Source organism: Streptomyces sp. NPDC086023 (assembly GCF_044540325.1).
In the GTDB taxonomy this organism is placed as follows: Bacteria; Actinomycetota; Actinomycetes; order Streptomycetales; family Streptomycetaceae; genus Streptomyces.
Genome location: NZ_JBITRX010000012.1, coordinates 113,814 through 171,484 on the forward strand (window position 1 = coordinate 113,814; position 57,671 = coordinate 171,484).

Here is a 57,671-nt window from a genome sequence, read left to right on the forward strand (position 1 = left end):
CCAGGAACGCCTTCGTGGCGTCCCAGAGCATGCGCCGGTACAGGGTGCCCGCGCCCGCCACCCGGCGGGCGGCCACGTCCCACAGCACGGTCAGGATGCCGAAGAAGGCCAGGACGACCGCGCCGTTCCACTTCGTGCCGAAGGCCAGGCCCAGGCACACGCCCGCGACCAGCCGCCAGGGCCGCCACCCCAGCCCCAGCGTCTCGGCGATCCGCGCGTCCGGCCGCGTCCGGCCCTCGTCGTCCACCGGCAGCGCGTCCGCGAGCCGGGCCCTGGCCCGGTCCCGGTCGACGAGCAGCGCACCGAAGGCCGCCAGCACGAAGAACATCAGCACCAGGTCCAGCAGTGCCGTCCGGCTCATCACCAGGTGCAGGCCGTCCACGGCCAGCAGCGCGCCCGCGAGGCAGCCGAGGAAGGTGGAGCGGAAGAGGCGGCGCCCGATCCGGCACAGCATCAGCACCGAGAGGGTGCCGAGCAGGGCGGTCATGAACCGCCAGCCGAAGGGCGTGAAGCCGAACATCCACTCGCCGAGGCCGATGACCCACTTGCCGACCGGCGGGTGCACGACGTAGCCCGGGTCGAGCGGCAGCGCGACGCCCGTCGGGTCCTTGATGATCAGCTTGTCGACGTCCTTGGGCCAGCTGGCCTCGTAGCCCTGCCGGATGACCGCCCAGGCGTCCTTGGCGTAGTACGTCTCGTCGAATATCACCGCCTTGGGGCTGCCCAGGTGCCAGAACCTCAGCGCTCCGGCGACCAGCGCGACCAGCAGCGGACCCACCCACGCCATGGCCCGGGCGATCCGCTCGCCGAGTGCGAGCGGCACGCCGACCGCCTGCCACAGCCCGGGCGAGGGCTGTGCGTACGGCGGTACCAGCCGGGTGCGCGCGTCGGCGGCGGCCGTGGGCGCGGGCACGTAGCCGAACCGGCGCAGGTGCCGCGGCCAGGAGGGCGTCTCGTCGCACGCCGGCGGGCCGGGCGGGGCCCCCGCGGGGCTGGGCTGAGGCGTCGCGGTACTGGTCACCGGGTCATCGTAGGGAACACATCTGTGTGAGACCCCCGATCGGGCCTGCGAGGATGGAGCGGTGACAGATCAGCAGCCTCCCGTCAGCCGTCCCCAGCCGTCGTCCGCCGGTGTCCTGGTGCTCGCCGGCACCCCCATCGGGGACGTGGCCGACGCGCCGCCGCGGCTCTCCGCCGAGCTGGAGACCGCGGACGTGATCGCCGCGGAGGACACCCGCCGGCTGCGCGGCCTGACCAGGGCGCTGGGCATCCACACCACGGGGCGCGTCGTGTCGTACTTCGAGGGCAACGAGTCGGCCCGTACGCCCGAACTGGTCGAGGCGCTGGAGGGCGGGGCCCGCGTGCTGCTGGTCACCGACGCCGGCATGCCGTCGGTCTCCGACCCCGGCTACCGGCTGGTCGCCGCGGCCGTGGAGAAGGACATCAAGGTCACGGCGGTGCCCGGGCCGTCCGCGGTGCTGACCGCGCTCGCCCTCTCGGGCCTGCCGGTCGACCGCTTCTGCTTCGAGGGCTTCCTGCCCAGGAAGGCCGGGGAGCGCCTGGGCCGGCTGCGCGAGGTGGCCGGCGAGCGCCGGACGCTCGTCTACTTCGAGGCACCGCACCGGCTCGACGACACCCTGGCCGCCATGGCCGAGGTCTTCGGCGCGGACCGCCGCGCCGCCGTGTGCCGCGAGCTGACCAAGACGTACGAGGAGGTCAGGCGCGGCGGCCTCGGCGAGCTGGCGGCCTGGGCGGCGGAGGGCGTGCGCGGCGAGATCACGGTCGTGGTCGAGGGCGCTCCCGAGACCGGGCCCGAGGAGCTCGACGCGGAGGAGCTGGTGCGCCGGGTGCAGGTGCGCGAGGAGGCGGGAGAGCGGCGCAAGGAGGCCATCGCGGCCGTGGCGGCCGAGGCGGGCCTACCCAAGCGGGAGGTCTTCGACGCGGTGGTGGCGGCAAAGAATGCGGCTCAGAAGGTGCCGTAAACGGGTAAAGGGCTAACCTGAAAAGCAAAGCTTAGGCCGCGCACCGGGCAGCTTGGGCATGAACGCCCCAAAGTCCGTCCATAACTCGACAGGGCCTGATGCGCTCCCGCCGGAACAGGCGTCCACTGGCTAGTGCCACCAGCGGACCAGAGGAGCTGGCATGAGTGAGATCGCAGACACCCCCGTCCCCGCAGCGGCCCCGGCCGCGGCACCTTCCGCCGGCGCCGGAATACACACGGTCCGCGAGGCCTATGCCTTCGCGTGCATGAAGTGCGGGTACGGCTGGGAGCAGTCGTACGAGATCGAGCACCACGTCGACGGCAAGGGCCAGCCGTTCATCATGTACACGGCGAACGGGGAACGGGTGCCCTCCCCGCTCTCCAACCCCACCTGCATGAACTGCGGCGGGCACGTGGTGCGGATCATGCGGGAGGGGCAGGTCTCCTCGGTCCTCGGCATGCTCGACCAGCTCTACCACGACCGCCGGATCGCCCCCGGGATCGCCGGGCCGGTCCCCGCGACGCTCGACGCGCACTCGCGCCACCCCGGCCAGCGCAAGTCGCCGCACGGCCCCAAGGGCCGCGGCGCCGCGCACTCGGCGGTCCCCGGGAAGCCGGCCGCCCACGACGCCCCCGGACCCGTGGCGCTCACGCCCGAGGACCGCGGCGAGCGCGGCGGCCTCCTGGCCCGGCTCAAGAGGCTCTTCCGCTCCTCATAAGATCGGCCGTATGAGCCCCAAGGACGCGATGCCCCCGCTGCCCGAGCCGCTTCGGGTGGCGGTGGCCGATTCCCACACCCACCTGGACATGCAGAAGGACGGCACCGTCGACGAGGCCCTCGCGAAGGCCGCCTCGGTCGGTGTGACCACGGTCGTCCAGGTCGGCTGCGACGTGAAGGGCTCGATCTGGGCCGCCGAGACGGCCGAGCGGTACGAGAACGTCCACGCGGCGGTCGCCCTGCACCCCAACGAGGCGCCGCGCATCGTCCTCGGCGACGCCGACGGTTGGTCGCGGCAGGGCGCCCGGCAGCCGGGCGGCGAGGCCGCCCTCGACGAGGCCCTGGCCGAGATCGAGCGGCTGGCCGCCCTCCCGCACGTCAGGGCGGTCGGCGAGACCGGACTCGACCACTTCCGCACCGGCCCGGAGGGCATGGCCGCGCAGGAGCGTTCCTTCCGCGCCCACATCGAGATCGCCAAGCGGCAGGGCAAGGCCCTCGTCATCCACGACCGCGAGGCCCACGCGGACGTCCTGCGGGTGCTGCGCGAGGAGGGCGCTCCGGAGCGCACCGTCTTCCACTGCTACTCCGGCGACGCGGAGATGGCCAAGGAGTGCGCCGAGGCGGGCTACTACATGTCCTTCGCCGGCAACATGACCTTCAAGAACGCGCAGCACCTGCGCGACGCCCTCGCCGTCGCCCCCCTCGACCTCGTGCTGGTCGAGACCGACGCGCCGTTCCTCACCCCCGCGCCCTACCGCGGACGGCCCAACGCCCCCTATCTCATTCCGGTCACGGTGCGCGCCATGGCCGAGGTGAGGGGCATCTCCGAGGACGAGCTGGCCGGGGCGCTCGCCGCCAACACCGCACGCGCCTTCGACTACTGAACGGGCGTGCGTGACACTCCGTGGTCGCGCCGCTTTGTCGAGTGACGAACCCTCCGCTAGTCTCCCGTGCCCGTCCCCAGCGGTGGGACCTGGACCGGTGGGAGCGCGTCGTGACGGATGGGCAGGGCAGTCACCGATCCCCCGCGGGGGGCACGGGAGCGGAGCCCTTCGGGACGGGTGACCCCTACGGGACCGGTGGCCCGCACGGGCCGGGTGATCCCTTCGGGCCGGCGGATTTCTTCGGGGCCGGCGACCCGTACGGGGCGGGCGACGGCCCCGCGCCGGGTACGCCGCACCCGCCCGCCGGCCCCTACGCGCCGCCCGCCGCCGCACCGGCCGGCTGGGGCGCGTACCCCGGGCCCCCGGTGGATCCGGCCGCCGACACGCAGACGGCAGTCCGCCCCGGGCCGTACCCCGGCGACCCCTACGCAGCCGCCCCCTACCCCCCGGACACCTACCCGGGGACGGACACGTACGCCCCCGCCTACGCCGCGGCCGCGCCCCCGCCCGGCGCCGGCACCGCCTGGAGCCCGCCGGACCCGCCCGCGGGGACGTACGGGACGACCGAGGCGTACGACGCGGGGGCCGGGTACGCGGAAGCCGGCGGGTACCCGGAGCCCGGCCCGTACGGGGCGGACCCCGGCCCGTACGCCGAGCCGGGCGCGCCGGCCCCGTACGCCGAGCCGGGCGCGCCGGCCCCGTACGCCGAGCCGGGCGCGCCGGCCCCCTACGCCGACCCGGGCCACGGCGGCCCCGCGCACCCCGGCGGGGCCCCCGACGGCCTCCTCCCCGGCCTCGACCCGGCGTACGAGACCGCCCTCGCGCCCGGCACCGGCCGGCGCCGCCGCGCCCCCGCCCCCGCCGTCCCCGCCCCCCGCGACGGCGAACCGGACTCGGGCCCCGAGCGGCGCGCGGCCAGGCGCCGCAAGGCGAACCGCACCGGCCGCGCCGGCAGGGCAGGTACCACGGCCCCCGGCACCGGCCGGGACGCCGCCCCCGGCACCGGCCCCACCGGCACCCCCGGCCAGACCCCTCCGGAAACCGGCAGCCCCGGCGCCCCCGGCAGCCTCACCCGGCCCGGCGCCCCCGGCACCCCCGCCACCAGCCCCAGAGCCGCCAAGAACGCCAGGACCGGCAGGTCGTCGCGCCGCACCGGCGCCGGCCCCGACGGCTGGCGCAAGATCGTCCCCCAGGCCCTGGTCGTGGCCTTCCTCGCCGGCGGCACCTCCGCCTTCGTGGCCAGCGACAAGGCCGTCCGCCTCACCGTCGACGGCATCCCCCGCACCATGCACACCTTCGCCGACGACGTCGGCGAACTCCTCGCCGACGAGGGCGTCGGCATCGGCGCCCACGACCTCGTCGCCCCCGCCCCCGGCAGCGCCCTAGACGACGGCGACGAGATCGTCGTCCGGTACGGCCGCCCGGTCGTCCTCACCCTCGACGGCTCGCGCCGCCAGGTGTGGACCACCGCCCGCACCGTCGAGGCCGCCCTGCGCCAGCTCGGCGTACGCGCGGAGGGCGCCTACCTCTCCGCCTCGCGCACCACACCCATCGGCCGCCGCGGCATGACCCTCAGCGTGCGCACCGAGCGCAGCGTCACCTTCCTCGCCGACGGCAACGAGCGCACCATCCGCACCAACGCCGCCACCGTCCGGGAGGCCCTCGACCAGGCCGGCATCACCCTCCACGGCCAGGACACCACCTCCGTGCCGCCCGCCTCCTTCCCGCGCGACGGCCAGACCGTCACCGTCCTGCGCATCACCGGCACCCGCGAGGTGCGCGAGGAGGTCATCCCGTACGAGACCGAGAAGGTCAGGGACGACACGCTGTTCGCCGGCACCGAGGTCGTCGAGCGCGCCGGAAAGCAGGGCGCCCGCCGGGTCACGTACACCCTCCGCACCGTCAACGGCGTCCGGCAGAAGCCGCGGCGCGTCGCCGAGGAGGTCGTGCGCGAACCCGTCACCCAGCGGATCAGGGTCGGCACCCGCCCCCTGCCCACCTCCGTGGCCGGCGCCGACGGCCTGGACTGGGGCGCCCTCGCGCACTGCGAGTCCGGCGGCCGCCCCGGCGCCACCGACCCCTCGGGCACCTACGGCGGGCTCTACCAGTTCGACGTCCGCACCTGGCAGGGCCTCGGCGGCAGCGGCCGGCCGCAGGACGCGAGCGCCTCGGAACAGACCTACCGGGCCAAGAAGCTCTACGTGCAGCGGGGGGCGAGTCCGTGGCCACACTGCGGCCGTAGGCTTTACCGGTGAGCACCGCAGAGCAGCACGACAGCAACGACGCCCTCCTGGGGCCGGCCGACATCCGGCACCTGGCCGAGGTACTCGGCGTCCGCCCGACGAAGCAGAAGGGCCAGAACTTCGTCATCGACGCCAACACCGTCCGCCGGATCGTGCGCACCGCAGAGGTGCGCCCCGAGGACACGGTCGTCGAGGTGGGGCCGGGACTCGGCTCGCTGACGCTGGCCCTGCTGGAGGCCGCCGACCACGTCACCGCCGTGGAGATCGACGACATCCTGGCCGCCGCGCTGCCCGCCACCATCGAGGCCCGGCTGCCCGCCAGGGCCGCCCGCTTCGCGCTCGTCCACTCCGACGCGATGCACGTGCAGGAGCTGCCCGGCCCGGCGCCGACCGCGCTGGTCGCCAACCTCCCGTACAACGTCGCCGTGCCCGTGCTGCTGCACATGCTCGACCGCTTCCCGACCATCGAGCGCACCCTTGTCATGGTGCAGTCCGAGGTCGCGGACCGGCTCGCCGCCCGCCCGGGCAACAAGGTCTACGGCGTGCCGTCGGTCAAGGCCAACTGGTACTGCGACGTCAAGCGCGCCGGCGCCATCGGCCGGAACGTCTTCTGGCCGGCGCCCAACGTCGACTCCGGCCTGGTCTCGCTCGTCCGCCGCGCCGAGCCGGTGAAGACCACCGCCACCAAGGCCGAGGTCTTCGCGGTCGTCGACGCCGCCTTCGCGCAGCGCCGCAAGACCCTGCGCGCCGCCCTCGCCGGCTGGGCCGGCTCGGCCGCCGCCGCCGAGGAGGCCCTGCTCGCCGCCGGGATCTCCCCGCAGGCGCGCGGCGAGGCCCTGACCGTCGAGGAGTTCGCCGCGATCGCCGAGCACAAGCCGGCCGCCGAGAGGCCCGCCCTGTGAGCGTCACCGTACGGGTCCCCGCCAAGGTCAACGTCCAGCTGGCCGTCGGCGCCGCCCGCCCCGACGGGTACCACGGCCTCGCCAACGTCTTCCTCGCCGTCTCGCTGTACGACGAGGTGACGGTGACCCCGGCCGACCGGCTGACCGTCACCTGCACCGGCCCCGGCGCCGACCAGGTCCCGCTGGACCGCACCAACCTGGCCGCCCGGGCCGCGGAGCTGCTCGCCGCCCGGTACGGCCTGGAGCCCGACGTCCACATCCACATCGCCAAGGACATCCCGGTGGCCGGCGGCATGGCGGGCGGCAGCGCCGACGGCGCGGGCGCGCTGCTGGCCTGCGACGCGCTGTGGGGCACCGGCGCGAGCCGCGAGGAACTCCTCGACATCTGCGCCGAGCTGGGCAGCGACGTGCCGTTCAGCCTGATCGGCGAGGCCGCGCTGGGCGTGGGGCGGGGCGAGCAGCTCACCCCGCTGGAGGTCGGCGGAAACTTCCACTGGGTGTTCGCGATGGCCGACGGCGGCCTCTCCACCCCGGCCGTGTTCCGGGAGTTCGACCGCCTCGCCGAGGGCCGGGACGTCCCCGAGCCCACCGCCTCGCCCGCACTGCTGGCCGCCCTCCGCAAGGGCGACACCGGCGCCCTCGCCGAAGCCCTGGCCAACGACCTCCAGCCGGCCGCGCTCTCCCTGCGCCCCGCCCTGGCGGACACCCTCGCCGCCGGCACCGCCGCCGGCGCCCTGGCCGCCCTGGTCTCCGGCTCCGGCCCCACCACGGCCTTCCTGGCCGCCGACGCGGATTCCGCGGCCCGGATCGCCGCCGCCCTGGAGGCCTCCGGCACCTGCCGCACGACCCGCACGACCACGTCCCCGGCCCCGGGCGCGACGGTCCTCCAGGCCCCCTGAGCACCCCGGGACCCGTCCGCCGGGACGGGTCCCGGGGCAGCCGCGGGGGCAGGCCGCGGGCCCCACCCCCGCGTACTCAGCACCGATCTGAGTACCTGCGCGCTGACGGACGTCACGGGGCGGGCGGGAGCGTGGGGGCATGTCGTACTCCGCCGCCCAACTGGCCGCCGCCACACCGGGGAACCGGGACCGCTACGTCGACCTGCTGCGGGTCGCCTCGCTCGGCACCGTCGTGTCCGGGCACTGGCTCATGGCCGCCGTCACGCCCGACGGCATCGGCAACATCCTCGCCGTCGTGCCCGGCCTCCAGGTGCTCACCTGGGTCTTCCAGGTCATGCCGGTCTTCTTCTTCGTGGGCGGCTTCTCCCACGCGCTGTCCTACCGCTCGCTGTGCCGCCGCGACCCCGGCCGGCCCGTGTACGCCGCCTTCCTGCGGGCCCGGCTGCGCCGGCTGCTGCGGCCCACCCTCGTCTTCGTCGTCGCGTGGGGCGCGGCCGCGCTCGCGGTGCAGCTGGCCGGCGGCGGAGGCGGGCTCACCGGAGTCGCCCTGCGGCTGGTGACGCAGCCGCTGTGGTTCATCGGGATCTACCTCGCCATGGTGGCCTTCACCCCGCCCCTGCTGCGGCTGCACGAGCGGTACGGCTGGGGGGCCTTCGGCGCGCTCGTGGCCGCCGCCGGCGCCGTGGACGTCCTGCGGTTCGCCCTCGGGGTGCCCTACGTCGAGTTCCTGAACTTCGCCTTCGTCTGGCTCGCCGTGCACCAGCTGGGCTTCCTGCGGGCCGACGCACGCGCCACCGGCGGCGGCTGGGGCCGGGTGCCCGCGCTGCTGGCCGCGGCCGGACTCGGCGGGGCCGCGCTGCTGGTCGCCGTGGGCCCGTACCCGCTCTCCATGGTCGGGATGCCCGGCGAGAAGGTCTCCAACATGGCCCCGCCGACCTTCGCGCTGCTCTGCCACGGCCTCTGGCTGGTCGGCGCCGTCGAGCTGCTGCGCCGCCCCGCCACCCGGCTGCTCGCCGCCCCGCGGGCCTGGCGCGCCGTCGTCGCCGCCAACGGCGTGGCCATGACCGCCTTCCTCTGGCACCTCACCGCGATGCTCGGGGTGTACGGCGCCCAGCTCGCCCTGGGCCTGGACCTGCCCCGCCCCGCCACCGCCGCCTGGTGGGCCCAGGTCCCCGTACGGCTGGCCGCCGCCGCGCTCCTCACGGCACTGCTCGTCGCGGTGTTCCGCACCTTCGAACGGCCCGCTCCCGCCGGTCCGGCCCCGGCCGCCGGGTCCGGACCGCTCGCCGCGGGCGGGATCACCCTCTGCCTGCTGGGCGTCCTCGGGCTCTCCCTCACGGGGTTCGGCGGCCTGCTGGAGGGCCACACCGCGGTCCTGATAGCCGTGCCCGTCAGCGCGCCCGCCGCCGTGGCCATGGTGCTCGCCGGCTGGCTCCTGGTGGAGCGCGCCCCGGCCCCGGTACGGACCCCGGCGCCGTCCGCCACCCGGGACGCAGCCTGAAGGCCGTCCCGCAGCGGGTTAGGCTGAGGGGCTGATCGATCCCCTTCCCTGGAGCGCGTGGATGGCCGTCAATCTGGTCAATGTCGAGGCAGTCAGCAAGGTGTACGGAACCCGCACCCTGCTCGACGGCATCTCCCTCGGCGTGTCCGAGGGAGACCGGATCGGCGTGGTGGGGCGCAACGGCGACGGCAAGACCACCCTCATCCGGATGCTGGTCCGCCTGGAGGAGCCCGACACCGGGCGCGTCACCCTCAGCGGCGGCCTCCGGATGGGCGTACTGACCCAGCACGATTCGCTGGACCCCAAGGCCACCGTCCGCCAGGAGATCATCGGTGACCTGGCCGACCACGAGTGGGCCGGCAACGCCAAGGTCCGCGACGTGCTCACCGGCCTCTTCGGCGGCCTGGACCTGCCCGGCTTCGACCAGGGCCTCGACACCGTCATCGGCCCGCTGTCCGGCGGCGAGCGCCGCCGCATCGCCCTCGCCAAGCTCCTCATGGCCGAGCAGGACCTGCTCGTCCTCGACGAGCCCACCAACCACCTCGACGTCGAGGGCATCTCCTGGCTGGCCCAGCACCTCCAGGCCCGCCGCTCGGCGCTCGTCTGCGTCACCCACGACCGCTGGTTCCTCGACCAGGTCTGCACCCGCATGTGGGACGTGCAGCGCGGCGACGTCCACGAGTACGAGGGCGGCTACAGCGACTACGTCTTCGCCCGCGCCGAGCGCGAGCGCATCGCCGCCACCGAAGAGGCCAAGCGGCAGAACCTCATCCGCAAGGAGCTGGCCTGGCTGCGCCGCGGCGCCCCGGCCCGTACGTCCAAGCCGCGCTTCCGCATCGAGGCCGCCAACGCCCTCATCGCCGACGTGCCGCCGCCCCGCGACACGAGCGAGCTGATGAAGTTCGCCAACTCGCGCCTCGGCAAGACCGTGTTCGAGCTGGAGAACGTCACGGTCGAGGCCGGTCCGAAGACCCTGCTCAAGCACCTCACCTGGCAGCTCGGGCCCGGCGACCGCATCGGCCTGGTCGGCGTCAACGGCGCCGGGAAGACCTCGCTGCTGCGCGCCCTGGCCGAGGCCGCCCGCACCGAGGGCGAGACCCAGCCCGCCGCCGGGAAGATCACCGTCGGCAAGACGGTACGGCTCGCCTACCTCTCCCAGGAGGTCGGCGAACTCGACCCGTCCCTGCGGGTCCTGGAGGCCGTCCAGCGCGTCCGCGACCGCGTCGACCTCGGCAAGGGCCGCGAGATGACGGCCGGCCAGCTCTGCGAGCAGTTCGGCTTCACCAAGGAGAAGCAGTGGACGCCGGTCGGCGACCTCTCCGGCGGTGAGCGCCGCCGCCTCCAGCTGCTGCGCCTGCTGATGGACGAGCCCAACGTGCTCTTCCTCGACGAGCCCACCAACGACCTCGACATCGAGACCCTGACCCAGCTGGAGGACCTCCTCGACGGCTGGCCCGGCTCGATGGTCGTCATCAGCCACGACCGGTACTTCATCGAGCGCACCACGGACACCGTCTGGGCGCTGCTCGGCGACGCCGCGCTGCGGATGCTGCCGCGCGGCCTGGACGAGTACCTGGAGCGCCGCGCCCGGATGGTCGAGGCCGCCGCCCCGGCGCCCGCGGCCGCCCCCGTCAAGGAGAAGACGGCGGGTGACTCCCGCGCGGCGAAGAAGGAGCTCCAGAAGATCGAGCGCCAGCTCAACAAGATCTCGGACCGCGAGAGCAACCTGCACGCGCAGATCGCCGACAACGCCACCGATTTCGAGAAGGTCGCCAAGCTCGACGCCGAGCTGCGCGAACTGCTCTCCGAGCGGGATGCGTTGGAGATGCGCTGGCTGGAGCTGGCCGAGGACGCGTAGTCCCCCGACGGCAGTTGCGCGGGCCACCGGCCCGATAACAGCGGTGTCACGGGCCGGTTCGCCCTTGGGAACAAGCGAGCGAACCGGCCCGTGGCGTGTCGTAAGCGGGTGGTAAAAAGAGGAACCCGACCGCCGACGCAGAGGTATGCGCTGATGACCACGCCGCCCCACCAGCCCCCCGGCGGCTACGGCGCCCCGCAGCCGCCGAACCAGCCGCCGCAGCCGCCGAACCAGCCGCAGCAGCCCCCGAACCAGCCGCCGCAGCAGCCCGCTTACGGGTACCCGGGCGCGCAGCCGGCCCCGGGACAGCCCCAGCCTGGCTACGGCTACCCGGCGGGCCCCAACCCGTACCAGCAGGCGCCGGGCACGCCGAACCCGTACCAGCAGGCACCGGGCACGCCGAACCCCTACCAGCAGCCCGGCCCGTACGCGCAGCCGCAGCCGGGACACGGCTACCCGCCCCCGGTCCCGCCGGGCACCGGCGGCAGCGGCACCCCGCCGAAGAAGAGGCTGACGGCGCTGATCGCCGCCTCCGTGGCCGGCGTCCTGCTCCTCGGCGCGGGCGCCTGGTTCGTCTTCCGGGACGGCGACGACCCGGAGAAGAAGCCCGTCGCCCAGCAGAGTGGCGACGCCAAGCCCTCCGGCTCCCCCTCGGTCGACACCGGTGACGGCAACGGCGACGGCGCCCAGAACAACCAGGACTACAACGCCGACCGCAAGCCCGGCGAGGACAAGGTCCTCTGGCTGAAGATGAACGAGCAGGACGTGCCCGGCGACGGTGCCGACGCCCCCGCCATGTGGGTGGTCGGCGACACCGTGGCCAAGGTCGTCTACAAGACCGTCACCGGCTACGGCGTCAAGGACGGGCAGCGCAAGTGGTCCGTGCCGTTCGACGCGGAGATCTGCGGCACGCCCCGCCAGACCACCGCCGACGGCAAGGTGGTCATCGGCTTCAAGAGCGGCGTCTCCAAGAACGCCACGTGCAACCAGCTCCGCCAGATCGACCTCAAGTCCGGGACCGCCGGATGGACCAAGGAGGTTCCGGAGGAGGGGCCGTTCGACATCATGACCCGCCTCCAGCTGGCCATCAGCGGAGACGTCGTCACCGTCAGCCGGCTGGGCCCCTCCAGCGCCTTCAAGGTCAGCGACGGCAGCAGGCTCTGGGCCCAGACCAGCGGCCAGTGCCTGCCCGACGCCTACGCGGCGGGCGGCGGCCGGCTCGTCGGCGTCGGCACCTGCACCGACAAGGACCGGATCGGCCACGTCGAGGACGTCGACCCCGCCACCGGCAAGCCCCGCTGGACCTACAAGCTCCCCAAGGGCTGGCGCGCCAACCGGATCTACTCGCTCGACCCGGTCATCGTCGACATGGACAACGACGCCGAGAAGAAGCGCGCCATCGTCGTGCTCGGCTCCGACGGCAAGATGCGCACCCAGTTCATCAGCAAGTCCCAGTTCGCGCCCCGCTGCGAGTGGTCCGTCCTCACCCGAGACCCGCAGAGCTGCATCGGCGCGGTCGCCGACGGCAGCCGCTTCTACTTCCCGACCGCCGGCAAGGGCAACGAGATCGTCGCCTTCAGCCTCACCACGGGCAAGGAGACGTGGCGCGCCACCGCCGGGTCCGACCGCACGGTGCTGCCGCTGTCCGTCGAGAACGGCAGGCTCCTCGCGTACGTCGAACCCACCTACGACAAGGGCGGCGAGATCGTCTCCTTCGCCACGACCGGCGGCAAGCCCACCACCGTGCTGCGCAACCCCGCCTCCGCCCGGGACGTCGAGGACTCCTTCATCGACCCCCAGATCGCGTACGCCGACGGCCGCCTCTTCCTCTCCGTCTCGCGCCTCCTGGGCAAGGACAACACCCAGGAGAAGCTGATGATCGTGTACGGCAAGTGACGGTCCTCCCGGACGAGACGGAATCCCCCCACGTGAGCGCCGACCACCGAGAGGCAAACACCCCATGAGCACCCCGCCCCAGCCCCCCAACGAGGGCTTCGGCGCCCCGCAGGAGCCCCCGGCCGGCGGCTTCGGCGCGCCCACGCCGCCGCAGCAGCCGCCCGCCGGCGCACCCGGCTACGGCTACCCGCAGCAGGCCCCGGGCCCGTACGGACAGCCGCCGCAGGCCCCCGGCCCGTACGGCCAGCCGGGCCCCGGCCCGTACGCGCAGCCGCAGCCGCAGCCCGGCCCGTACGCCCAGCCGGGCCCGTACGCGCAGCCCCAGGCCGGACCGTACGCCCAGCCCCAGCCCGTCGCGCAGCCGATGTACGGCCCCGGCGCGCCCGCGCCCAAGGCCCCGGGCGGCGGCAGCGGCAGGAAGGCGCAGGCCGGGATCGTCGTCGCGGCCGTGGTGGCCGTGGCGGCCATCGTCGGCGGCGGCCTCTGGTACGTGTCCGGCGACAAGGACGACGACAAGGGCGGCAAGGAGGAGGCGAAGAACAGCGCCTCGGCCACCCCCGGCGGCGCCACGGCCGGCGGCACGCCCGTCCAGACCGAGGCGCTGGAGAAGGCCCCGGCCGACCCCAAGTCGAAGACGCTCGTCAACATCGAGCACCCGAAGGTCACCGACCTGGTGAACGTGGTCGGCTCCTGGCTGACCGACTCGGTCTACGCCAAGACCGACGTGCAGAAGATCGTCGGCTACGACGCGGCCACCGGCACCCCCAAGTGGACCCTGCCGCTGCCCGGCCAGGTCTGCGGCGCCAGCCGCCACACCACGCCCGACGGCAAGACCGCCTTCCTGTACGAGGCCTCCAAGCGCACGCCCGCGAACAAGTACCCGCAGTGCACCGAGGTCGGCGTCCTCGACGTCGACGCCGGGAAGATGGTGTGGAACGGCTCGGTCACCACCACGGCCGGCGGGGACGAGAAGGTCGCCTTCAAGGAGATCACCATCAGCGGCGGGACCGTGGCCGCCGGAGGTCTGCGGGGCGGTGCCGCCTGGAACCTCAGCGACGGCAAGAACCTCTGGAAGCCCAGGGCGGACGACCCCGACCGCTGCTACGACATGGGCTACGCGGGTGGTCCCGGCCTCGCCACCATCCGCAAGTGCGGCGACTACGACAGCCGCTACCTGGTGGTGCAGTCGCTGAACCCGACCACCGGCGCGCCCGTCAGCTCGTACAAGATGTCCCCGGGCATCGAGTGGGCCAGCATCGTCTCCAGCAGCCCGCTGGTCGTGGCCGCCGACGTCGGTCACGCCGCGGGCGACGGCAGCGGCATCTCCGACCTCTTCTCCATCGACGAGAAGACCGGGCAGCTGCGCCAGCGCATCCCGCTCAAGTCCGACCTGTACGCGGCCCGCTGCGAGGGCACCTCGGTCGAGTCCTGCCAGAAGATCGTGGTGGGCAACGGACGGGTCTACGTGCCCTCCGAGGAGCGCGAGATCAAGTCCGACACCTTCGAGCGGACCAACGAGATCCACTCGTTCGACCTGGTGACCGGCAAGCAGACCACGGACCGGGCGTCGGCGGGCGCGAAGTACAAGATCTTCCCGCTGCGGATGGACGGCCCGAACCTGATCGCCTACAAGTGGCCCCCGTACTCGTCGGGGGGCCAGGTGGTCAGCCTGGACGGGAAGACCTTCAAGGAGACCGTCCTGATGCAGAACCCGGGCCACAAGTCCTTCGACGACCCGGAGACCAGCTTCTCCGACAGCTACTCCGAGTACCGCTACGCCAAGGGCCGGCTGTTCATCTCGGAGACCATGATCAGCAAGCCGTACTCGTCCTCCAAGGACAAGGACTGGCTGATCGCCTCCTTCACCACCGGCTGACCCGGACGGCGACCGGCCGGGAATCGTCCGGCCGTTCACCAGGAGGGCGCCTTTCCGACAAGGGAAGGCGCCCTCTTCGGCCTTCCGGGGGCTTCTCGCCGGTAACCGGCCCGCGGCGTCGAACAAGCGTGTAGCTTGCCGGGGCAGAGGGGTAGGGGGGCCTAATGGGCGTCAGGGTCATGGTGGTGGACGAGCACCGGCTGCTAGCCGAGGCTCTCGCCTCCGCGCTCAAACTGCGCGGGCACCGTGTGCTCGCCGCGGCCGCCCCGGCAGCCGGAGCGGCCGAACTGGTCATCAGCCGCGCCCCCGAGGTCTGCCTCCTGGGCACCGCCGCACCCGCCGAGCCGGGCGTCTTCGACCCGGTGGTCCGCATCAAGCGCGAACGCCCTCAGATCGCCGTCGTCGTGCTCGGGCCGGTGCCCAGCCCGCGGGGGATCGCCGCCGCGTTCGCGGCCGGCGCCTCGGGCTACGTACGCCACGACGAGCGCATCGAGGGCGTCGAACGCGCCCTGGCCAAGGCCCGGGCGGGGGAGGCCGCCGTCGCCCCCCAACTGCTCCAGGGCGCCTTCGCCGAACTCCTCAACCCCGTCCCCGCACCCGACGACGAGGGCAGCAGACTGCTCCAGCTCCTCACCCCGCGCGAGGTGGAGGTGCTGCTCCGGGTCGCCGAGGGCGAGGACACCCGGCTGATCGCCGCCGGGATGAGCATCGCGCCGAGCACCGCACGGACCCACGTACAGCGGGTACTCATGAAACTGGGCGTCGGCTCCCGCCTGGAGGCCGCCGCCCTGGCCGCACGCACCGGCCTGCTGGACCGCGTCTCCATCCCGGTCCAGCCGGGCCCCCGCGCGTAATCCGGCGAACAGCTCCGCGAACGCGCCGCCCGAGACCGCCCGACCGCCTTCCCCCCCCCCCCCCCCCCCCCGCCCGCGCGGGTGACGGCCACAGAACACGCACAGCGCGGTCTGGCATTGTGGCGCCGCGGTTCCAGTACGGAGCAACGACTGCGAGAGGGAGCGAGCGAGTGAAGAAGTACCTGGTCACCGGCGGCGCCGGATACGTCGGGAGCGTCGTCGCCGCGCATCTTCTGGAGGCGGGCCACGAAGTGACCGTCCTCGACGACCTGTCCACCGGCCATCGCGAGGGCGTCCCCGCGGGCGCCACCCTGATCGACGGCCGCATCCAGGACGCCGCCCGGCACCTGGACGGCTCCTTCGACGCGGTCCTGCACTTCGCCGCCTCCTCGCAGGTCGGCGAGTCCGTCGTCAACCCGTCCAAGTACTGGGAGAACAACGTCGGCGGCACGCTGGAGCTGCTCGCCGCGATGCGCGCCGCGGGCGTCCGCACGCTGGTGTTCTCCTCCACGGCGGCGACGTACGGCGAACCCGCCGACGGGCCGCTCACCGAGACCTCGGTCACCGCGCCCACCAACCCCTACGGGGCCTCCAAGCTCGCCGTCGACCACATGATCGCGGGGGAGTGCGCCGCGCACGGCCTGGCCGCGGTCTCGCTGCGCTACTTCAACGTCGCGGGCGCGTACGGGCCGTACGGCGAGCGCCACGACCCCGAGAGCCACCTGATCCCGCTGGTCCTCCAGGTCGCCCTCGGGCAGCGCGGGTCGATCTCGGTGTTCGGTGACGACTACCCGACCCCGGACGGCACCTGCGTACGCGACTACATCCACGTCGCCGACCTCGCGGAGGCCCACCTGGCCGCCCTGGAGACGGCCACGCCGGGCGAGCACCTGGTGTGCAACCTGGGCAACGGCAGCGGGTTCTCCGTGCGCGAGGTCATCGAGACCGTCCGCAAGGTCACCGGCCACCCCGTGCCCGAGGTCGTCGCCCCGCGCCGGCCCGGCGACCCGGCCGTCCTCGTCGCCTCCGCCGCCACCGCCCGCGACCGGCTCGGCTGGACGCCCACCCGCTCGGACCTCGCCGGAATCGTGTCCGACGCATGGGAGTTCGCCCGGCGGCGGGCGGCCGACGGCCCTGCCGGGGCTTGAGGGCGGCGCGGTCCGGCGGCGCGTGCGCCGAGCAACGCGCCGCCCCCGCGCGGAGTGCGCGGGCGCCCGGCTCGTACACGCCGCGTGAAATGCACCACGTGCACCCACGCGTGACCGACCGGATGTTTTCGGCCACCTGCCAAAAGTGAATGCGTCGAGGCCGCGCGGGCGCACCACCCCATCTCCTCGTCGTATCGGCGGAGTTCGTCGTTTCCGTCCGGTAAATCCCACGGGAAAACTTCTGGGATTCGGCCAACTGCCGTGCGTCCCCGCCGTACGCTGATGCTCGACACCGGTGGGGGCCGGTGTTGTTTCAGGGGTCGAGACAGTCGGGTACGGCGTCCGGGTCGGGGTAGCAGTCCAGTTGCGGCGGCGGCCGTGGCACCGGACTGCGGAACACCCGCTCCGCTTCGGGCGCCGTACCCGCGCCGGTCCGTTCCCCGTCCCTCTGGGGGTGTCTGTGGTTCGTATCCGGGTCCTCGTGGTCGACGATCACCGCATCTTCGCCGAATCGCTCGCCGCCGCACTCGCGGCCGAGCCGGACGTCGAGGTGTCCGCGGCGGGCAGTGGCCCCGCCGCCCTGCGCTGTCTGGACCGCGCCGCGGCCGACGGCCGCAGGTTCGACGTCATGCTGGTCGACGCCGACCTCGGCGCCGGCACCGGTCCGGCGCGCTCCGTGCCCGACGGGGGCGGCCTCTCCGACGGCATATCCGTGGTCGCCGCGGTGCGCGGCTCCCAGCCCGCGGTCCGCGCGGTCGTGCTCGCCGAGCGCGACGACCCGCGGCGGGCCGCGACGGCCCTCCAGGCCGGGGCCTCCGGCTGGGTGGCCAAGGACTGCTCGCTCTCGCGCCTGCTGGCCGTGATCCGGGGGGTGCTCCGCGAGGAGACCCATCTGCCCCCGGCGCTCCTGACGGGGGTGCTGAGGGAGCTCACGGCGGCCCGCAAGCACCGCACCGACAGCGAGCGCCTGGTCGAGTCCCTCACCCCGCGCGAGCACGAGGTGCTGCGGTGCATGGTGGCCGGACTCAATCGCAAGGACGTCGCCGCCCGTCTCTTCCTCTCCCCGCACACCGTGCGTACCCACATGCAGAACGTGCTGGGGAAGCTGGGGGTGCACTCCACCCTCGCCGCCGTGGCGCTGGCCCGGCGGGCCGGGGTGCGGCCCGCGGAGCTAGCCGGGGATGTTGTCGAACGGAGCGGTCAACTGGCGTAGCAGCCCCGCCAGTTCGGTCCGCTGTGCACGCGGCAGCTGGGCCAGGATCGCCCGCTCCTGGGCGAGCAGTCCGGCCAGTGCCTGGTCGGCGCGGTCGCGGCCCTCGGGGGTCAGGCGGACCAGCACCCCCCGCCGGTCGCTGGGGTCGGGGAGGCGTTCGACCAGGCCCTTCTTGGCGAGCCGGTCGATGCGGTTGGTCATGGTGCCCGACGTGACGAGCGTCTGGGTGAGCAGCTGGCCGGGGGAGAGCTGGTACGGGGCGCCCGCGCGGCGCAGCGACGTCAGGACGTCGAACTCCCAGGGCTCCAGGCTGTGCTCGGAAAAGGCAAGGCGGCGCGCCCGGTCGAGGTGGCGGGCGAGCCTGCTGACCCGGCTGAGCACTTCGAGCGGTTCCACGTCGAGGTCAGGGCGCTCCCGACGCCATGCCGCGACCAGTCGGTCGACCTCGTCCTCCATGCTGATCAGTGTAAGGGGTCTGTCGATGTGAAGTCTCTTGACGTCAAGATATATTTCGCGCGACCATGGGGCATGGACGGGCGGGAACTGCTTCCGCTTCCACTCACCCAGCCAGTAGGGAGGCTCGAACATGCATTCCGATACCGCGCCGTCCACGAGCTCCGCAGCGACCACCGCCACGTCACCCGCGACCCCCGTCTGGGATCCCCAGCAGTACCTGCGCCACGCGGACCACCGCACCCGGCCCTTCACGGACCTGCTGGCCCGCATACCCGAGCTCCCCGTAGACGGGCGCCCGGCACGCATCGCCGACCTCGGCTGCGGCCCCGGCAACGTCACGGCGCTCCTCGCCGACCGCTGGCCCACCGCCAAGATCACCGGCTTCGACCTCTCGCCCGAGATGCTCGCCAGGGCCGACCAGGAGTACGCAGGCCCCACCCCGGGCGGCGGCAGCCTCGACTTCCGGCCCGCCGACCTCGCCCACTGGATGCCCGAAGAACCGTACGACCTGATCGTGTCCAACGCCGCCCTCCAGTGGGTGCCCAGCCACCCGGGGTCCTTCCCGGCCTGGATCAACGCCCTCACCCCCGGCGGCACCTTCGCCTTCCAGCTCCCCGGCAACTTCTCCGCCCCCAGCCACGCGCTGCTCGCCGCCCTCTGCGACACCCCGCGCTGGCGCGACCGGCTCGCCGGACACGGCGCCCGCTACATCCACCTCCTGGAACCCGCCGAGTACCTCGCCCGGCTTACCGAGCTGGGCTGCGAAACGGACGTCTGGGAGTCCACCTACCACCAGCTGCTCCCAGGGCCGGACCCGGTCCTGGACTGGGTCAAGGGCACCGCCCTGCGGCCCGTGCTCACCGCCCTCAAGGACGATCCGAAGGCGGTCGGGGAATTCCTGGAGCAGTACCGGGACCTCCTGCGGGGGGCCTATCCGCCAGGCCCGCGCGGGACCGTCTTCCCCTTCCGCAGGATCTTCGCCGTCGCACGCAAGGAGGCATGAATGCTCGTCGCCGTGGACCACGTCCAGCTGGCAGCCCCGCCCGGTACCGAGGACCGGCTCAGGGAGTACTACACCGGAGTCCTGGGCATGGAGGAGATCCCCAAGCCACCGGTCCTCGCCGCCCGCGGCGGCTGCTGGTTCGCGGCCGGCCCCGTCCAGCTCCACCTGGGCGTCGAAGCGGAGTTCCACCCCGCCCGCAAGGCCCACCCGGGCCTGAGAGTCCGCGACATCGAGGCGTACGCGCGGCGCCTGGAGGAGCGCGGGGCCGAGGTCGTCTGGGACGACAACCTGCCGGGCCACAAGCGCTTCTACTCCGAGGACCCGGTCGGCAACCGGCTGGAGTTCCTGGAGCCGGCCGCCTGACGGCCGGCCCGGCGCGCAAGGCGGCGGCCCGTCACCGGAACCTCCGGTGACGGGCCGCCGCCTTGTCCTGCCTCTTCGGACCCGGGTCAGACCAGGTTCTTGTACACGTTCCAGCCGCTGCCGATGCCCACCCGGGCCGCGAAGGTCGCGGTGCCGGAGTGGCCCGTGGCCGTGTAGCGGTACAGGTTGCCCGCCGTGTCCCGCGCGAGCAGGTCCGCACGGCCGTCGCCGTTGATGTCACCGGGGGAGACCAGCTTGGTGTACCCCGACCAGCCGGTGCCGACCGTCACGCGGGAGCCGAACGGCGCGGAGGCCTTGCCGGTGCCCTTGTAGAGGTACAGCGTGCCGCCGTCGCGCGCGACCAGGTCCGCGCGGCCGTCGCCGGTGACGTCACCGCCGCCGACGAGCTCCTCGTACGCGCCCCAGCCGGAGCCCACCCTGACGCGGGAGCCGACCTTCCGGCCCGTACCGTCGCCCGGGTGCAGCCACAGCACGCCGGAGGTGTCGCGGGTGAGCAGGTCGCCCCTGCCGTCGCCGCTGAGGTCGCCGGGGCCGGCGACCAGCTCGGTGGCGGACCAGTCGCCGGCGATGGCGCTGTCGTCCGAGTAGTTGTAGAGCTCGCCCTCGCGCAGCTCCAGCAGGGAGGCCCAGTCCCGCTCGGACAGGCCCGTGCCGTAGGTCAGGCGCGGCGAGCCCTGCCAGATGCCGGTGTCACTGGCCTGCCACTTGTCGCTGAGCCTGCCGCTCGCCGAGGCCGCGTACTGCCAGGTGGTGCCCGTCTTGTCGAGGCCCAGGACGCTGTGTTTGCCGTAGTTGGGCGTGATGCCCCCGCCGACGAGCAGGGTGGTGTACTGCCAGCCGGTGGCGCAGCTGCTGCGGGCGCTGAACTTGCCGGCGCTGGTGCCGAAGTAGCAGTACAGCGTGCCGCCGGCGGAGCGGGCCAGCAGGTCGGCGCGTCCGTCGCCGTTGATGTCGTCGTTCGAGAAGAGCGTGTTGTACGCGTTCCAGCCCGGCCCGATCTTCACACGGGCGCGGAACGGCGACGAGGTGCTGCCGGTGCCCTTGTAGAAGAACAGGTTGCCGTAGGTGGTCCGGGCGACCAGGTCGCCGATGCCGTCGCCGTCCACGTCGCCCGCGCCGACCAGCTGGTCGTAGACGCCCCAGCCGGTGCCCACCCTGACGGGAGCGGAGAACGGGTTGCCGCTGCTCGCACCGTTGCCCCGGTAGAGGTAGAGGGTGCCGCCCGGGGTGCGGGCGAGCAGGTCCTGGCGGCCGTCCCGGTTCAGGTCGCCCGCGCCGAAGACGCGGTTGTACATCTGCCAGCCGGTGCCGGTCCACAGGGGGGCGCTGGCGCTGGTGCCGTTGGTCGTCCTGAGCGACAGCCGGCCCGAGGGGGAGAGCGTGAGCAGCTCGGGCGCGGAGGAGCCCCGCAGGTTGCCGACCTGGATGATGTCCTTCGCCTGCTGGGCGTCGCTGCCGGGAATGGTGAACTCGGGCGCCTCGCCGCCGCCCGAACCGGTCAGGAAGACCCAGGACTTCCCGGACAGGGTGCGGAACAGGAAGTCGCTGTAGCCGTCGCCGTCCAGGTCCAGCCGGGGCTTGGCCCGCCCGGTCGCGTACGTGGACCGCTGCGCGCCCGACGGCTCGGCCTGCGGACGCTCCGGCGTGCCCGACGGGTCGGCCTGCGGGCGCTCCGCGCCGACGACGGCGCTCGGGCCGGGCACCGGACCGGCCGCCGCGGCCGGGCTCGCGCCGAGCAGGGCGCCCGCGGAGAGCGCGAGGGCCGTGCAGGCCGCGAGGCGGGCGAGGCGCTTGGGACGTGCGTGAGACAAGATCCCCCCAGGGACGTCGTACGACAAGGTGGTGAGAGAAGAGGGCGGGGGCCCGCACTTCGGCGGGCCCCCGCGGAAGGTCCTAGTACAGGCCCTCGAAGGTGTTCCAGCCGGAGCCGAGCAGCACGCGCGCACCGAAGGTGGAGGTGCCGGTCTTGCCGGTGGCCATGTAGCGGTAGAGGTTGCCGCCGGCGTCGCGGGCGACCAGGTCGGCCCGGCCGTCACCGGTCAGGTCGCCGGGCGAGGCGATCTGGTTGTACGTGTTCCAGCCCGTGCCGACCGTCACGCGCGCGCCGAACGGCGCCGTGGCGTTGCCGGTGCCCGGGTAGAGGTACAGCGTGCCGCCGCTGCGGGCGATCAGGTCGGGACGGCCGTCGCCGGTGAAGTCGCCGCCGCCGACGAGCTTGTTGTACGTGCCCCAGCCCGAGCCGACGCGGACGGCGGCCTTGTACGCCTTGCCGGTGCCGTCGCCCGCGTACAGGTCCAGGTAGCCGGTGGACGTCACGTTGAGCAGGTCGCCGCGGCCGTCACCGGTGAGGTCGCCGGGGCCGGTGACGTTGACGGCGTTGCCGGGGATGCCGGCGGCCAGCTGCGAGCCGGCGCCGCGGTGGACGTACAGCCCGCCGACGGTGATCTCGACCGGGGACACCCAGTTGACGACGTCCAGGCCCGTGGCGCCGGTCATCTTGGCGGTCGGGATCTGGAAGGAGGTCTCGTCCTTGGGGAAGAACTTGCCGTCGGCCTTGGTGACGTACTGGTAGATCCTGCCGTCGTTCCCGCGGGCCAGCAGGCTGTGCCTGCCGTAGTTGGCGGTGATGCCGGAGCCGAGGAAGAACTCGGTGTCCTGCCAGCCGTTGCCGAAGTACTGGCGGGCCGAGAACCGGCCGCTGCCGGTGGAGAAGTAGCCGTAGATGGAGCCGGCGTAGGTGCGGGCGATGATGTCCGCGCGGCCGTCGCCGTCCAGGTCGTCCACGGCGGCGATCTGGTTGTACGCGCCCCAGCCCGGGCCCACCTTCACGCGGGCCCTGAACGGCGCCGACGAGCTGCCGGTGCCCTTGTAGAACCACAGGTCGCCCGCGGTCGTCCGGGCGAGCAGGTCGCCGATGCCGTCGCGGTCCAGGTCGTTGGTGCCGACGAGCTGGTCGTACGCGCCCCAGCCAGTTCCCACGTGGATGCGGGTGCCGAAGGGGTTGCCGCTGGTGGCGCCGTTGCCCTTGTACAGGTACAGCGAGCCGCCGGGCGTACGGGCCAGGACGTCCATCCGGCCGTCCTTGGTGAGGTCGCCCGCAGCGATCACCCGGTTGTAGATCTGCCAGCCGTAGCCGGACCACAGCGGAGCGCCCGCACCCGCCTTGGTGGTCGGGTGCAGCGACAGGCGGCCGTCGAAGGACAGCGTCAGCAGCTCGGGCGCGGAGGTGCCGCGCACGTTGCCGACCGGGATGACGTCTTTGACCGTCTCGACCTGGTCGTTGTGGAGGGTGAACTCGCTCGCGTCGTCGTTCGTGGACATGAACGCCGAGGTCCAGCCGCTGATACCGCGGAAGACCAGGTCCGGGATGCCGTCGCGGTCGTAGTCCATGCGGGACTTGGCGGGAACGGTCGCGTACGCCGACTTCGCGCGCTCCTTGGGCGGCTGGTAGGTCGGCTGCGCGGCGCCCGCCGGCGCGGACGGCTTGTCCACGGCCAGCGCGGGCGAGGCGCCCAGCGTGCCGGCGGACAGCGCGAGGGCGGTGCACGCGGCGAGACGGGCCAGGCGCTTGGGGCGCGAGGTACGGACGAGAGCCATGGGGACTTCCTTGAGGCAGAGGTGGAGCGTTTGGGAGGAGAAGCGTGGGACTCAGCGGACGTCGGACTCCGGCGTCCAGCCGGAGGCGATCTTGACCCGCGAGGAGAAGGTGGCCGTACCGGTCTTTCCGGTGGCCGTGTAGCGGTAGACGTCCCCGGCGGTGTCGACGGCGAGCAGGTCGGCCCTGCCGTCGCCGGTCATGTCGCCGGGGGCGGCGAGGGAGGAGTAGACGTTCCAGCCCGAGCCGATCAGGACCCGGGTCCCGAACGGCGCGGTGGCGGAACCCGTGCCGGGGTGGAGGTAGAGCCTGCCGGTGGTGTCGCAGGCGAGCAGGTCGGGACGGCCGTCGCCCGACACGTCCCCCGCTCCGACGAGTTCGTGGACGCCGGACCAGCCGCTGCCGATCTTCAGGCGGGTGCCGAGCTTGGGGTAGAGGTAACCCTTCAGGCCCGGGTACAGGTAAAGCCCGCCGTACATGTCCTGGGCCACGACGTCGCCCTTGCCGTCGCCCGTGACGTCCCCCGCGCCGGCCACCCTGCGGTAGCCGCCCCAGGCGGAGCCGGTGGAGACGTCGCCGATGCCCTCCACCCACAGGGAGCTGGAGTAGACGCGGCCGAAGTGCGCCGTGTCCTTCTCGTCGAGGGCTGAGATCAGGTAGCCGCGCAGTCCGCCGTTGCCGTACGCGCCCGTCTCGCCGTACTGCCGGGCGGCCGCCAGGCGGCCGTTGGCCAGCGTGTAGCGGCGGTAGGCGGTGCCGGCGCGGTCGGTGGTGATGACCTCGTGCTTGCCGTAGTCCGGCACTCCGCCCCCGCCCGCGATCAGCCGGTGGTACTGGCCGCCGCCGCGGACGAACGTCCTCCCGGCGAAGTGGCCCCGCCCCTGGGAGAGGAACTGGTAGTACGAGCCCGCGAGCGTCCGGGCGAGCACATCGGCGCGGCCGTCCCCGTTCAGGTCGTCCGCGGCGATGATCTGGTTGTAGGCCCCCCAGCCGGTGCCGACCTTCACACGGGCCTTGAACGGCGCGGCCGCCAGACCGGAGCCCTGGTAATAGAAGAGGTCGCCCGAGGGGGTTCTGGCGAGCAGGTCGCCGACGCCGTCGCCGTCAAGGTCGCCGGTGCCGACCAGCTGGTCGTACGCGTTCCAGCCGCCGCCGATCCGCACACGGGGTGCGAAGGCGCGGGTCTCGCCGGTGCCTCGGTAGAAGAACAGGTCGCCGGCCGGGGTGCGGCCCAGAAGGTCGGGCCTGCCGTCCTTGGTCACGTCCCCGGGCGAGAGCACCTTGTTGTACGTCTGGTAGCCGGAGCCCTGCCAGTTGCCCGTCAGGGAGCCCGTTGTGCCCTCCGCGGAGTACGTGTACAGCTCGCCGTCGGACCAGACGACCACCAGCTCGGGCGCGGCCGTGCCGGACAGGTCGCCCGCCGGGATGACGTCCTTGGCCCGCCTGTCGGCGTCGCCGCCGTGGGCGATCGTGTACGCAGCCGTCGTGCCCGTGGCGCTCAGCCGGATCCGGGTCTTGCCGTCGTAGGACCGGGTGATCTGGTCCGTCCGGCCGTCGCCATCCACGTCGAAGCGCGGCTTGGCCTTGATCAGGGCGTACGCCGCCGGCTGCTCGGCGGCGGCGGCCTGGCCGGCGGCCACGGTGAGCAGGCCCGCGGCCAGGGCCAGGGCGGTGCAGCCGGCAACGTGGCGCACGCGTCGGCTGTGCTGCTGGGACAAGGGGTACTCCTGAGGGTGGTACGGGTCTTCCGACAAGCTGTCGCGCCGAGCGGGCCGCGGGCTCACGCGAGATACGTGTAGCCGCCCCAGCCGGTCGCGATCCTGGTCCGGGAGGACAGGGCGGCGGTGCCCGCCTGGCCCGTGCCCGTGTACCGCCAGACGTCGCCGGCGGCGTCGCGGGCGACCAGGTCGGCCCGCCCGTCGCCGTTCAGGTCGCCGGTCGCCGCGAACTCGCCGTACGCACCCCAGCCGGGGCCGATCAGGACCCGCGCCGCGAACGGCGCACCCGCCGACCCGGTGCCCGGGTACAGGTACAGCCGGCCGCCCGTGTCCCGGGCGAACAGGTCGGCACGGCCGTCGCCGGTGACGTCGCCCGCGCCGAAGATCCGGTCGTAGCCGCTCCAGCCGGGGCCCACGGCGACCGGGGCCGAGACCGCCAGCCCCTTGCCGTCGCCCGCGTGCAGGGACAGCACGCCCGAGCCGTCGCGGGTCAGCAGGTCGCCCTTGCCGTCCCCGGTCAGGTCGCCCGGGCCGACCAGCAGCCTGGCACCGGTCCACGTGCCGGTCACCGGCAGGTCCGTGTCGAGGTTGCGGACCGTCCCGGAAGAGAGCTTCAGCAGGTGCGCGTCGTCGCGGGTGTCGAGGCCCGAGGCGAACACCGGCCGGCCCGACCAGCCGCCCGGGTACCCGGCGTCCGTACGCGGCCGGAACCGCCCGTTGGCCAGCTCGCCGTACTCGTACAGCTCGCCGCCCGCGGCCGAGGCCAGCACACTGTGCCGGCCGTAGTCCGGCACGCTGCCGTGCCCGGCCAGGAAGCGCAGCGCCTCGCCCCCGGTGCCGTACTTCGCCCGGGCGGCGAAGGTGCCGGAGCCGGTGGAGCGGTAGGACCACAGGGTGCCGTCGAAGGCGCGGGCCACCAGGTCGGCCCGGCCGTCGCCGTCGATGTCGTCGGCGCCCACCAGCTGGTTGTACGCGTTCCAGCCCGGTCCGACCTTCACCCGGGCCTTGAACGGCGCCGACGAGCTGCCGGTGCCCTTGTAGAACCACAGGTCGCCGTTGAGCGACCGGGCCACCAGGTCGGCGATACCGTCCCGGTCCAGATCGTTCGCGCCGACCAGCTGGTCGTACGCCTGCCAGCCGCCGCCCACCCGCACGCGGGACGCGAACGGCTCGCCGGTCAGCGCACCCGTCGCCCGGTACAGGAACAGGTCGCCCGCCGGGGTCCGGGCCAGCAGGTCGGTGCGGCCGTCGCGGGTCAGGTCACCCGGGGCGATCACCTTGTTGTACGCGTTCCAGCCGCCGCCCGCCCAGCTGCGCCGGGTCGTGCCGTACGGGCCGTCCGCGCTGTACAGCGAGAGGACGCCCCACGCCGACACGGTCAGCAGCTCGGGCGCGGAGGTGCCGCCCAGGTTGCCCGCCGCCAGGACGTCCCTGAACACCTCGGCCATGTCGACGGCCTGGATGTTGAAGTCGACCTGCTGCCCGGTCCCGGACAGGGTCACCGCGACCCGGCCCTCCACGTCGCGGAACAGGTCGTCGGAGACCCCGTCCCCGTCCACGTCCAGCCTCGGCCTGACCGCGGCCGCCGTCGCGTACGCGGCACCCCGGGCGGACTGCTTGCCCGCGCCCAGCCGCACCTCCGGCAGGGCCGGACCGTCCGCGGCCACCGCGGGCGCGGCGAGCAGCGCGCCCGCCGACACGGCGAGCGCGGTGCAGGCGGCCAGACGGCGCAGGTACGGCGAAAAAGACAAGGTCCCCCCCGGGACATGAGACGGGTGCTCCCGGGGGGCCGGCGTGGGCGGTACAGGCGTGCGAACTGCGCGCGGGCCCACGGATTCCCGGGAGTGTCAGGAGGCTAACCCCGCCGCTCCCGGAAAAAGAAGTCGTTGCCCGTACAACCTTTTGCGCTGTCGCGGTGCCCGGCTCAATTCTTGCGGTGGCCCACCAGCCGGGGCTTCGCCTCCAGCCCGTCCAACCCGTGCCAGGCCAGGTTCACCAGGTGGGCGGCCACTTCCGCCTTCTTCGGACGCCGCGTCTCCAACCACCACTGACCGGTCAGCGCGACCATACCGACCAGCGCCTGCGCGTACAGCGGCGCCAGTTTCTGGTCGAACCCCCGCGCCTTGAACTCCAGCCCCAGGATGTCCTCGACCTGCGTGGCGATGTCACTGATCAGCGAGGCGAAGGTGCCCGTCGACTGCGCCACCGGCGAGTCCCGGACCAGGATCCGGAACCCGTCCGTGTAGGCCTCGATGTAGTCGAGCAGCGCGAAGGCGGCCTGTTCCAGCAGCTCCCGCGGATGACCGGCGGTCAGCGCACCCGTCACCATGTCGAGCAGCTGGCGCATCTCCCGGTCCACCACGACCGCGTACAGACCCTCCTTGCCGCCGAAGTGCTCGTACACCACCGGCTTGGAGACCCCGGCCTTCGCCGCGATCTCCTCCACCGACGTGCCCTCGAAGCCCTTCTCGGCGAACAGGGCGCGACCGATGTCCAGCAGTTGCTGCCTGCGCTCCGCACCGGTCATCCGGACCCGGCGGCCACGCCTGGGCTTGTCGTTGCTGGGAATACTGCCGTCGATCGCCACGTCACCCATCATGCCGCGTTTGCGGCCTTCTCCTTGCGCCGGGCGTCGATCCGGGCGTCCGACGGCCAGCGCACGTCGGAGGCCCACCCCGCCTGCTCGAACCAGCGGATCAGACGCGCACTGGAGTCGACCTGGCCCCGCAGCACCCCGTGCCGCGCCGACGTCGGGTCCGCGTGGTGCAGGTTGTGCCACGACTCCCCGCACGACAGCACCGCGAGCCACCACACGTTCCCCGACCGGTCCCGCGACCGGAACGGACGCTTGCCCACCGCGTGGCAGATCGAGTTGATCGACCACGTCACGTGGTGCAGCAGCGCCACCCGCACCAGCGAACCCCAGAAGAAGGCCGTGAACGCCCCCCACCACGACATCGTGACCAGCCCGCCCACCAGCGGCGGGATCGCCAGCGACAGCATCGTCCAGAAGACGAAGTCGCGCGAGATCCGCCGGATCGCCGGATCCTTGATCAGGTCCGGGGCGTACTTCTGCTGATCGGTCTGCTCCTCGTCGAACAGCCACCCGATGTGAGCCCACCACAGGCCCTTCATCAGCGCCGGCACCGTCTCCCCGAACCGCCACGGCGAATGCGGGTCGCCCTCCGCGTCCGAGAACTTGTGGTGCTTGCGGTGATCCGCCACCCACCGCACCAGCGGCCCCTCCACCGCCATCGACCCGGCCACCGCCAGCGCGATCCGCAACGGCCGCTTCGCCTTGAAGGAACCGTGCGTGAAGTAGCGGTGGAAACCGATCGTGATGCCGTGGCAGGCCAGGAAGTACATGAAGACCATCAGGCCCACGTCCAGCCAGCTCACCCCCCACCCCCACGCCAGCGGGATCGCCCCCAGCAGGGCCACGAAGGGCACGGTGATGAAGAGCAGCAGCGCGATCTGCTCGATGGAACGCTTGCTCTCCCCGCCCAGCGTCGCGGAGACCGGCGGCCCTCCGGCCGCCTCCGGGGCGTCTTCGATCACGTCGGGGCTGATGGTCATGGGGCGTCCCCTGGGGGTGAGGAATCGGCGGAATGCCAGGCTACGGAACCGTAACCTACGGCATCGTAAGTATCCCAGCGCCTACCCCCGCGGCAAGAGGGAGACACCCCCGCGCACAGAGACGGCACAACCCCGCGGAAAGAACCGGGCCACACCCCGCGCGGAAAGAACCGGGAAACCCAGCCCGAAGAAGGGGACACCCCCGCGGAAAGCCACGCCCGGAGTCCGTCTGGTGGGCACCGCGACCAGGGCACGAGCAGCGGCGCCTATCCTTGGGTCTCGTCGGACAGCGCGGTCCGCACGGGCAGCCGGGGGCTGCGCACCACACGGCAGTGCCTTCGGACGCACATCCGAACACGGGCACCGCCACGCGACCCCGCGCCCACCTCCCAGTAGCGCTCGAAACACTGCAAGGAGCCGCACCTGTGAGCAGTGCTGACCAGTCCACCACCGGCAACGCAGAGCTGCGCGCCGACATCCGCCGCCTCGGCGACCTCCTCGGCGAAACACTCGTACGCCAGGAAGGCCAGGAACTCCTCGACCTCGTCGAGAAGGTCCGCGCCCTCACCCGCACCGACGGCGAAGCCGCCGCCGAGCTGCTCGGCGACACCGACCTGGAGACCGCCGCCAAGCTCGTCCGCGCCTTCTCCACCTACTTCCACCTCGCCAACGTCACCGAACAGGTACACCGCGGCAAGGAACTGCGCGCCCACCGCGCCGCCGAGGGCGGCCTCCTCGCCCGCACCGCGGACATGCTCAAGGACGCCGACCCCGAGCACCTCCGCGAGACCGTGCGCAACCTCAACGTCCGCCCGGTCTTCACCGCACACCCCACCGAGGCAGCCCGCCGCAGCGTCCTCAACAAGCTGCGCCGCATCGCCGCCCTCCTCGAAGAGCCCGTCACCGGCGCCGGCGACCGCCGCCGCCACGACCTCCGCCTCGCCGAGAACATCGACCTCATCTGGCAGACCGACGAGCTCCGCGTCGTCCGGCCCGAACCCGCCGACGAGGCCCGCAACGCCATCTACTACCTCGACGAACTCCACGCCGGCGCCGTCGGCGACGTACTCGAGGACCTCGCCGCCGAACTCCAGCGCGTCGGCGTCGAACTCCCCGCCGGCACCCGCCCCCTCACCTTCGGCACCTGGATCGGCGGCGACCGCGACGGCAACCCCAACGTCACCCCCGACGTCACCCGCGAAGTCCTGATCCTCCAGCACGAGCACGGCATCACCGACGCCCTCGAACTCGTCGACTTCCTCCGCGGCCTGCTCTCCAACTCCATCCGCTACACCGGCGCCACCGAGGAACTCCTCACCTCCCTCCAGGCCGACCTGGAGCGCCTCCCGGAGATCAGCCCCCGCTACAAGCGCCTCAACGCGGAAGAGCCCTACCGCCTCAAGGCCACCTGCATCCGCCAGAAGCTCCTCAACACCCGCGAGCGCCTGGCCAAGGGCACCCCCCACGAGGAAGGCCGCGACTACCTCGGCACCGCCGAGCTCCTCACCGACCTCACCCTCATCCAGACCTCCCTGCGCGAACACCGCGGCGCCCTCTTCGCCGACGGCCGCATGGACCGCACCATCCGCACCCTCGGCGCCTTCGGCCTCCAGCTCGCCACCATGGACGTCCGCGAACACGCCGACGCCCACCACCACGCGCTCGGCCAGCTCTTCGACCGCCTCGGCGAGGAATCCTGGCGCTACGCCGACATGCCCCGCGACTACCGGCAGCGGCTCCTCGCCAAGGAACTCCGCTCCCGCCGCCCCCTCGCCCCCACCCCGGCCCCCCTCGACGCCGCCGGCGCCAAGACCCTCGGCGTCTTCGGCACCGTCAAGGACGCCTTCGAGAAGTTCGGCCCCGAGGTCATCGAGTCCTACATCATCTCGATGTGCCAGGGCGCCGACGACGTCTTCGCCGCCGCCGTCCTCGCCCGCGAAGCCGGCCTCATCGACCTCCACGCCGGCTGGGCCAAGATCGGCATCGTGCCGCTCCTCGAAACCACCGACGAGCTCCGCGCCGCCGACGTCATCCTCAACGACATGCTCGCCGACCCCTCCTACCGCCGCCTGGTCTCCCTCCGCGGCGACGTCCAGGAGGTCATGCTCGGCTACTCCGACTCCAGCAAGTTCGGCGGCATCACCACCAGCCAGTGGGAGATCCACCGCGCCCAGCGCCGCCTCCGCGACGTAGCCCACCGCTACGGCGTACGCCTGCGCCTCTTCCACGGCCGCGGCGGCACCGTCGGCCGCGGCGGCGGCCCCTCCCACGACGCGATCCTCGCCCAGCCCTGGGGCACCCTCGAAGGCGAGATCAAGGTCACCGAACAGGGCGAGGTCATCTCCGACAAGTACCTCGTCCCCTCCCTCGCCCGCGAGAACCTCGAACTCACCGTCGCCGCCACCCTGCAGGCCTCCGCCCTGCACACCGCGCCCCGGCAGTCCGACGAGTCCCTCGCCCGCTGGGACGCCGCCATGGACACCGTCTCCGACGCCGCCCACGCCGCCTACCGGCGCCTCGTCGAAGACCCCGACCTGCCCGCCTACTTCTTCGCCGCCACCCCCGTCGACCAGCTCGCCGACCTCCACCTCGGTTCCCGGCCCTCCCGCCGCCCCGACTCCGGAGCCGGCCTCGACGGACTCCGCGCCATCCCCTGGGTCTTCGGCTGGACCCAGTCCCGCCAGATCGTCCCCGGCTGGTACGGCGTCGGCTCCGGCCTCAAGGCACTCCGCGAGACCGGCGGCGACGACGTCCTCGAAGAGATGCAGGCCAACTGGCACTTCTTCCGCAACTTCCTGTCCAACGTCGAGATGACGCTGGCCAAGACCGACCTGCGGATCGCCCGCCACTACGTCGACACCCTCGTCCCCGACGAGCTCAAGCACGTCTTCGCCCTCATCGAGGCCGAACACGCCCTCACCGTCGCCGAAGTCCTCCGCATCACCGGCGGCGAACAACTCCTCGACAGCCAGCCCGTCCTCCAGCAGACCTTCGCCGTCCGCGACGCCTACCTGGACCCCATCTCCTACCTCCAGGTCTCCCTGCTGGCCCGCCAGCGCGCCGCCGCGGCCGCCGGCGAACCCGCCGACCCGCTCCTCGGCCGCGCCCTGCTCCTCACGGTCAACGGCGTCGCCGCCGGCCTCCGCAACACCGGCTGACCCGGCCACCACACCAACGCCGAGGGTCCCCGCACCGTCCAGGTACGGGGACCCTCCGCATACGAGCCTGCGCCCGCGACTACTGCGTACGGCGGCGGCGCACCACCAGCACCGCACCCGCGGCGATCAGCGCACCCGCCATCGTCGCCAGCAGACCCACCGGCGCACCCGCACCGGTCGTCGCCAGATCACCGCCCGGCGCACCGGACGAACCGCCCGCCGCCGCACCCGACTCCGAAGCAGAAGCAGACGGCGACGTGCTGTCCGACGGGGACGCGCTGCCGCTCGGCGACACCGACGACGATCCCGAAGGCGTACCGGAAGGCGTGCCCGACGGGGTGCCGGACGGCGTCTGCGACGCGCTCGCCGATGGCGAGGACGACCCCGACGGCGACGACGAACCGGACGGCGTACCCGACGGCGACGGCCCGCCCGCGGCCGGGCAGGTGTGCGACAGGTTGAACCACTTCACCGAACCGCCCACCACCTCGGCGGACGCGGCCGTCAGCTTCGCACCGGGCGCGGACGCCACGTACGCGTGCTTCTCCGTCGGCGGCCCGAAGACCGTCACGGTCTGCTCGCCGCCGGGCTCGAACGTGACCTTCAGCTTCACGAACGTCGTCGAGTTGCCCGGCAGCACGAAGTGCCAGCCGTCCTGCGTCGACGGGATGTCGGCGCACGACTTCTCGTTCTCGACACCCTGCGACGTCGCCGTCAGCGGCAGGGACTGGTGCAGCGGCACCGGGTACGAATCGGCGGCGAACGCGGGAACGGCGGCCGAAGCCACCAGCAGGGCGGCGGACGCGGGCAGCACGACCGCCCCGCGGATCCTGGATATGGACATGGGGATACCTCTGGCGCAAGAGGGGGAACTGTGCCGTGGGAGGTGGCGGCTCAGCATGCTGACGACGCCACCCCCAGGTCAAGAGGTATGCGGCAGTATTCGTACGGAGATCAGCCCCCGCGCCCCGCTTTGTCCGAAGTAACGATCAGCAAACGGAGGCCAAAGCTCCACGCCCGCTCAGGAGTTGTACGAGGACTGCGCCCGCTCCAGACCCTCCAGCACCAGACACTCCACCGCGTCCGCAGCCCGGTCCACGAAGTAGTCCAGCTCCTTCCGCTCCGCCGACGAGAAGTCCTTCAGCACGAAGTCCGCCACCTGCATCCGGCCCGGCGGACGACCGATTCCGAACCGCACCCGGTGGTACTCCGCACCCATCGACTTCGTCATCGACTTCAGACCGTTGTGCCCGTTGTCCCCGCCACCCAGCTTCAGCCGCAGCGTCCCGAAATCGATGTCCAGCTCGTCGTGGATCGCCACCACCCGCTCCACTGGCACCTTGTAGAAGTCCCGCAACGCCGTCACCGGACCACCCGACAGGTTCATGAACGACATCGGCTTCGCCAGCACGATCCGCCGGTTCGCCGGACCCGCCGGACCGATCCGGCCCTCCACCACCTGCGCCCGCGCCTTGTGCGCCTTGAACTTCCCCCGGATCCGGTCCGCGATCAGGTCCACCACCATGAACCCCACGTTGTGCCGGTTCCCCGCGTACTCGGGACCCGGATTCCCCAGACCCACCACCAGCCAGGGACCGTCGGCCGCCATCTCCGCCATCACAAAGCTCCTCACATGGGACGACCGCCGCCCCGCTCCAGTGGAGCCGGACGGCGGTCGGTCAGCAACCAGACGAAGAGGCTCAGGCCTCCTCGGTCTCCTCGGCCTCGGCAGCCGGCTCCTCGGCCTGCGCGGCCAGGACCTGCAGGACCACGGCGTCGGCGTCGGTCACCAGGGTGGCACCCGACGGCAGCGCGATGTCCTTCGCCAGCACGGACGCACCGGCCTCCAGGCCCTCGACGGAAACCGTCACGGACTCGGGCAGGTGGGTGGCCTCGGCCTCGACCGAGAGGGTGTTCAGGACGTGCTCCAGCAGGTTGCCGCCCGCGGCCAGCTCGCCCTCGGTGACGACCGGGATCTCGACCGTGACCTTCTCGCCCTTGCGGACGGCCAGGAAGTCCACGTGCAGCAGGTCACGCTTGATCGGGTCCTTCTGGACCGCCTTCGGGATGACCAGCTCGGTGCCGTCGCCCGCGATGTCCAGGGAGATCAGGACGTTCGGGGTCTTCAGCGCCATGAACAGGCCGTGGCCCTCGACGGACACGTGCTTCGGGTCCTGGCCGTGGCCGTAGATGACCGCGGGGACGACCTTGTTGCGACGGGCCTCACGGGCACCGCCCTTGCCGAAACGGGTACGGAGCTCAGCGGAGAGCTTGACCTCGGACATGTTCACTCCTCGTGGGGTGACGAAAACGGACAGGGTCACCCGGCCACGAAACGGCCTGCTACGAAGAGCGCGTCGATAACGGAGCGCCGGACACCAAAAGGTGCGGCCTCCCTCGCCGAGCAACTCGAAGAGTCTACCCGGCACGGAGGCCGCACCCCAAAAGGATCTAGCGGGACCCACACCCGCGACGACCAGGCCCCACCGGGCCCGGCCCCCGCAGAAGGATCCTTACTGCTGCTCCTCGAACAGGCTCGTCACCGAACCGTCCTCGAAGACCTCACGCACCGCACGCGCGATCGTCGGCGCGATCGACAGCACCGTGATCTTGTCCAGCTCCAGGTCCGACGGATCCGGCAGCGTGTTCGTGAAGATGAACTCGCTCACCTTCGAATTCTTCAGACGGTCCGCCGCCGGCCCCGACAGGATGCCGTGCGTCGCCGTCACGATCACGTCCTCCGCACCGTGCGCGAACAGCGCCTCGGCCGCGGCACAGATCGTGCCACCCGTGTCGATCATGTCGTCGACCAGGACGCACACGCGGCCCTCGACCTCACCCACGACCTCGTGGACCGTCACCTGGTTGGCGACGTCCTTGTCACGGCGCTTGTGCACGATCGCCAGCGGCGCGTCCAGACGGTCACACCAGCGGTCCGCCACCCGCACACGGCCGGCGTCCGGAGACACCACCGTCAGCTTCGTACGGTCCACCTTCGCGCCCACGTAGTCCGCCAGCACCGGCAGCGCCGACAGGTGGTCCACCGGACCGTCGAAGAAGCCCTGGATCTGGTCCGTGTGCAGGTCCACCGTCAGGATCCGGTCCGCACCCGCCGTCTTCAGCAGGTCCGCCACCAGACGCGCCGAGATCGGCTCACGGCCCTTGTGCTTCTTGTCCTGACGGGCATACCCGTAGGACGGGATGATCACGGTGATCGAGCGGGCCGACGCGCGCTTCAGCGCGTCGATCATGATCAGCTGCTCCATGATCCACTTGTTGATCGGAGCCGTGTGGCTCTGGATCAGGAAGCAGTCCGCGCCGCGCGCCGACTCCTGGAAGCGGACGTAGATCTCACCGTTCGCGAAGTCGAAAGCCTTGGTCGGCACGAGGCCGACTCCCAGCTGGTGCGCGACCTCCTCGGCCAGCTCGGGGTGGGCGCGGCCGGAGAAGAGCATCAGCTTCTTCTCGCCGGTCGTCTTGATCCCGGTCACAGCACTGTCTCCTCAGACGTGTTGAAGCTGCTCGCCCCCGCGCGCGTCCGTCCCGCGCGCGGCAAGCCAGCCGAATTGCGTGCACCTATCACGGTACGCCGACATCGACGCACCCGTTTCCGGTCAGACCTCGCCGGACGGCTCGTCCGCCGCCGACTGAGCCGCCTGCGCGGCCGCGCTGCCCGGACGCTTACGAGCCACCCAGCCCTCGATATTCCGCTGCTGGCCCCGTGCCACGGCCAGTGCGCCGGGCGGCACATCCTTGGTGATGACCGAGCCGGCAGCCGTGTAGGCACCGTCCCCGATCGTGACGGGAGCCACAAACATGTTGTCCGAACCCGTCTTGCAGTGTGAGCCGACCGTGGTGTGGTGCTTCGCCTCACCGTCGTAGTTCACGAACACACTGGCCGCGCCGATGTTCGAGTACTCACCGATCGTCGCGTCCCCCACGTACGACAGGTGCGGCACCTTCGTGCCCTCACCGATCGTCGCGTTCTTCATCTCCACGTACGTGCCGGCCTTGGCCTTCAGCCCCAGCCGCGTCCCCGGACGCAGATACGCATACGGACCCACGCTCGCCGACTCGCCGATCACCGCACGGTCCGCCACCGCGTTGTCCACCCGCGCACCCGCACCCACCTCGGTGTCCTTCAGGCGCGTGTTCGGACCCACCTCGGCGCCCTCTGCCACGTGCGTCGACCCCAGCAGCTGCGTACCCGGATGGATCACCGCGTCCTGGCCGAAAGTCACCGTCACGTCCACGAACGTGCTGCCCGGATCCACCACGGTCACACCCGCCAGCATCGCCCGCTCCAGCAGGCGCGCATTCAGCAGCCCGCGAGCCTCCGCCAGCTGCACGCGGTTGTTGATCCCCAGGATCTCCCGGTGGTCACCGCCGACCGACGCACCCACCCGGTGCCCCGCCGCCCGCAGGATCCCCAGCACGTCCGTGAGGTACTCCTCACCCTGGCTGTTGTCCGTACGGACCTGCCCCAGCGCCTCCGCCAGCAGCTTCCCGTCGAACGCGAACACCCCGGAGTTGATCTCACGGATCGCCCGCTGCTCGTCGCTCGCGTCCTTGTGCTCCACGATCGCCGTGACGGCGCCCGAGGAGTCCCGCACGATCCGCCCGTACCCGGTGGAGTCCGGCACCTCGGCCGTCAGCACCGTCACGGCGTTGCCGTCCGCGGCGTGCGTCGCCGTCAGCGCCGCCAGCGTGTCACCCGTCAGGAGGGGGGTGTCGCCGCACACGACCACCACGGTCCCGTCCACCGGACCACCGAGCGACTCCAGCGCCATCCGGACCGCGTGCCCGGTGCCGTTCTGCTCGTGCTGCACCGCCGTGCGGGTGCCGGCGTAGTGCTCGTCCAGATGGGCGACGACCTGCTCGCGGGCGTGCCCCACGACCACGACCAGATGCTGCGGCTCCAGCTCCCGAGCTGCGGAAACCACGTGACCGACGAGCGACCGCCCGCAGATCTCGTGCAGGACCTTGGGAGTGGCCGACTTCATGCGGGTGCCCTCACCCGCTGCGAGTACGACGACGGCTGCCGGGCGGTTGGCGCTCACGGGTGTGCCCTTCGGCTTTTCGGGGGTGGACTTCCGAAGGATACCGGGGGGCCACGTCCCGGTAACGAGCACGGGTCCCGACCGGAACGGTCGGGACCCGTATATGTGGCTCCCGGGGGAGGACTCGAACCCCCATGATCAGAACCAAAATCTGACGTCTTGCCCTTAGACGACCCGGGATAGGCCTTATGTCCGATTCCGTTGATCGGCTTCGGATGCAGCCCCTACTATGCCGCACCAGGTCCCCTCGATGCGACGGTAGAGCTCCGCGCTGTTGCGCACTTGGATCGTGAGACATCCGCGGTAGTTCTCCCCCGTGTTCTTGCGGATGGTCTTCGGGTCATGCCTCTTGATCGCCGTCTTGCCGAGCCTGCTCGTGTCGATGCCGAGGAGGTCCGGTGCCTTCGGCCCAGTAGAGCGCGGTGCCCACGAGCAGCAGCTCGCGGTCGGTCATGGCGTCGACTTCGTCTGGAGGTCGGTTTTTGCTCGCACGGGTCCACCGTCGTCCGGAATGCGGGGTTTAGGGTTCGGAGTGCGGGCGGTTCAGTCGTATGTGCGGTTACCGCAGGTTTGGGGGAATCGCGGCGAGGGTGCGTGTGAGGGCGGGGAATCCGCGGGAGCGGTCGGGCGGGGCGATCGTAGGGTGGCGGTATGACCAGTACGGGGGAGCAGCGGGCGGGGGTCGGGCGGGACGGGCCCTTGTGGTGGGGGCGTCGGCGGAGTGCCGTGCTCGATGTGGGGCTGGCGGTGGCTTCGGCGCTGGAGTGTGGGCTGGAGGGGGTGGCGTTCGCCGGGGAGGCGTCGTTGCCGGTTCCGGTGGGGGTGGTGTCCGGGCTGCTGGTGGGGTCCGTGTTGGTGCTGCGGCGGCGGTGGCCGGTCGCGGTGGTGCTGGTGGCGATAGCCGTGACGCCGGCGGCGATGGGTTTCCTGCTGGCGGTGGTGGGTCTGTACACGCTGGCGGCGTCGGAGGTGCCGCGGCGGATCACGGCGTTGCTGGCGTCGATGTCGCTGGTGGGGACGTTCCTGGTGACGTATGTGCGGACGCAGGGGGATGTGCAGGCGGACCGGTGGTACGTGCCGGTGGTGTCGGTGTTCATGGCGGTGGCGTTGACGGCGCCGCCGGTGTTGCTGGGTCTGTACATAGGGGCGCGGCGGCGGTTGCTGGAGAGCTTGGTGGAGCGGGCGGATTCGCTGGAGCGGGAGCTGTCGCTGCTGGCGGACCGGGCGGAGGAGCGGGCGGAGTGGGCGCGTCAGGAGGAGCGGACGCGGATCGCGCGGGAGATGCACGACGTGGTGGCGCACCGGGTGTCGTTGATGGTGGTGCATGCGGCGGCGCTGGAGGCGGTGGCGGGGAAGGATCCGGCGAAGGCGGTGCGGAATGCGGCGCTGGTGGGGGACATGGGCCGGCAGGCGTTGACGGAGTTGCGGGAGATGTTGGGGGTGTTGCGGTCGCCGGTGGTGTCGGGGGCTTCGGCGTCGGCGGCTTCGGCGTCGGCGGCTTCCGCGCCTGCCGTGTCGGCGGTTCCGGTGCCGTTGGTGGCGGCGGGGCCGGTGTCCGGGGCTGTGGACGAGGGGCCGTGTCTGGCGGAGCTGGCGGCGCTGGTGGGGCAGTCGCGGGCGGCGGGGATGGTGGTGGAGCTGGATGTGCGGGGTGAGGTGCGGGCGTATCCGCGGGTGGTGGAGCAGACGGCGTACCGGGTGGTGCAGGAGGCGTTGACGAACGTCCACAAGCATGCGCCGGGGGCGCGGGTGGTGGTGCGGCTGGCTCACCGGGAGGGTGAGGTGGCGATGCAGGTGGAGAACGGTCCGTCGGATGCCGGGGTGGCGGGTGCGGGGCTGCCGAGTGGGGGGAACGGGCTGGTGGGGATGCGGGAGCGGGTGCTGGGTCTGGGTGGGGTGTTCGTGTCGGGGCCGACGGAGGCGGGTGGGTTCCGGGTGTCGGCGGTGTTGCCGGATCGGGTGCCGGACGCGTCGTAGGCGTCGTGGGGGGTGGTGTCAGCCGGTGGTGAGGCGGACGGGCTGGAGGCCGGTGAGGAGGGTGGTGAGGGCGTCGTCGATGCCGGCGCCGAGGTACCAGTCGCCGGTGTGGTCGATGGAGTAGACGCGGCCTTCGCGGTCGATGGCGAGGTGGGCGCTGCCGTCGTTTTCGTGGCCGAGTGGGGCGACGGTGGTGTCGAGGGCGCGGCCGAGGTCGGCGAAGGTGCGGGCGAGGTGGAGGCCGGTGAGGGGGTCGAGGGTGACGGTGACGGGGGCTATCTGGCGGCCGGGTGCGGGGGTGCTGGCGCGGAGGCCGCCGAATTCGGCCCAGGCTTCGACGGCGGCGGGGAAGACGGTGTGGCGGTGTCCTGCGGGGGTGGTGTGGTCGCGGAGGGCGTCGGCCCAGTACTCGGCCTGCTTGATGTCCCAGCGGCCGGGGCTCCAGCCGGCGGCGCGCAGGGCGGAGTCGACGGTGACCGGGAAGCGGGTCGCCGAGGACCGGTCGTAGGAGGCGGAGGCGGCCATCGGGGCGGGGTCAGCCCTTCTCGTTGTCGTGGGGGGCGGTGAGGTCGACGGGGCGTACGCCGAAGTGGGCGAGGAGCGCCTCGCAGGAGCGGCAGGGGGGTGCGTAGCTGCCGTGGAGGGGGTCGCCGTCTTCGCGGATGCGGCGGGCGGTGACTTTGGCGTGTTTGAGGGAGCGGCGGGCTTCGCTGGGGGAGAGGGGGCGGCGGGAGGCGCGTTTGCTGCGGCCGGCTTCGACGGTGGTGAGGTGGCGGGAGAGGAGGAGTGCTTCGGGACATCGGCCGGTGTGGCGGTCGCGCTGGCCGGTGGTGAGGGTGTCGAGGAAGTCCTGGACGAGGGGGTGGAGTGCGGGGGGCTGGTCGCCCTTGGCGGCGGTGCTGGTGAGGGTTTCGCCGCGTACGGAGAGTGCTGCGGCGATGGTGGGGAGGATGCCGTCGCGGCGGTGCTGGAGGAGGGGGGCGTGGAGGCCGTTCTCGTTGCTCCAGTGGTGGCGGGGGTCGGTGGTGCCGGGTCCCGTGGCGGTGCCTTGGTGGGCTGTGGTGCGGCCCGTCGTGTGGGTCGTGGTGTGTGTTGCCGTCTGCATGGTGCTGGTCGTCCCTCCCGTGGCCGCGGCTCGCGCCGGCGTCGCGCACGCCCCCGTGCTGCGGGACAGCCTGCCAAATGTGCGGCGCCCTGCGGAAGCTGGGTCGAATATTCGTATCAATTCGGATGTTCCCGGCGTGCGGCGGGGTGGGTGGTGCGGTGGGGGCGGATGGGGTGGCTCCGCTGCAGGTGCAGGGGAGGGTGTGCCTCTTGCCGTACGGCTTAGGCTGTGCGGAACCAGCCAGATCCAGCAGGGGGCTACCGCCATGACGACAGGTCGGCTCGGGCAGCAGGCCGCGCCACCCAACGCCGCGTACGCCGGGCAGCTCGTGCAGTTTCCGGACCCGGTCCGGCGCTCGCGGCATCCCGAGGGCGTGCGGATGGACGGGGACGGTCACCCCGACTTCTCCCCGTACGCGCGTGCGGCGACGGAGATCGCAGAACCGCCGGAGGGGTTCGGTGTCGACGAACTGCGGCTGACGGACTACGTGTCGGCGAACGCCGCGATGCACGCGTCGGGTCACGAGCTGTGGGACACGGTGCCCGCGGTGGCGACTCCGCACGGCTGGACCTGGCACCACGTGGCGGGCTCGCGCCGTCTGGAGCTGGTGCCGGTGGAGGTCAAGGCGCTGTTGCGGCACCATGCGGGGCTCGTGACGGCGGCGGTGGACCACACGAAGCGTGGGACGCGGCCGTTGCAGGAGGTGCGTCCGGTGCACCTGGGGCTGCCGAAGTCGGCGTTGTCGGTGACGGAGCAGCAGGTCCAGGGCGTGGAGGAGGATCTGGGCTACCGGCTGCCGGAGGCGTACCGCTCCTTCCTGAAGGCGGCGGGCGGTTGTGCGCCGGTGGGCGTGGGTCTGGATCCGGAGCTGGGGCTGCTGGTGGACCAGCCGTTCTTCACGGTGCGGGACGAGGCCGCGGTGAACGATCTGGTGTACGTCAACAAGTGTCTGCGGGACCACCTGACGAAGGACTACCTGGCGGTGGCGTTCGTGCAGGGTGGTCTGGTCGCGGTGAAGGTGCGGGGCGAGGCGTCGGGGTCGGTGTGGTTCTGCCCGTACGACGACGCGCGTGACCGGGACGGCTGGTCGGTGCAGGAGCGTACGGAGCGGTTGCTGCTGCCGTGCGGTGCGGATTTCGACGCGTTCCTGGAGCGGCTCGCGGGCAACCCGCCGGAGCTGGAGACGGTGGCGGGTCTGATGGTGGACGGCGGCTTCGCGCGTGTTGTCCCGGTGGAAGGGTAGTTCCGGCGATGGTGACGTTCGCGCAGGCGCAGGAGCGCGCGGAGGAGTGGGTCAACGGTGACGTGCCCGCGTATCAGCACCGGGAGGTGAGGGTCCGGGAGTTCGGGCTCGGCTTCGTGGTGTGGGCGGAGGACCGTCCCGGGGTGCCGGTGTCCGGTGGTGGCCGTCAGCGGCTGGTGATCGCTCGGGACAGTGGTGAGGTTTCGCTGTGGCCGGGGTTGCCGGTGGGTGAGGTGATCCGCCGGTACGAGGAGGAGTACGGGGCTGCGCCGGTGGCGGGGCCGGAGGCGTCGGTGCCGCCGCAGCGGATCGATTCCGAGGCGACCTCGTTCATGCTGAGTCCGCCGGAGTGGTTGCAGGAGGCGGCGGACCGGGCGGGGATTCCGGACAACCGGGCGGGGGCGGCGGGGTCGTCGTCGGCCGGTTCGGGTGGTTCCCCGGCGGAGGCCGGTGCTTCTGCCGTTCCTCCGGTTCCTTCTGGTTCTTCTGGTCCTTATGTTCCTCCGGTGTGTCCGGCGCCGCCGGCTCCGGAGGTTCCGGTGGTGCCGCCGGTTCCTTCAGCCGCTCCGGCTGCCGGTGACGGTGCTGCGGGTGCCGGTGCTGCCGCTGCCGCGTCCGGTGCCGAGGGTGCGGGTGCCGGGCCGGCCGGCGCGCCGCGGGCCGGTGGCTCGCTGCGGCTGTCGTCGTCGGGTGCCGGGCCGGCGCCGGACGCGCCGCCGGCGGTTCCGCTGCCGGGCACGGTGGTGCTGGGTGCGCTGGGCGGGCCCGGTGGTGACGCGTACGAGCCGACCGCGTCCGAGGGTGTGCCGGCGGACGCCACGCCGTGGGCGGGCACGGACGTGAACCAGGGCTCCGAGGACGCCTCCGTGCCGTTGCCGGCGACGGTGTTCGCGCCGCCGCTGTCGGGTACGGACGCGGACGACGCTCCGCGTTCGGGTGCCGAGCCCGAGGCGAAGACCACGCTGATGGCGGGCGGCAGCCAGCTGCCGAAGACCGCTGTGGCGCCGGCCATCGACGCGGGCGCGCCGCGTCCCCAGGACATCGCCGACGCGGCCACGAGCAGGGCCCCGGTGAACCCGCCCGCGCCGCAGGTGCCGCCGGGGCCGCCGTCGGCGCCCGCCGGTCCGGGTGCTCCCGGTGCTCCCGGTACGCCGGGTGGCGAGGCGCACCACGCGGCCACGATGCTGGCAGGTCCCGGTGTGGTTCCGCCGCCCGGCCCGCCCGCGCCGCCCGGTGCTCCCGGTGCCGGTGCGCCCACGCCTCCCGGTCCGCCGGCGCCGCCCGGTGCTCCCGGTGCGCCCGGCGGTGACGCGCACCATGCGGCGACGATGCTGGCCGGCCCCGGTGTCGTACCGCCTCCCGGTCCGCCGGCGCCGCCCGGCGCTCCCGGTGCGCCCGGCGGTGACGCGCACCACGCGGCGACGATGCTGGCCGGCCCGGGCGTCGTACCGCCTCCCGGTCCGCCGGCCGCTCCGGGTGGTGACGCGCACCATGCGGCGACGATGCTGGCCGGCCCCGGTGTCGTACCGCCTCCCGGTCCGCCGGCCGCTCCGGGCGCGCCCGGTGGCCCCGGCACCCCGCCCGGCGGTGTGCACCACGCGGCGACGATGCTGGCGGGCCCCGGTGTGGTCCCGCCGCCCGGGCAGCCGGGAGCGCCGCTGGGCCAGCCCGCGGCCGGGCAGCCCCCGCAGGCTCCGCCGCCGGCGCCCGGTGTGCCCGTGGTGGGTCCGGGCTACCAGGCGGTGCTGCGCTACCGCGCGCCCGACGGCTCCGAGCAGCAGCTGATCCGGCGTTCGGCGCCGGGTACGCCGCACCCGGAGTGGCAGATCCTGCACGAGCTGCGGGCGATGAACGTGCCGCCGCAGCAGGTGCTGGAGCTGCACACGGAGCTGGAGTCCTGCGAGCTGCCGGGCGGTTACTGCGCCCGGATGATCCGGGAGACCTGGCCGCAGGTGCGGATCACCAGCGTGGCGCCGTACGGCAAGGACCACGCGGGCCGGCAGGCCGGGATGCACCACCTGCTGACCCACCAGGGGGAGCTGCACCAGGTGGCGGACGGTCCGGCGCGTCCGGCGCCGCAGCGGGCTCCGCTGCCGGCCGGGATCCAGACGCTGCCCGCGATCCCGATGGAGGCCATCGGGCAGGAGCTGGCGGGCGTCTTCGGTCCGCAGGGCGTGTTCCGGTTCGAGCCGGCCGCGGTGTCGCGGCAGGGTGTGCCGGAGGTCGTAGCGCAGACGCTGGTGATGGCGGGTCTGCCGGTGGACTTCGGGCCGTTCTTCTGGGCGCAGGCGGTGCCCGGGCAGCCGGTGCCGACGCTGGCGGAGCTGGCGGCGCAGCGCGGGGTGCCGGCGGCTTCGGACGCGGCCTCGTACCTGGTGGTCGGCAGTGACTTCGGCAAGGCGCTGTGTGTGCAGTACGGGACGGCGAACATAGTGGCGGTGCCGGTCGAGGCCGGTCCCGGCGGTGCGCCGGTGCCCCCGCAGTTCGTGAACTCCAGCCTGCCGCAGTTCGCGCGGTCGCTGGCGATGCTGGGTCACATGTGGCGGCTGCGGATGCACCTGACGCCCGAGCAGGCGGGGCGCTGGACGGTGGACTTCCAGGCGCAGCTGGCGGCGCTGGACGGGGCGGCGCTGGCGTCGCCCGAGAGCTGGTGGTCGGTGCTGCTGGAGCAGATGTGGGACGGGCTGCTCTGATCGGCTGAGTGCCCGGTGACGGCCGGGGCGGGATCCTCGCGGATCGCGCCCCGGCCGTCCGTTTTTCGGACTGTCCTCCTGCTGTCGGCACGGCGAATTCCGGCTTCTGGCGTCAAATGACGCATCCTTGACCGGGAGAGGTGGGCGGAGTGTCGCGTTATGAGCGGATCTCCGCCATGCGTGAGAGCCGTGTCCGAGCGGCCTCCGAGTCGTCCGAGAGGGGCTTCCGTCATGAGCGCAGCCGTGTCAGCGCAGGGTTTCGCGACCGTACGCGGCCGCGGCTACCGGGTGGAGCAGGTGGACCGCTACGTGGCCCGGCTCGGCGCGAGCCGGGACGAGGCGTGGGAGCGGGCGGCCCGGCTGACCGTGCTGGCGCGGGAGATGGAGGAGGACGCGGAGCGGTTGCGGGCCGCGGTGGAGCGGCTGGCCCCGCAGACGTACGACGAGCTGGGCGAGCGGGCGCGGCGGATCCTCTCCCTGGTGGAGGAGGAGGCCGCGGAGGTGCGGGCGGCCGCGCGGGAGGACGCGGCGGCGCTGCGGGACGCGGCCCAGGCGCACGCGGAGCGGGTGGCCGGGCTGGCGGAGCAGGACGCGGAGGCGGTGCGGCAGCAGACGGAGGTGCGGGCCCGGCAGGCGCTGCTGAGCGCGCAGCGGACGGCCGACGAGGTGCGGGGCGCGGCGCGGGAGGAGGCGAAGGCCCGGCGCCGGGAGTCCGCGGAGGCGCTGGCGGAGATGCAGCGGCGGGTGGACGCGGTGCTGGCGGATCAGGAGGGGGAGCAGGCGGAGCGGTGGGAGGCCGCGGAGCGGGTGCTGCTGGAGCGGGAGGCGGAGCTGGAGGCGCGGCACGCGGAGCTGGCGGCGTACGCGGAGGGCCGGCTGGCGGAGGCGAAGCGCGCGTACGCGGAGGCGGAGGAGACGGCCCGGCACGGGCAGGAGGATGCGGAGGCGCGGGCGGCTGAGCTGCTGGCGCAGGCGCGGGTGCAGGAGGAGCGGATCGGGCGGGAGACGGACCGGCTGCTGCGGGAGCACACGGAGTGCCAGGAGGAGATGCGTGCCCACATGACCCATGTCCGCAACAGCCTGGCCACCCTCACGGGCCGGGCCCCGGCCGAGGGCTGATCGTTCCCCTCCCCGCCGTCCCCGGCCGGGTCAGGTGGCCGGGGGGTAGGGGAAGGGTTCGCTGCGGAGGCCGGTCGGGGTGGTGACCACCAGGGTGGTGGGGGTTTCCGTGCGGGGGGCCGGCAGGAGGAGGCGGCCGTTCTCCAGGTGGGCCTGCACGGGGGCGTCCGCGCCGACCGACACCTGGGCGTGCTCCGGGAAGCCGCCGCCCTCGATGACCAGGGACTCGCCCTGCCGGCTGACGCCGGTGACCACCGGGTTGGGCCTGGGGGTGGCCTTGTTGGCCAGGTAGGCGGCGGCGGGGGCGGCGGTGAGGAGCCAGACCTCGTCGGGGAGCCTGGGCAGGCCGGCCGCCACGTCCATGGCGAAGAGCACCACCACGTAGAGCATGGCGACGGCGTTGAAGAGCACGTACTGGAGGTCCAGCAGGTCGGTGCGGCCGGCGTCGTTGCTGATCGCCTCCCGGAAGCGGGCGGGCGTGCCGCTGGGGGCCTTGGTCATGCTGCCGGTCTTCAGGCGGCCGCCGACCACCGCCTTGGCGGCGATCATGGCGACGAACGGGCCGCCGAGCAGCTCCAGGTAGGTGGGGCTCAGCGGGGCGAGGGGGCCGGTGGCGGCGGCGCCGGGCGGGGTGAAGTACGCCAGGCCCTTGCCGGTGGCGACGGCGTAGCCGAGCAGCACCAGCAGCATCCAGACCAGGACCGCGGTCCAGGCGAAGGCCAGGGTCAGGGAGGTGGAGACGCGGCCGTCCCGGCCGGTCACCACCGCGGGCCGCTTCCACACGACGAGCGCCGTGCCGGCGAGCGCCGACGCGCCCAGCACGGTAATGATCAGTTTCACCGTCAACCCCCCGATTCCCTACGGGTGATGGTGTACCCCGTAAAGGTGACGGGCGCCAGGTTACGTCCCGCGCGGCGCGGCGCGGAGTGGAGTGATGTGGGGGGGCGGTGCCGTCGTACGGACCCGCCCCGTACCACCCGTACCACCCGTACCGCGCTCAGTCCCCCGCCCGCGCCGCCGGCTTCGCTCCCGTGTCCGCCAGGAACTCCAGGAGGACCTCCGCGAGCCGCTCGGGCTGGTCCTCGGGCACCAGCGTGGAGGAGTCCTCGATCTCGACCAGCCGCCCCCGCGGGCACAACTCGGCGAGCCGGCGCCCGTGGTCACGCGGCATGAGCCGGTCCTCGGTGGCCCACACGACCAGGACCGGGCGGTCGAACCCGCGCAGCCGCTCGCTCCAACAACCGGGCCAAGGCCCGCGTGAAGGTCGCACGCGCCCACCGGCCTATTCCTGCCGGAGTTCGGGGAGGACGGGGAAGCGGCGCGGGGCCACGAACAGCAGGATCAGCAGGGCCGCCACGGCGGCTGCGGCGGCGCCGAGGTGGACGTGCTCGACGGCGACGGCGACGGACTCGCGCAGGTACGCGGCGGCGTCGCCGGGGAGGGCGTCGGGGCGGGTCAGCGCCTGGGCGGCCCCGTCGAGGTCCGCGGGCAGCCCGGGTACGGGAGCTCCGGCGAGCCGGGCGGCGATGGTGGCGTTGGCGACCGCGCCGAAGAGGGCGGCACCGACGCTCTGGCCGACCTGGCGGCAGAACAGCACGGAGGCGGTGGTCGTCCCGCGCTCGGCCCAGCCGACGGTGGACTGCACGCCGACCATCAGCGGCAGCTGGAAGAGGCCCAGGGCACCCCCGAGCAGCAGCATGATCAGTGCGGGCTGCCAGGGCTCGGCGGGGTGGGGCAGGAGCAGGAAGGACGACAGGATCAGGGCGGCGAGCGCGACGCCCAGGGCGGCGGTGTTGCGGAAGCCGACGCGGCGGTACACGTGCTGGCTGAGGGCGGCGGTGATGGGCCAGCTGAGGGTCATCACGGACATTACGAGGCCGGCGGAGATGGGGTCGAGCCCGAGCGCGGCCTGGGCGTAGGTCGGTACGAAGACCATCGGGGCCACCATCAGGAGGCCGAGGGCGCCCATGGCGAGGTTGACGGCGGCGATGGTGCGGCGGCGCCAGACCCAGCCGGGCAGGATCGGTTCGGCGGCCCGTCGTTCGACGTAGACGGTGACGGCGGCGAGGACGGCGCTGCCGCCGAACAGGGCGAGGGAGGGCGCGGAGAGCCAGGGCCAGGCGACACCGCCCTGGACGAGGGCGGTCAGCAGGAGCCCGCCGCAGGCGAAGACGGCGAGGGCGCCGGCCCAGTCGACGCGGGGGCGGGGGCCGGCGGGGCGGGCGGGCTCGTGGAGGCGGCGGGCACAGAGCCACACGGCGAGGGCGCCGACCGGCAGGTTGATCAGGAAGATCCAGCGCCAGTCGGTGTAGGCGGCGAGCAGTCCGCCGACGGCGGGGCCGGCGACGGCGGAGGTGGCCCACACGGTGGAGAGGCGGGCCTGGATCCTCGGGCGTTCCTTGAGCGGGTAGAGGTCGGCGGCCAGGGTCTGGACGGTGCCCTGGATGGCGCCGCCGCCCAGGCCCTGGACGACCCGGAAGGCGATCAGGGCGGCCATGTTCCAGGCGGCGGCGCAGAGCAGGGAGCCGACGAGGAAGAGGGCCATGCCGCCGATGAGCACGGGCTTGCGGCCGTGGGTGTCGGCGAGCTTGCCGTAGACGGGGAGGGTGACGGTGACGGCGAGGAGGTAGCCGGAGAAGAGCCAGGAGAAGACGGAGAAGCCGCCGAGGTCGCCGACGATCTGGGGAACGGCGGTGGCCACGATGGTCCCGTCCATGGCGACCAGCGCCATCGCGAGCACCAGCGCCGCCACGGGCCTCCGGCCGGGTTCTCGCCCGGGGCCACCCCCGGCACCCGGCACCGTGCCGACACCCCGCGGCCCCCTGCCGCCACCGGCACCGACGGTGCCAGCTGCACCGCTCGCACCGGCCGAATCGGTCTTGCCGCCCGCGCCGGCCGTACCGACGCTGCCGCCCGTGCCGGGCGGGCTGACCGTGCCGGGATCTGCGGGTCCGCCGGCCTTCGCGGCCGCACCGGCCGCACCGGCCGCACCGGCCCCCGCGGGGTCAGGGGCGGGCAAGTCGCTCGCCCCCGTGCCGTCGGCGCTCGCGCCGCCGGCACCCACGTCCCCGGCGTACGCGTCGCCCGGCTTCTCCCCGCTGGCCACCCAAATCCTTTCACCGTGCACCTATCTGCCGCCCCACACCTTCTCATCACCGCACCGGGCCGGGGAATCCCTGAGGGCGCCTCCGTCTCAGGGCCGGTGTCCCCTAGGGGGACCTCCGTACTCGGAGCCAGGGGCCGTTCGTCCCGACGGAGGACGAGCGCCGCGGATCCGCGTCCTTAACTGGTTCCTACGAGGGGATCGCGCCACCAGGGGGGTGGGGCTAGCCCCCGGGTGAAGACGCCGAAGGGCACCAGCGCGCGGGACCCGCGCCGCGGAACAGACTCGTACGTCCGGCCGGGAGCCGGCCGGAATCGACTGAGGAGAAGAACCGTGACAACGGCTGTGACCAATCCCAGGCACGGGGGTACGGGCGGGCTTACGGCCGTCGCGGCACGGGCGCGGCAGGTCGTGAAGGCGTACGGCTCGGGCGAGACCCGGGTCGTCGCCCTGGACCACGTCGACGTGGACATCGCCCGCGGCCAGTTCACCGCGATCATGGGCCCTTCGGGCTCCGGCAAGTCGACCCTGATGCACTGCCTCGCCGGCCTCGACACGGTGACCAGCGGTCAGATCTTCCTCCAGGACACCGAGATCACCGGCCTGAAGGACAAGAAGCTGACCCAGCTGCGCCGGGACCGCATCGGGTTCATCTTCCAGGCGTTCAACCTGCTGCCGACGCTCAACGCCATCGAGAACATCACGCTGCCGATGGACATCGCGGGCCGCCGGCCGGACGGCGAGTGGCTCAAGCGCGTCGTGGAGACCGTCGGCCTCGCCGACCGGCTCAGGCACCGGCCCACCCAGCTGTCCGGCGGCCAGCAGCAGCGCGTGGCGGTCGCCCGCGCCCTGGCCGCCCGCCCCGAGATCATCTTCGGTGACGAGCCGACCGGAAACCTGGACTCCCGGGCCGGTGCGGAGGTGCTCGGCTTCCTGCGCCGCTCCGTCGACGAGCTGGGCCAGACCATCGTGATGGTCACCCACGACCCGGTCGCCGCCTCCTACGCCGACCGCGTCCTCTACCTCGCCGACGGCCGGATCGTGGACGAGATGTTCAACCCCACCGCCGACCAGGTGCTCGACCGCATGAAGGACTTCGACGCGCGCGGGCGGACGTCATGACCGTGCTCAAGACCTCGATGCGCAACTTCCTCGCGCACAAGGGGCGGATGGCGCTCTCCGCCGTCGCCGTGCTCCTCTCGGTCGCCTTCGTCTGCGGCACGCTGGTGTTCACCGACACCATGAACACCACCTTCGACAAGCTCTTCGCGGTCAGCGCCGCGGACGTCACCGTCAGCCCGAAGAACGCCGAGGGCGGGGAGGAGACCCCGCAGCGCGGCAAGCCCGAGTCCCTGCCGGCCTCCGTCGTGGCCAAGGCGGCCAAGGCGCAGGGCGCCGAGTCCGCGGAGGGTGTCGTCTTCTCCACCGCGGTGACCGTGGTCAACGCGGAGAACGAGAACATGGGGTCCACCACCGGGGCCCCCACCATCGCCGCCGGCTGGAACTCCAACGAACTGCGTTCCATGGAGATCACCTCCGGCAACGCCCCGCGCGGCCCCACCCAGGTGATGGTCGACGCCGACACCGCCGACAAGCACGGCCTCCGGATCGGGGACGAGCTGCGCACCATCGCCGTCACCGGCGACGTCCGCGCGAAGATCTCCGGCATCGTCTCCTTCAAGGTGACCAACCCCGGCGCGGCCGTGGTCTACTTCGACACCCCCACCGCCCAGCGGGCCCTGCTCGGCAGGACCGGTGAGTTCACCCACGTCAACGTCGTCGCGAGGGAAGGCGTCTCCGACGAGCAGCTGAAGAAGGCGGTGGCCGCCGAACTCGGCTCCGGCTACAAGCTGCTGACCGCCGAGGAGTCCGCGGACGAGGGCCGCGAGGACATCGGCTCCTTCCTCGACGTCATGAAGTACGTGATGCTCGGCTTCGCCGGGATCGCCTTCCTCGTCGGCATCTTCCTGATCTTCAACACCTTCTCCATGCTGGTCGCCCAGCGGACCCGCGAGATCGGCCTGATGCGCGCCATCGGCGCCGGCCGCGACCAGGTCAACCGTTCCGTCCTCGTCGAGGCCCTGCTCCTCGGGGTCGTCGGCTCGGTCCTCGGTGTCGGCGCGGGCGTCGGTCTGGCCATCGGCCTCATGAAGCTCATGGGCCAGATGGGCATGAACCTCTCCACGGACGACCTGACCGTGCTGTGGACCACCCCCGCCGTCGGCATGTTCCTCGGCATCGTCGTCACCGTCGTCGCCGCGTACGTCCCGGCCCGCCGGGCCGGCAAGGTCTCCCCGATGGCCGCGCTGCGCGACGCCGGCACCCCCATGGACCGCAAGGCCGGCGTGGTACGGGCCGTCCTCGGCCTGCTCCTCACCGGCGCCGGCGCCGCGGCCCTGTACCTGACGGCCACCGCCGACGCGGCCGGCAAGGGCTCCCTCTGGCTGGGCCTGGGCGTGGTACTGACCCTGATCGGGTTCATCGTGATCGGCCCGCTGCTGGCCGGGGGCGTGGTGAAGGTGCTCTCCGGCGTGGTCCTGCGGCCCTTCGGCTCCGTCGGCCGCCTCGCCGAGCGCAACGCCCTGCGCAACCCGCGCCGCACCGGCGCCACCGGCGCCGCCCTGATGATCGGCCTGGCCCTGGTGGCCTGCCTGTCGGTGGTCGGCTCCTCGATGGTGGCCTCCGCCACGGAGGAACTCGACCGCTCCGTCGGCGCCGACTACATCGTCTCCTCCCAGATGGGCCAGCCGGTGATGCCGCAGACCGAGGCCGCCATGCGCAAGGTCGAGGGCCTGGCCCACGTCACCGCGTACCGCGGCGTGGACGCCAAGGTCACCTCGCCCGACGGCAAGACCGTCAAGGAGAGCCTCAGCGCCACCGACCCGACCTACGCCGAGGACGTCCGCCGCGAGATGGTCGCCGGCAAGCACGCCGACGCCTACGGCACGGACGCCATCGCCGTCGGATCGCTCTACGCCGACGAGCACGGGGTCAAGGTCGGGGACCGGCTGAAGGTCGCCTTCGACGGCGGCCGCACCGCCTCCCTGCGGGTCGCCGCCATCGCCTCCGACAGCGGGAACCTCGACAAGGGCGTCATGTACGTGGCCACGGCCACCGCCGAGCGCTACCTGCCCGCCGACCGGATGCCCCGCCCGTTCATGCTGCTCGCCAAGGCGGAGGACGGCACCGCCGACACCACGTACGAGCAGCTCAAGACGGCCTTGGCGGCGTACCCGCAGTACAAGGTGCTCGACCAGGCCGACTACAAGCAGGACCTGAAGGACCAGGTCGGCCAGCTGCTCAACATGGTCTACGGCCTGCTGGCCCTCGCGATCATCGTCGCGGTGCTGGGCGTGGTGAACACCCTGGCCCTGTCGGTGGTCGAGCGGACCCGGGAGATCGGCCTGATGCGCGCCATCGGCCTCTCGCGCCGCCAGCTGCGCCGCATGATCCGCCTGGAGTCGGTGGTCATCGCCCTCTTCGGCGCCCTGCTGGGGCTCGGACTGGGCATGGGCTGGGGGGCCGCCGCGCAGAAGCTGCTCGCACTGGAGGGGCTGAACGTGCTGGAGATCCCCTGGCCGACCATCCTCACGGTGTTCGTCGGCTCGGCCTTCGTCGGCCTGGTCGCGGCCCTGGTGCCGGCCTTCCGGGCGGGCCGGATGAACGTGCTGAACGCCATCGCGAGCGAGTAGCGGGCGGCGGTACGCGTACGCGCCACGGGCCCCGTGCCCGCCGGTCCACGGCGGGCACGGGGCCCCGCCCCGTCTCCGGCCTCCGGCCCGCCCGCCTCCGGCCCGCCCCGTCTCCGCCCCGGCGCCGACCGGCTAGCCGCCGGCCCCGCTGTGCTTCAGCAGGACGTACCCCGACGCCTGGCCGAACAGCGTGAAGGTCTCGCCCGGGTGCAGCTTCGCCGCGTACTCGACCGGGTTGCCCGCCCAGCCGGAGTCGTTGTTCAGGGCGATCCAGTCGGGCACCACGCCCCGGGTGTCGCCGATCCAGAACACCCGGCAGCGCGAGACCAGCCGCGCGATCGGGCCCACGTCCGCCTCGACGCTCGCGCCGTCCGGGATCCGGGCCAGGAGCTCCTCGGCCTCCGTCACCCGCTCGCTCTTCCGGTACGTCGGCGCCTCCGTGAGGGCGGCGAGGGGCTGGTGGGGGGTGAGTGCGAGGGCGGCCGCCGCGACGGCGACGGGCGCGTGGAGCGCGTACGAGCGCAGCCACGGCCGCGGGGAACGGCGGGCGGCGTCCGCCGCGTCGACCAGGGCCAGGGCCAGCACCGGCATCAGCACGGCGTTGTAGTGCCAGTCCGTCGACCAGTAGTGCTCCTCGCCGGACAGGAACCGCCAGCCCAGCGTCGGCAGCAGGACCAGCAGCAGCGGCGAGCGCAGGGCCAGCAGCCCGGTGGTGGGCACCAGGATCCACAGCAGGGTGCGGATCTTGGTGTCGAGGCCGTCGAGGGGGCCGTGGGAGGCGAGCTTGTCCCAGTAGCCGTAGTCGCCGCCGGTGTTGAAGGCGGGGATCACGACGGTGAACACCAGCAGTGCCGCGGCCAGCCCGAAGACGGCCGCGCCCAGCGCCCACCAGGCGGCCCGGGGGTCGGTGCGCCGGGCCCGGAGTGCGACCAGCAGCGCGATGGCGGACAGCGTGACGCCCAGGTCCTCCTTGACCAGCACCAGGGGCAGCGCCCACCAGAGCGCGGCCCGCCAGCGGTGTGCGAGCAGGGCCTCCAGCGCGAAGGCGATCAGGGGGACGGCGAAGCAGATCTCGTGGAAGTCGAAGTCGACGGCCCGCTGGACGCCCCAGGAGAGGCCGAACGCGACCCCGACCGCCGTCCCGCGGGCGCGGCCCAGCAGCCGGCCGGCGGCCCGGGTGACCGGCAGCACGGCCAGCGCGAACAGCGCGGCCTGCGCCACCAGCAGGGTCACCGGGGTCGGGAAGACCCGGTAGAAGGGGGCGAGCAGGGCGGTGACGGGACTGAAGTGGTCGCCCAGGATGTGGCTCCCGGGGCCCTTGAGGTCGGCGATCGGCGCCTGGAGGTGCGCGTACCCGCGGATCGCCTGCTCGAAGATCCCCAGGTCCCAGGAGAGGGTCTCCATCCGGCGGAACCGCAGGACGGACTGGAGCGCGTACGCCACGAAGAACGCGCAGGCCAGCAGGTACGGGCCCCGGTCCCGCCGACGGGCGGCGGGCGGGCCGTCCTCGGGGGACCGGGGCCCCGGTATCCGGACGCCAGGCGCGGCCGGGGCGGCTGCGGGCGTCGCCGTCTCGGCGTCGGTACGCGGGGGAGTGGTCAAGGCGGGTCCTGTGGGTCGGCGGCGGGCCAGGGGCCGACCCGGAGGACGGGTACGCGGGGCATCCGGTTGCACCCGCACCCACGCGTCCCCGCCGCGCGGCTGCCGCCCACCCTACGTCGCCGCCTCGCGGGCCCCGCCCGCGCGGCCCGTGCCGGCCTCCGTGCCGGCCTCCGTACCGGACGCCGTCAGGCGGAGAGGACCGCCACGTCGTAGCGGGGGATGTGCTTGTCCCGCGTGACGAGCGTCAGCCCTTCTGTCTGGGCCTGGGCGATCAGTATCCGGTCGAACGGGTCGCGGTGATGGAACGGGAGCTGAGCCGCCCGGATTCCATGCTGACCCGTGATCGGCAGCGGCCTCAGCTGACAGTCCCGCGCGCGTTCCGGCAGGTCCTCAGGTCCCTCCAGCTTCCCGAGGGCCTGCTTGACGGCCAGTTCCCAGGGGGTGACCGCACTGATGTAGGCGAGCGACTCCGTGTCGAGCAGCTCTTTGATCTCGTCCGAGAGCTGTGGGGAGTCGAGCAGCCACCACAGGACGACATGGGTGTCGGCGAGGAGCTTCATGCGTCGGAACCGCCGAATCCGTGCGCGTCCGCGGAGTCGTCGAGGCCGAAGGCCGCGGCGAAGCCCGCGTCGTCGGAGAGGTCGTCGAAGTCCTCGTGCAGGACGACCGGCTCCGTGAGGGAGCCACGCGCCGTGCGCCGGACCTTGTGGGGAAGCGGGATCACCTTCGCCACCGGCTCACCGGACTTGCTGATGATCACCTCCTCGCCCGTGGCCACGGCCTCCAGGATCTTCGAGAAATGGGTCTTCGCCTCGTGGACGTTGTACTGCCGGGCTGCTGCCATGGCGGCCTCTCACGACAGGGGTGGACTAAGCGCTGGACTTAGGCTAGCCCGAACGGCCTGATCGTGGCCAGCTCCCTCGCTCTCCCGAGTGACCGGAATCCCTCGCCGGGGTGACCGTACGGCGGTTCGCGAGGACCGTGTGACCCGTGAGACCAGAGGCGGTGTCCCCCGTGCCGTCGTAGGCTGGGGGCACCGGCCCCGCCGGCGCACCCGGCCCGTATGACGTGTCGGGTCCTTCGCGTTGCCCTCACTCGGACACCCGGACGGAAAGCCCCCTTCATGAGCCTGCACGGTCTGCTCGACGCCGTCATCCAGGACCCCGCGCTGGCCGAGGCCGTCAAGGCGGCCACCGACGGCCACCGGACCCACGTCGACCTCGTCGGCCCCCCGGCCGCCCGGCCGTTCGCGATCGCCGCGCTGGCCCGCCGTACCGGCCGCACGGTGCTCGCCGTCACCGCGACCGGCCGCGAGGCCGAGGACCTGGCCGCGTCCCTGCGCTCCCTGCTCCCGCCGGACGGCGTGGTGGACTTCCCCTCCTGGGAGACGCTGCCGCACGAGCGGCTCAGCCCCCGCAGCGACACCGTCGGCCGCCGGCTCGCCGTGTTGCGCCGGCTCGCCCACCCCAGCACGGACGACCCCGCGGCCGGCCCCGTGAGCGTGGTCGTGGCCCCCATCAGGTCGGTGCTCCAGCCGCAGGTCAAGGGGCTGGGCGACCTGGTCCCCGTGGCGCTGCGCAGCGGCGGCACCGCCGACCTCGGCGAGATCACCGAGGCGCTGGCGGCGGCCGCGTACGCCCGGGTGGAGCTGGTCGAGAAGCGCGGCGAGTTCGCCGTGCGGGGCGGCATCCTCGACGTGTTCCCGCCCACCGAGGAGCACCCGCTGCGCATCGAGTTCTGGGGCGACGAGGTCGAGGAGATCCGCTACTTCAAGGTCGCCGACCAGCGCTCCCTGGAGGTCGCCGAGCACGGCCTGTGGGCCCCGCCCTGCCGCGAGCTGCTGCTCACCCCCGAGGTGCGCGAGCGGGCCGCTGCCCTGGCCGAGGCCCACCCCGAGCTGGGCGAACTGCTCAACAAGATCGCCGAGGGGATCGCCGTCGAGGGTATGGAGTCGCTCGCCCCGGTGCTCGTCGACGACATGGAGCTGCTGCTGGACGTGCTGCCGAAGGGCGCCATGGCCGTGGTGTGCGACCCCGAGCGGGTGCGCACCCGGGCCGCCGACCTGGTGGCCACCAGCCAGGAGTTCCTCCAGGCCTCCTGGGCCGCCACCGCGGGCGGGGGCGAGGCCCCGATCGACGTGGGCGCGGCCTCCCTGTGGGGCATCGCCGACGTCCGGGACCGCGCCCGCGAGCTGGGCATGCTCTGGTGGTCGGTGTCCCCGTTCGCGGCCGGCGAGGACCTCTCCGACGAAACCCTCAAGCTCGGCATGCACGCCCCCGAGGCCTACCGCGGCGACACCGCCCGCGCGCTGGCCGACACCAAGGGCTGGCTCGCCGACGGCTGGCGCACCGTCTTCATCACCGAGGGCCACGGCCCGGCCAGCCGTACCGTCGAGGTGCTCGGCAACGAGGGCATCGCGGCCCGGCTGGAGGCCGACCTCGGCGCGATCGAGCCCTCCGTGGTGCACGTGTCCTGCGGCTCGCTCGACACCGGCTTCGTCGACCCCGGCCTGAAGGTCGCCGTCCTCACCGAGACCGACCTGACCGGCCAGCGCACCGCGACCAAGGACCTGGGCCGGATGCCGGCCCGGCGCCGCAAGACCATCGACCCGCTGACCCTCCAGGCGGGCGACTACATCGTCCACGAGCAGCACGGCGTCGGCCGCTACATCGAGATGGTGCAGCGCACCGTCCAGGGCGCCACCCGCGAGTACCTGCTCGTCGAGTACGCGCCGGCCAAGCGCGGCCAGCCCGGCGACCGCCTCTACATCCCGACCGACCAGCTGGAGCAGGTCACCAAGTACGTCGGCGGCGAGGCGCCCACCCTGCACCGGCTCGGCGGCGCCGACTGGACCAAGACCAAGCAGCGGGCGAAGAAGGCCGTCAAGGAGATCGCGGCCGACCTGATCAAGCTCTACAGCGCCCGCATGGCGGCCCCCGGCCACACCTTCGGTCCGGACACCCCCTGGCAGCGGGAGCTGGAGGACGCCTTCCCGTACGCCGAGACGCCCGACCAGCTCTCCACGATCGCCGAGGTCAAGGAGGACATGGAGAAGTCGGTCCCGATGGACCGGCTGATCTGCGGCGACGTCGGCTACGGCAAGACCGAGATCGCGGTCCGGGCGGCCTTCAAGGCGGTGCAGGACGGCAAGCAGGTCGCCGTCCTGGTGCCCACCACCCTCCTCGTCCAGCAGCACTTCGGCACCTTCTCCGAGCGCTACAGCCAGTTCCCGGTGAACGTGAAGGCGCTGTCCCGCTTCCAGACCGACACCGAGGCCAAGGCCACGCTGGAGGGGCTGAAGGAGGGATCGGTGGACGTGGTCATCGGCACCCACCGCCTCTTCTCCTCCGAGACGAAGTTCAAGGACCTGGGCCTGGTCATCGTCGACGAGGAGCAGCGGTTCGGCGTCGAGCACAAGGAGCAGCTGAAGAAGCTGCGGGCCAACGTCGACGTGCTGACGATGTCCGCGACCCCGATCCCGCGCACCCTGGAGATGGCGGTCACCGGCATCCGCGAGATGTCGACCATCACCACCCCGCCGGAGGAGCGCCACCCGGTGCTGACCTTCGTCGGCCCGTACGAGGAGAAGCAGATCGGCGCGGCCATCCGCCGCGAACTCCTGCGGGAGGGACAGGTCTTCTACATCCACAACCGGGTCGAGTCGATCGACCGGGCGGCCGCCCGGCTGCGCGAGATCGTGCCCGAGGCGCGGATCGCCACGGCGCACGGGCAGATGGGCGAGAGCCAGCTGGAGCAGGTCGTCGTCGACTTCTGGGAGAAGAAGTTCGACGTGCTGGTCTCCACCACGATCGTCGAGTCCGGCATCGACATCTCCAACGCCAACACCCTGATCGTCGAGCGCGGCGACAACTTCGGCCTCAGCCAGCTGCACCAGCTGCGCGGCCGCGTCGGCCGCGGCCGCGAGCGCGGGTACGCGTACTTCCTGTACCCGCCGGAGAAGCCGCTGACCGAGACCGCGCACGAGCGGCTGGCGACCATCGCCCAGCACACCGAGATGGGCGCGGGCATGTACGTGGCGATGAAGGACCTGGAGATCCGCGGCGCGGGCAACCTGCTCGGCGGCGAGCAGTCCGGCCACATCGCGGGCGTCGGCTTCGACCTGTACGTACGGATGGTGGGCGAGGCCGTGGCGGACTACCGGGCGTCGCTGGAGGGCGGCGTCGAGGAGGAGCCGCCGCTGGAGGTGAAGATCG

At 72.8% G+C, this 57,671-nt stretch carries 42 protein-coding genes, 1 tRNA gene and 2 pseudogenes (2 of these 45 cut by a window edge); 23 read left to right on the top strand and 22 right to left on the bottom strand.

The window, feature by feature from the left end; all coding sequences use genetic code 11:
- Window positions 1–1,021 carry the 5' portion of a dolichyl-phosphate-mannose--protein mannosyltransferase gene (locus ACIF6F_RS23750; RefSeq protein ID WP_399949809.1) on the bottom strand. It extends 725 nt beyond the left edge of the window, so only the first 1,021 of its 1,746 coding nucleotides appear in the window; its start codon is at window positions 1,019–1,021; its stop codon lies beyond the left edge, outside the window.
- Window positions 1,022–1,082: 61 nt separating this feature from the next.
- Here ACIF6F_RS23750 and rsmI point away from each other — a divergent pair, with 61 nt between their 5' ends.
- From rsmI to ACIF6F_RS23815, 13 genes and pseudogenes are all read left to right on the top strand, one after another.
- Window positions 1,083–1,982 carry a 16S rRNA (cytidine(1402)-2'-O)-methyltransferase gene (gene rsmI, locus ACIF6F_RS23755; protein ID WP_399949812.1) on the top strand — a complete coding sequence of 300 codons (900 nt, stop codon included), beginning with the start codon at window positions 1,083–1,085 and terminating at the stop codon, window positions 1,980–1,982.
- 160 nt (window positions 1,983–2,142) lie between these two features.
- Complete coding sequence (locus tag ACIF6F_RS23760; protein WP_399949815.1) at window positions 2,143–2,700, top strand: hypothetical protein; 558 nt, start codon at window positions 2,143–2,145, stop codon at window positions 2,698–2,700.
- A 10-nt stretch (window positions 2,701–2,710) separates the two neighbouring features.
- A complete protein-coding gene (locus tag ACIF6F_RS23765; protein WP_399949818.1) occupies window positions 2,711–3,583 on the top strand; it encodes a TatD family hydrolase in 873 nt (290 codons plus the stop codon).
- A 1,142-nt stretch (window positions 3,584–4,725) separates the two neighbouring features.
- Window positions 4,726–5,838: pseudogene (locus ACIF6F_RS23770) on the top strand (ubiquitin-like domain-containing protein); the annotation flags it as partial.
- Window positions 5,835–6,728, top strand: coding sequence for a 16S rRNA (adenine(1518)-N(6)/adenine(1519)-N(6))-dimethyltransferase RsmA (gene rsmA, locus ACIF6F_RS23775; RefSeq protein WP_399949821.1), 894 nt, complete (start codon window positions 5,835–5,837; stop codon window positions 6,726–6,728). The pseudogene ACIF6F_RS23770 and the gene rsmA, both read left to right, overlap by 4 nt.
- A complete protein-coding gene (locus tag ACIF6F_RS23780; protein WP_399949824.1) occupies window positions 6,725–7,627 on the top strand; it encodes a 4-(cytidine 5'-diphospho)-2-C-methyl-D-erythritol kinase in 903 nt (300 codons plus the stop codon). Before rsmA ends, ACIF6F_RS23780 begins: the two co-directional genes overlap by 4 nt.
- 139 nt (window positions 7,628–7,766) lie before the next feature.
- Window positions 7,767–9,128, top strand: a complete 1,362-nt coding sequence (locus tag ACIF6F_RS23785) for an acyltransferase family protein (RefSeq protein WP_399949828.1) — start codon at window positions 7,767–7,769, stop codon at window positions 9,126–9,128.
- A gap of 61 nt (window positions 9,129–9,189) precedes the next feature.
- The gene (locus tag ACIF6F_RS23790) at window positions 9,190–10,986 is read left to right on the top strand and encodes an ABC-F family ATP-binding cassette domain-containing protein (RefSeq protein ID WP_399949831.1); all 1,797 of its coding nucleotides are present in this window, start codon (window positions 9,190–9,192) and stop codon (window positions 10,984–10,986) included.
- A 153-nt stretch (window positions 10,987–11,139) separates the two neighbouring features.
- A complete protein-coding gene (locus ACIF6F_RS23795; protein WP_399949834.1) occupies window positions 11,140–12,882 on the top strand; it encodes a PQQ-binding-like beta-propeller repeat protein in 1,743 nt (580 codons plus the stop codon).
- Between the two features lie 64 nt (window positions 12,883–12,946).
- A complete protein-coding gene (locus ACIF6F_RS23800) occupies window positions 12,947–14,758 on the top strand; it encodes a PQQ-binding-like beta-propeller repeat protein (protein ID WP_399949837.1) in 1,812 nt (603 codons plus the stop codon).
- Window positions 14,759–14,922: 164 nt separating this feature from the next.
- Complete coding sequence (locus tag ACIF6F_RS23805) at window positions 14,923–15,612, top strand: response regulator transcription factor (RefSeq protein WP_399949840.1); 690 nt, start codon at window positions 14,923–14,925, stop codon at window positions 15,610–15,612.
- A gap of 170 nt (window positions 15,613–15,782) precedes the next feature.
- Window positions 15,783–16,760, top strand: coding sequence for a UDP-glucose 4-epimerase GalE (galE, locus tag ACIF6F_RS23810; protein ID WP_399949843.1), 978 nt, complete (start codon window positions 15,783–15,785; stop codon window positions 16,758–16,760).
- Between the two features lie 460 nt (window positions 16,761–17,220).
- A complete protein-coding gene (locus tag ACIF6F_RS23815) occupies window positions 17,221–17,973 on the top strand; it encodes a LuxR C-terminal-related transcriptional regulator (RefSeq protein WP_399950193.1) in 753 nt (250 codons plus the stop codon).
- On the opposite strand, the gene tamR is transcribed toward ACIF6F_RS23815, so the two are convergent.
- Window positions 17,932–18,429 (bottom strand): MarR family transcriptional regulator TamR, encoded by a 498-nt coding sequence (gene tamR, locus ACIF6F_RS23820; RefSeq protein ID WP_399949846.1) that lies wholly within the window; start codon window positions 18,427–18,429, stop codon window positions 17,932–17,934. The genes ACIF6F_RS23815 and tamR overlap by 42 nt on opposite strands.
- Window positions 18,430–18,559: 130 nt before the next feature.
- On the opposite strand from tamR, the gene ACIF6F_RS23825 reads away from it, so the two are divergent.
- Both ACIF6F_RS23825 and ACIF6F_RS23830 read left to right on the top strand, forming a co-directional pair.
- Entirely contained in the window at window positions 18,560–19,432 is an 873-nt protein-coding gene (locus ACIF6F_RS23825; RefSeq protein ID WP_399949849.1) for a trans-aconitate 2-methyltransferase, read from the top strand.
- Window positions 19,433–19,795, top strand: coding sequence for a VOC family protein (locus tag ACIF6F_RS23830; RefSeq protein ID WP_399949852.1), 363 nt, complete (start codon window positions 19,433–19,435; stop codon window positions 19,793–19,795). It abuts the gene before it with no gap.
- A gap of 86 nt (window positions 19,796–19,881) precedes the next feature.
- Here ACIF6F_RS23830 and ACIF6F_RS23835 read toward each other — a convergent pair whose 3' ends face one another.
- The 6 genes from ACIF6F_RS23835 to ACIF6F_RS23860 form a co-directional block, all read right to left on the bottom strand.
- On the bottom strand, window positions 19,882–21,627 hold the full coding sequence (locus ACIF6F_RS23835) for an FG-GAP repeat domain-containing protein (RefSeq protein WP_399949855.1): 1,746 nt from the start codon (window positions 21,625–21,627) through the stop codon (window positions 19,882–19,884).
- A gap of 82 nt (window positions 21,628–21,709) precedes the next feature.
- Window positions 21,710–23,413 (bottom strand): FG-GAP repeat domain-containing protein, encoded by a 1,704-nt coding sequence (locus tag ACIF6F_RS23840; protein WP_399949858.1) that lies wholly within the window; start codon window positions 23,411–23,413, stop codon window positions 21,710–21,712.
- A gap of 51 nt (window positions 23,414–23,464) precedes the next feature.
- On the bottom strand, window positions 23,465–25,129 hold the full coding sequence (locus ACIF6F_RS23845; RefSeq protein ID WP_399949862.1) for an FG-GAP repeat domain-containing protein: 1,665 nt from the start codon (window positions 25,127–25,129) through the stop codon (window positions 23,465–23,467).
- Window positions 25,130–25,191: 62 nt separating this feature from the next.
- Window positions 25,192–26,880, bottom strand: coding sequence for an FG-GAP repeat domain-containing protein (locus ACIF6F_RS23850; RefSeq protein WP_399949865.1), 1,689 nt, complete (start codon window positions 26,878–26,880; stop codon window positions 25,192–25,194).
- A gap of 173 nt (window positions 26,881–27,053) precedes the next feature.
- A complete protein-coding gene (locus tag ACIF6F_RS23855; RefSeq protein WP_399949867.1) occupies window positions 27,054–27,728 on the bottom strand; it encodes a TetR family transcriptional regulator in 675 nt (224 codons plus the stop codon).
- Window positions 27,725–28,705 (bottom strand): acyl-CoA desaturase, encoded by a 981-nt coding sequence (locus ACIF6F_RS23860; protein ID WP_399949870.1) that lies wholly within the window; start codon window positions 28,703–28,705, stop codon window positions 27,725–27,727. The genes ACIF6F_RS23855 and ACIF6F_RS23860 overlap by 4 nt, the downstream gene beginning before the upstream one ends.
- A gap of 425 nt (window positions 28,706–29,130) precedes the next feature.
- Here ACIF6F_RS23860 and ppc point away from each other — a divergent pair, with 425 nt between their 5' ends.
- Entirely contained in the window at window positions 29,131–31,863 is a 2,733-nt protein-coding gene (gene ppc / locus ACIF6F_RS23865; protein ID WP_399949873.1) for a phosphoenolpyruvate carboxylase, read from the top strand.
- A 79-nt stretch (window positions 31,864–31,942) separates the two neighbouring features.
- Here the strand turns inward: ppc and ACIF6F_RS23870 are convergent, their stop codons facing one another.
- From ACIF6F_RS23870 to ACIF6F_RS23895, 6 genes are all read right to left on the bottom strand, one after another.
- Window positions 31,943–32,707 (bottom strand): LPXTG cell wall anchor domain-containing protein, encoded by a 765-nt coding sequence (locus tag ACIF6F_RS23870; protein WP_399949876.1) that lies wholly within the window; start codon window positions 32,705–32,707, stop codon window positions 31,943–31,945.
- Between the two features lie 177 nt (window positions 32,708–32,884).
- The gene (gene pth, locus ACIF6F_RS23875; protein WP_399950196.1) at window positions 32,885–33,472 is read right to left on the bottom strand and encodes an aminoacyl-tRNA hydrolase; all 588 of its coding nucleotides are present in this window, start codon (window positions 33,470–33,472) and stop codon (window positions 32,885–32,887) included.
- Window positions 33,473–33,563: 91 nt separating this feature from the next.
- Window positions 33,564–34,148, bottom strand: a complete 585-nt coding sequence (locus ACIF6F_RS23880; protein WP_399949879.1) for a 50S ribosomal protein L25/general stress protein Ctc — start codon at window positions 34,146–34,148, stop codon at window positions 33,564–33,566.
- Window positions 34,149–34,376: 228 nt separating this feature from the next.
- A complete protein-coding gene (locus tag ACIF6F_RS23885; RefSeq protein WP_399949883.1) occupies window positions 34,377–35,354 on the bottom strand; it encodes a ribose-phosphate diphosphokinase in 978 nt (325 codons plus the stop codon).
- A 123-nt stretch (window positions 35,355–35,477) separates the two neighbouring features.
- Entirely contained in the window at window positions 35,478–36,923 is a 1,446-nt protein-coding gene (gene glmU, locus ACIF6F_RS23890; protein WP_399949886.1) for a bifunctional UDP-N-acetylglucosamine diphosphorylase/glucosamine-1-phosphate N-acetyltransferase GlmU, read from the bottom strand.
- A 106-nt stretch (window positions 36,924–37,029) separates the two neighbouring features.
- Window positions 37,030–37,103: transfer RNA gene (locus ACIF6F_RS23895), tRNA-Gln, on the bottom strand.
- A gap of 471 nt (window positions 37,104–37,574) precedes the next feature.
- Here ACIF6F_RS23895 and ACIF6F_RS23900 point away from each other — a divergent pair.
- Entirely contained in the window at window positions 37,575–38,900 is a 1,326-nt protein-coding gene (locus tag ACIF6F_RS23900; RefSeq protein WP_399949889.1) for a sensor histidine kinase, read from the top strand.
- A gap of 18 nt (window positions 38,901–38,918) precedes the next feature.
- On the opposite strand, the gene ACIF6F_RS23905 is transcribed toward ACIF6F_RS23900, so the two are convergent.
- A complete protein-coding gene (locus ACIF6F_RS23905; RefSeq protein ID WP_399949891.1) occupies window positions 38,919–39,425 on the bottom strand; it encodes an SUKH-3 domain-containing protein in 507 nt (168 codons plus the stop codon).
- A gap of 10 nt (window positions 39,426–39,435) precedes the next feature.
- Window positions 39,436–40,005: a YwqJ-related putative deaminase gene (locus tag ACIF6F_RS23910; protein WP_399949894.1), complete on the bottom strand. Its 570-nt coding sequence runs from the start codon at window positions 40,003–40,005 to the stop codon at window positions 39,436–39,438.
- Window positions 40,006–40,270: 265 nt separating this feature from the next.
- Here ACIF6F_RS23910 and ACIF6F_RS23915 point away from each other — a divergent pair, with 265 nt between their 5' ends.
- The 3 genes from ACIF6F_RS23915 to ACIF6F_RS23925 all read left to right on the top strand — a co-directional run bounded on the left by ACIF6F_RS23915 (window position 40,271) and on the right by ACIF6F_RS23925 (window position 45,060).
- Window positions 40,271–41,248: an SMI1/KNR4 family protein gene (locus ACIF6F_RS23915; RefSeq protein WP_399949897.1), complete on the top strand. Its 978-nt coding sequence runs from the start codon at window positions 40,271–40,273 to the stop codon at window positions 41,246–41,248.
- Window positions 41,249–41,256: 8 nt separating this feature from the next.
- Window positions 41,257–43,941 (top strand): SUKH-4 family immunity protein, encoded by a 2,685-nt coding sequence (locus ACIF6F_RS23920; RefSeq protein ID WP_399949900.1) that lies wholly within the window; start codon window positions 41,257–41,259, stop codon window positions 43,939–43,941.
- Between the two features lie 231 nt (window positions 43,942–44,172).
- Window positions 44,173–45,060, top strand: a complete 888-nt coding sequence (locus ACIF6F_RS23925) for a cellulose-binding protein (RefSeq protein ID WP_399949903.1) — start codon at window positions 44,173–44,175, stop codon at window positions 45,058–45,060.
- Window positions 45,061–45,090: 30 nt separating this feature from the next.
- Here ACIF6F_RS23925 and ACIF6F_RS23930 read toward each other — a convergent pair whose 3' ends face one another.
- From ACIF6F_RS23930 to ACIF6F_RS23940, 3 genes and pseudogenes are all read right to left on the bottom strand, one after another.
- On the bottom strand, window positions 45,091–45,900 hold the full coding sequence (locus tag ACIF6F_RS23930; protein ID WP_399949906.1) for a hypothetical protein: 810 nt from the start codon (window positions 45,898–45,900) through the stop codon (window positions 45,091–45,093).
- A 157-nt stretch (window positions 45,901–46,057) separates the two neighbouring features.
- Window positions 46,058–46,297, bottom strand: a pseudogene (locus tag ACIF6F_RS23935) (alpha/beta fold hydrolase); the annotation flags it as partial.
- A gap of 45 nt (window positions 46,298–46,342) precedes the next feature.
- Window positions 46,343–47,812, bottom strand: coding sequence for an MFS transporter (locus ACIF6F_RS23940; protein ID WP_399950199.1), 1,470 nt, complete (start codon window positions 47,810–47,812; stop codon window positions 46,343–46,345).
- 684 nt (window positions 47,813–48,496) lie between these two features.
- On the opposite strand from ACIF6F_RS23940, the gene ACIF6F_RS23945 reads away from it, so the two are divergent.
- Both ACIF6F_RS23945 and ACIF6F_RS23950 read left to right on the top strand, forming a co-directional pair.
- Window positions 48,497–49,285 (top strand): ABC transporter ATP-binding protein, encoded by a 789-nt coding sequence (locus ACIF6F_RS23945; protein ID WP_399949909.1) that lies wholly within the window; start codon window positions 48,497–48,499, stop codon window positions 49,283–49,285.
- Entirely contained in the window at window positions 49,282–51,855 is a 2,574-nt protein-coding gene (locus tag ACIF6F_RS23950; RefSeq protein WP_399949912.1) for an ABC transporter permease, read from the top strand. Before ACIF6F_RS23945 ends, ACIF6F_RS23950 begins: the two co-directional genes overlap by 4 nt.
- A gap of 132 nt (window positions 51,856–51,987) precedes the next feature.
- On the opposite strand, the gene ACIF6F_RS23955 is transcribed toward ACIF6F_RS23950, so the two are convergent.
- From ACIF6F_RS23955 to ACIF6F_RS23965, 3 genes are all read right to left on the bottom strand, one after another.
- Window positions 51,988–53,457 carry a DUF2079 domain-containing protein gene (locus ACIF6F_RS23955; RefSeq protein ID WP_399949915.1) on the bottom strand — a complete coding sequence of 490 codons (1,470 nt, stop codon included), beginning with the start codon at window positions 53,455–53,457 and terminating at the stop codon, window positions 51,988–51,990.
- Window positions 53,458–53,642: 185 nt separating this feature from the next.
- Complete coding sequence (locus tag ACIF6F_RS23960) at window positions 53,643–54,017, bottom strand: type II toxin-antitoxin system VapC family toxin (protein ID WP_399949918.1); 375 nt, start codon at window positions 54,015–54,017, stop codon at window positions 53,643–53,645.
- Entirely contained in the window at window positions 54,014–54,301 is a 288-nt protein-coding gene (locus ACIF6F_RS23965; RefSeq protein ID WP_399949921.1) for a type II toxin-antitoxin system Phd/YefM family antitoxin, read from the bottom strand. The genes ACIF6F_RS23960 and ACIF6F_RS23965 overlap by 4 nt, the downstream gene beginning before the upstream one ends.
- Before the next feature lie 279 nt (window positions 54,302–54,580).
- On the opposite strand from ACIF6F_RS23965, the gene mfd reads away from it, so the two are divergent.
- A protein-coding gene (gene mfd, locus ACIF6F_RS23970) for a transcription-repair coupling factor (protein ID WP_399949924.1) crosses the window boundary here: on the top strand, window positions 54,581–57,671 show its 5' portion. Its footprint extends 440 nt past the window's final position; the window shows 3,091 of its 3,531 coding nt (coding positions 1–3,091); the start codon lies at window positions 54,581–54,583; the stop codon falls past the right edge of the window.

Excerpts from the sequence above, each read along its gene's own strand:
- ACIF6F_RS23760 (WP_399949815.1), top strand. The coding sequence starts at position 2,143 with ATGAGTGAGATCGCAGACACCCCCGTCCCCGCAGCGGCCCCGGCCGCG.
- ACIF6F_RS23765 (WP_399949818.1), top strand. The coding sequence starts at position 2,711 with ATGAGCCCCAAGGACGCGATGCCCCCGCTGCCCGAGCCGCTTCGGGTG.
- ACIF6F_RS23785 (WP_399949828.1), top strand. The coding sequence starts at position 7,767 with ATGTCGTACTCCGCCGCCCAACTGGCCGCCGCCACACCGGGGAACCGG.
- ACIF6F_RS23790 (WP_399949831.1), top strand. The coding sequence starts at position 9,190 with ATGGCCGTCAATCTGGTCAATGTCGAGGCAGTCAGCAAGGTGTACGGA.
- ACIF6F_RS23795 (WP_399949834.1), top strand. The coding sequence starts at position 11,140 with ATGACCACGCCGCCCCACCAGCCCCCCGGCGGCTACGGCGCCCCGCAG.
- ACIF6F_RS23800 (WP_399949837.1), top strand. The coding sequence starts at position 12,947 with ATGAGCACCCCGCCCCAGCCCCCCAACGAGGGCTTCGGCGCCCCGCAG.
- ACIF6F_RS23805 (WP_399949840.1), top strand. The coding sequence starts at position 14,923 with ATGGGCGTCAGGGTCATGGTGGTGGACGAGCACCGGCTGCTAGCCGAG.
- tamR (WP_399949846.1), bottom strand. The coding sequence starts at position 18,429 with ATGGAGGACGAGGTCGACCGACTGGTCGCGGCATGGCGTCGGGAGCGC.
- ACIF6F_RS23825 (WP_399949849.1), top strand. The coding sequence starts at position 18,560 with ATGCATTCCGATACCGCGCCGTCCACGAGCTCCGCAGCGACCACCGCC.
- ACIF6F_RS23830 (WP_399949852.1), top strand. The coding sequence starts at position 19,433 with ATGCTCGTCGCCGTGGACCACGTCCAGCTGGCAGCCCCGCCCGGTACC.
- ACIF6F_RS23840 (WP_399949858.1), bottom strand. The coding sequence starts at position 23,413 with ATGGCTCTCGTCCGTACCTCGCGCCCCAAGCGCCTGGCCCGTCTCGCC.
- ACIF6F_RS23855 (WP_399949867.1), bottom strand. The coding sequence starts at position 27,728 with ATGATGGGTGACGTGGCGATCGACGGCAGTATTCCCAGCAACGACAAG.
- ACIF6F_RS23860 (WP_399949870.1), bottom strand. The coding sequence starts at position 28,705 with ATGACCATCAGCCCCGACGTGATCGAAGACGCCCCGGAGGCGGCCGGA.
- ACIF6F_RS23870 (WP_399949876.1), bottom strand. The coding sequence starts at position 32,707 with ATGTCCATATCCAGGATCCGCGGGGCGGTCGTGCTGCCCGCGTCCGCC.
- pth (WP_399950196.1), bottom strand. The coding sequence starts at position 33,472 with ATGGCGGCCGACGGTCCCTGGCTGGTGGTGGGTCTGGGGAATCCGGGT.
- ACIF6F_RS23880 (WP_399949879.1), bottom strand. The coding sequence starts at position 34,148 with ATGTCCGAGGTCAAGCTCTCCGCTGAGCTCCGTACCCGTTTCGGCAAG.
- ACIF6F_RS23900 (WP_399949889.1), top strand. The coding sequence starts at position 37,575 with ATGACCAGTACGGGGGAGCAGCGGGCGGGGGTCGGGCGGGACGGGCCC.
- ACIF6F_RS23905 (WP_399949891.1), bottom strand. The coding sequence starts at position 39,425 with ATGGCCGCCTCCGCCTCCTACGACCGGTCCTCGGCGACCCGCTTCCCG.
- ACIF6F_RS23910 (WP_399949894.1), bottom strand. The coding sequence starts at position 40,005 with ATGCAGACGGCAACACACACCACGACCCACACGACGGGCCGCACCACA.
- ACIF6F_RS23915 (WP_399949897.1), top strand. The coding sequence starts at position 40,271 with ATGACGACAGGTCGGCTCGGGCAGCAGGCCGCGCCACCCAACGCCGCG.
- ACIF6F_RS23920 (WP_399949900.1), top strand. The coding sequence starts at position 41,257 with ATGGTGACGTTCGCGCAGGCGCAGGAGCGCGCGGAGGAGTGGGTCAAC.
- ACIF6F_RS23925 (WP_399949903.1), top strand. The coding sequence starts at position 44,173 with ATGAGCGCAGCCGTGTCAGCGCAGGGTTTCGCGACCGTACGCGGCCGC.
- ACIF6F_RS23950 (WP_399949912.1), top strand. The coding sequence starts at position 49,282 with ATGACCGTGCTCAAGACCTCGATGCGCAACTTCCTCGCGCACAAGGGG.
- ACIF6F_RS23960 (WP_399949918.1), bottom strand. The coding sequence starts at position 54,017 with ATGAAGCTCCTCGCCGACACCCATGTCGTCCTGTGGTGGCTGCTCGAC.
- ACIF6F_RS23965 (WP_399949921.1), bottom strand. The coding sequence starts at position 54,301 with ATGGCAGCAGCCCGGCAGTACAACGTCCACGAGGCGAAGACCCATTTC.